This is a genomic window from Pseudomonas sp. Ma2-10, from assembly GCF_054330215.1.
The window spans coordinates 1-57,671 of record NZ_JBTEYL010000024.1 but is presented as its reverse complement, the minus strand read 5'-3'; the positions used below and the strand labels follow the sequence as shown (position 1 = coordinate 57,671).

Below are 57,671 nucleotides of genomic sequence, written 5' to 3'. Positions count from 1 at the left end.
CACCGACACCAGCGCCGCCAATGCCGCCAGACTGAGGGTGTTGCCCAACCGCGCGCCGATCAACTCGGCGATCGGCCGCTGGTTGGCCAGCGAGACCCCGAGGTCACCTTGCAGCAACTGCCAGATCCACTGCACGAAGCGAGTAAACGGTGGCAGATCCAGCCCTAACTGGGCACGGAAGGCCGCCACGGTTTCGGCCGTCGCCGACTGGCCAAGCATGGCCTGGGCGATATCGCCTGGCAGCATGCCGACCGCCATAAAAATAATCACCGACACCGCAAACAACGACAACAGGCCCAGGGCCAGGCGCTGCAACAGCAGCTTGAAAATACTATTCACCGCAGGATCCTCCGAGATGGCGCAGGGATCGCCGACCTGCGCGCAGGTCGGCCATCAACGATCAGATGCTCAGGCTTGCCACCAGCGCTCGATGACCCGCAGACCATCCAGTTCGCCGTAAGGCGCGGTGAGCTCGCCATGACTGACGCGCTTCGAACGGGCGGCCACGGAGCTGGCGAACAACGGCACAATCGCCCCGCCATCGTCACGACACAGCGCCTGCATTTCGTTGTACATCTCGCGGCGCAGCGGATCGTTCATCTCGCCCCGGGCGGCGTTCAGCAGCTGATTGAAGCGTCCGTTGTCCCAATGGGTTTCGTTCCAGGCAGCGCCCTTGGCGTAACCGATGCTGAACATGCGGTCGGCGGTCAGGCTGCTGTACCAGAATGAAGTAGTGAAGGGTTGCTTCATCCAGACGTTGGAGAAGAAGCCGTCCGCCGGCTCGCGCACCACATCGATATCGATCCCGGCCTGGCGCGCCTGCTCCTTGAACAACACCGAGGCGTCCACCGCACCGGTATAAGCAGCGTCGGACGCTTGCAGGCGGACCTTGAGCGACTCGACGCCAGCCTTGCGCAGGTGGAAACGCGACTTGTCCGGGTCATAGCTGCGCTGCTCCAGCGCGGTATTGATAAAACGGCTGCCGGGCTGGATCGGATGATCGTTGCCGACCAGGCCATAGCCGTGCAGCACCAAGGCCAACAAGGTTTCACGGTTGACGGCGTGTTTCATCGCCAGGCGGATGTCGTTGTTCTTGAAGTCCTGGCTGTCGCACAGCATCGGGAAGGTGTAGTGCTGCGCGCCTTTGGTTTCCTCGATCACCAGATTCGGATTGCGCTTGAGCAGCGCCACGGTTTTCAGGTCGACCTTGTTGATCACATCGACCTGCCCGGTCACCAGCGCATTGATCCGCGCCGCGCCGTCGGCAATGCCGATCAATTCGGCGCTGGCGAAATGCGCCCGGCCTGGTTTCCAGTAATCGGGGCTGCGTTCCAGTGCCATGCGCACGCCCGGATCGAATGCCTTGAGGCGATAACCGCCGGTGCCAACGCCTGCTCGCCAATCGGCAACACCGTCCTTGCTCGGCATGATCACCAAGTGGTAATCGGCCACCACATAGGAGAAGTCGGCGTTACCCGAATGCAGCTCGAAGACCACTGCATCAGCGCCCTGTGCGTGCACCTGGGCGACATCCCCAAGGACGGTCTTGGCCGCCGAGGTGGATTTCTCTCCCAGGTGGTGATTGATCGACGCTACGACGTCTTCGACGGTCAAGCTCTTGCCGTTGTGGAAGGTCACGCCCTGGCGCAGTTTGAAGGTCCAGATCCGCGCATCCGGCGACGACTCCCAGCTCTCGGCGAGCTCGGGAATCGCCGTGCCATCCACGGCAATTTCGCTCAGGGTGTTGTACACCGCCGAGAAGCCGACGAAGGTGAACGTATCGCTCCAGGAACCCGGGTCCAGCGAGTCGGTGGTGCTGCCACCCGCCAGGCCAAGGCGCAGCACGCCGCCCGGCTTGGGCGTGGCTTCCTGGGCGAAGGCTCCGAACGGTAGACCCAGAGAAAACGCAGCGGCCACCAGGCCGGCGGCGGCGCTGCCTTTGAGGAAATCCCGACGAGGAAGATTGCAGTCATGAATTGCGTGAGTAATCTTGTTTTTGTTATCGCTCATTGCATTGCCCCTGAACAGTTGCAGAGAAAATGATTCGAAGGTCCTACCGAAGCTGCTAGTATTCATAATTGTTACCGTAACAAATACATTAACGACTTCACAACGTAAATTCCATGCCCTGACGGGTATTTTTCATCGATGGAATAATCCGGTTTTTACAGGGAGCCTTTCGCCTCATGAGCCAGTCGACCCGATTGATCACCGCTTCTTACATCCTGTCGTTCGTTGCCGCCAACGCACCGCAGAAACTGCGCACCGAAACCATTGCCAAGTGGGTAAAGACCCACCCGACGCGAGTGCGCAATCTGGTTTCGCAGATGGTCAAGGCCGACATTCTCAAGTCCTGGCGCGGCGCCAAAGGCGGGCTGACCCTGGCCAGGCCCGCGAATGAAATCACCCTGCGCGAGGTCTATGACGCGGTGCAGGAAAGCTCGCTGATCGCCGAGAAAATCGACAACCCGTTCTCCGGCATGGAAGACCATTGCAAGGTGTTCGAAGTGTTCACCCGCCTCTTCGCCATGCTGGAAAACAACATGCGGCTGGACCTGGGAAACATCACCGCCGACCAGTTGTTCGTGGCCTTCGATACTCCACTGGAAAACCGCGACAGAGCCTGACAACGGCCCCCTGGAGCTGCCGCAGGCTGCGATCTTTTGATCTTTACAATGCGTCGCCCGCCAAAAAGATCGCAGGCTTCGCCAGCGCCTACAAAGGCGCTGTTTCTGCACAGGATTCAGCCTCCTGCCCCTCGCGCACCAGCCAACCGAGCAATACCGCGCACAGGACACAAAAGCCGTACAGCGCTCGAGCGCCGAACAACTCCATCGCCGCCCCGGCAAACAACGGGCCGATACTGGAGCCCAGGCCGAAAGCCACCAGCATGGTCGCTGCCAGCGACACCCGCTCATGGCTTTCCACCCGGTCGTTGGCCAGGCCCAGCGCCAGCGGGTACAGCGAGAACTGCACCAGCCCGATCGCAAAACCACAGCCCAGCAACAATGGGAGGCTGACCGGCGTCCACAGCAACGGCAAGCAACCCAACGCCAAAATCAGCGCAAACAGGCGAATCAGTCGCGGCCGGGGAAAGCGGTCGGACAACAGCCCCAATGGGAACTGAGCCAACAATCCGGCCGCCAGGCAGGTCGCCATAAACAGCCCGACCGACCCCGGATCCAGCCCCTGCTGACTGGCGTAAACCGGCGCCAGGCCATGGAAGGCACCGGAAAGCAGCCCGGTCAGCAGGATTGTCAACAGCGCCTGGGGGATCCGTCGCACAAACCCCAGCGGTCGCAGCCGGGCCTGCGGCGTAACGCTGGTCGGCGGCAGGCGCTGGGTAAAACTGACGGGCACTAGACACAAGGCGAAGCAAATCACCACCAGATCGAGCAACGCCCGACTGGCCGCGCCATCCAGGCTCAGACCCAGCTGACCACCGATCAGCCCGAGGAAGGAGGCGGTCATGTACCAGGCCAGCACCCTGCCCCGCTGTCCATTGGGGGCCTGTTCGTTGAGCCAGCTTTCCAGCACGATGTACATGGTCATCAGCGCCAGCCCGACCAGAAACCGCAACAGCAGCCAGAGCGGCAGCCAACTGCTGAAGTCATGGCCCAGGCTTGCCGCGATCGCCAGCGCGCCGCATAAGGCAAAGGCCCGCACATGCCCCAGGCGGGCCACCAGCCAGTAGCCACTGAGCCCACCGACCACCAGCCCGAGGGCATTCACCGCCATCAGCGAGCCGATCACCAGGCCGCTATTGCCCAGCGCCACCATGCGCAAGGCGACCCAGGAGTTGAGCAACCCCGCCGCCACCTGCAACATCAAGGTGGTCAGGTATAACGCTATAAAGGCCTGCGGCCCGCGCGCGCTCATGGCTAGATCACAGCTGCATCGCCTTCACTTCGACAAACTCGGCCAGCCCTTCTTCACCCCACTCGCGACCATTGCCTGACTGTTTGTAGCCGCCAAACGGCGCCTGATAGTTGAACGCCGCGCCGTTGATAAAGCACTGCCCGGCGCGCATCTGCCGCGCCAGCCCGAGTCCGCGCTCGGTGCTACCGGCCCATACGCCGCTGGACAGGCCGAACGGCGAGTCATTGGCGATTTGTATGGCCTGGGCTTCATCCGCATAGGGAATCAGGCACAGCACCGGGCCGAAGATTTCTTCCTGGGCAATGCGCATCCGATTATCGACGTCGGCAAACAGCGTTGGCTTGAGGTAAAAACCGCGCTCGAACTCGTCGGCTGTTTCACCGCCACACAGCAGGCGTGCGCCCTCTTGCTGACCGACTTGTATGTAGTCCCGTACGGTACGTCGCTGCGCCGCCGAGCACATCGGCCCCAGGAAGCTCTGCGGGTCGAGCGGATCGCCCATGCGCAGGCTTTGCGTCTCTGCCAAGGCCAGCTCCAACGCCTCGGCATAGCGGCTGGCGGGCAGCAACATGCGGGTCAAGGCGGTGCAGGTCTGTCCAGAGTTGATCATCACGTCTTGCACGCCGTAGCGCACAGCCGCCGCGAGATCGGCATCTTCGCCGATCAGCAACGGCGACTTGCCGCCCAGTTCCAGACAGACCCGTTTGACCGAAGGCGCTGCCGCCTGCGCCACGCGCACGCCAGCGCCGGTGGAGCCGGTGAATGACACCATGTCCACGTCCGGGTGTTTGGCCAACGCTTCACCGACCTTCGAACCCGGCCCGCTGACCAGGTTAAACACCCCGGGCGGCAGGCCGATGGCTTCGATCATTTCGGCCAGCAAGAAGGCGTGCAGCGGGGTTTCCTGACTCGGCTTGACCACCACCGTGCAACCAGCCGCCAGCGCTGGCGCGAGTTTGCCGATCAACTGATGCAGCGGGTAATTCCACGGATTGATGAACGCGCAGACGCCGACCGGCTCGCGAATCACCAGGGAGTTGCCGACCTCGCGCACCTCATCCAGCAGCCCGGCGATTTCGATGTAGTGTTCCAACCCGGCGATTGGCCCCTCGACCTGCACCGAGCGGCACCATTGCACCGGCATGCCGAGTTCGGCAGTGATCACCGCCGCCATCTCGTCCGCCCGCGCTCGCAGTTGCTCGACCAGTGCGCGGATATAAGCTGCACGCACGCTGGACGAGGTTCGCGACCATGGACCGAATGCCTGCCGTGCTGCGGCCACCGCGCGCTCGACATCACGCTCGTCGCCCAACGGCACCACGCCTGCGACGTGTTCAGTGGCCGGATTGATCACCTCGGCCAGGCCCTGGCCAGAAGGTGTCCGCCAGGCGCCGTCGATAAATAGAGCCGTGTATTTACGCATCAACCCGTGTCTCCATCAGTTCATTGGCGCAGCGGGCAATCCGCTGACAGGCATCGCGCAGCGGTTCGGTGCCAAGTACCAGCCCCAGGCGAATATGCCCGGCGGCACTCGGGCCGAACGCTTCACCGGCCAGCACCGAGACTCCGTGTCGATCCAGCAGGCGGACGGCGAAGGCCTGGGCGCTGAGCCCGGTTTCGCGGATGTCGACCATCACGAACATCCCGCCATCGGGCTTCAGGGCACGCACACCAGGGCAGTCGGCCAGGCATTCGCAGACCAGGTCCCGGCGCTGGCGATAGGCCAGGCGCATGGCTTCGAGTTCCGGCAGTCGGGTTTCCAGGGCGACCACCGCGGCGTCCTGAATAAAATCCGGTGAACCGTAGAGCATGCACAGCGCGAGGTTTTCCAGATGCCCGGCGAGTGACGGCGGCGCGACCACCCAGCCGACGCGCCAGCCGGTCATGGCGTGGGATTTCGACAGGCTGTTGAGGGTCGCGGTGCGCTCGGCCATGCCTGGCAGACTGGCCGGGCTGAGGTGTTCGCCTTCGAACAACAGCTCGCTGTAGACCTCATCGGAAATCAGCCACAGGTCATGGGCGATGCACAGCTCGGCCAGCGCCTGCCAGGTGTTGCGCGGCAGGCTGGCGCCGGACGGGTTGTGCGGGCTGTTCAGCGCCAGCGCCCGAGTGCGCGGGGTAATACGCGCAGCGACGTCTTCAGGCAACACCCGAAAGCCGTTCTCGGAGCGCACCGGCACCGGAATCACCACCGAGCCGCAGGCACCGAACACCGCTTCATAGGTGACGTACATCGGCTCGGCGACGATCACTTCATCGCCGGGATTGAGCACGCACTGGGCGACGCTGAATAACGCACATTGCGCGCCGGCCAGCACCACCACCTGATCGGCATCGACCAGTTGGCCGCTGCGTTGCCGATGGCGTCTGGCGATACTTTCACGCAAGGCACGCTTGCCGCGTACTTCGGCGTAATGGGTATTGCCCGCCAGCAAGCTATCGATAGCCGCTTGCACGATCGGCACCGGGGTATCGAAATCCGGGTCGCCTACCGAGAGCAGCAGAATGTCCTGGCCCTGCTCCTGAAGTGCCAGGGCCCGGTAATGAATTTCCCAGGCGGCAGCGCCGTCGCCCGAGATACGTTGGGTCAGATCGGAAAAACGCATGAGGATTTGTTCCTTATAAATGGTTTAACCGACCAGCGCGCAGGCGTGCTTGAGTTCGATCAGAGTCACGCCGTTTCGGCTGAAACCGGCACGCAGGTCGGTTTGCAATTGATCCAGGCTCTGCGGTTGGGTCACGGTGCAGCCGAAGGCACGGCCCAACGCAGCAAAGTCCGGGTTGCGCGGCAGTACGCCAATGGGCTCGATATCCAACCCGATCATGTCGTCGCGGATCTGCCCCAAGGCGTCGTTGTTCCAAAGGAGCACCACCAGTGGGCTGTCCAGCTCTTCTACAGCCGTCGCCAACTCTTGTGCGGTGTAGAGAAAACCGCCGTCGCCAACTAACACCAATCCGGGCCGATTCGGCGCACCGAACTTGGCCCCGATACCCGCTGGCAAGCCGTAACCCAAGGTGCCGTAGCCAGTCGGATGCAGCCAACTGCGCGGCGCATTGCTGCTGAAGGCGTAGTTGCCGGTGTAGGCCAGTTGGGTCATGTCGCTGCTGATAAAGGCGTTGTCCGGCAGTTCGGCCGAGACGCGGTCGAGAATCGCCTGATGGATCGACTGCAAGGCGCCGTGGCCGGCCTTGACCGCTTTACGCAAGGTGTCGACTGCTGCGATGGCGGCGCTGGCGGCACTGGCGTCGCGCACCGGTTCCGGCAGACGCGCCAGCAAGGCCGCGACGGTTTGCTGTGCATCGCCCTGCAAGGCAACGGCGCATGGGTAAAAATCGTTGAACTTGCGCGAGTCGATATCCACCCGCAGCAGCTCGGCATTCAGCGGCAGACGCTCACGCCAATAGTCGGTGTCGGCCATCTCCGTGCCCACCGCGAGCACCACATCGGCTTCGGCGATCAGCTTCCAGCCGGGTTCCACGCACAAGGTGGAACCGGCATTCAGTGGCGCATCCGGCGGTAACAAACCCTTGCCGGCAACGCTGCTGAAAAACGGCGCAGCCAACTGTGTGCTCAAGGCCTCGAGCGCCTGCGCCGCATTCAGCGCACCGCCACCAGCAATGATCATCGGCCGGCGTGCCGCCTGCAGTTTCGCCACCGCCTGATCCAGCGCCTCGGCGGCCGGTACGCCGCGTCCGGGACGGCGCACTACTTCGTTGCTCCAGTCACGCGTTACGGGCGCGGCCAGCACATCCAGCGGCACCGAAATATGCACCGGACGCGGACGCTCGCTGTCGAACACCGCATAAGCACGGGCGATCAGTTCGGGCAAATCCTCGGCACTCAAGGCCACCGCGGAAAACGCAGTGATCGGCGCGGTCATGGCGCGCTGATCCTGGGTTTCGTGCAGGCAGCCCCAGCCTTTGCCAAGGCTTGCCGTGTGGTTGACGCTGGAAATCACCAGCATCGGGATCGAGTCGGCGTAAGCCTGGCCGATCGCGGTCGCGGCATTGGTCACGCCGGGGCCGGTGATGATGAAGCACACCCCCGGCTTGCCGCTGACCCGCGCATAGCCGTCGGCCATGAAACCGGCCCCTTGCTCGTGACGGGTCAGCACATGGCGAATGCCACTGCCGGGCAAGCCGCGATACAACTCCAGGGTATGCACGCCAGGAATGCCGAACACGGTGTCAACGCCGTAATTGGCCAACAGCCGCACCAGGGTCTGGCCGCCGGTCAAGGTTTTGCTTTGCATGCTCAGATCCTCAGGCTTGGTCGAGGCGTATCAACGCGTCGACCGCAATGGTGCCTTGGGCACCGACCAACAATGGATTCACATCGAGTTCGAGCAACTGCCCGGCGTTCTCACAGGCGTAGTCCGCTACAGCCCGGATCGCGACCACCAGCGCATCCAGATCCGCCGCTTCGCGACCACGAAACCCTTGCAGCAACGGAGCGCTGCGCAAGCTCAGCAATGCCTTGCGAATGGCCCCGTCAGTGGTCGGCAACAACAGGCTGCGGCTGTCCTTGAGCAGTTCCACCAGAATCCCCCCGGCACCGATGACCAGCGCCAGGCCGAACCGGGTTTCGCGCTTGATACCCACGATCAACTCGGCCAAGGGCGGGGTTGCCATGCGCTCCAGCAGTACCTGATCGAACGGCACGCCCGGTGCGTAGCCGGCGATCCGGGCGCGCATCAGTTCCAGGGCGTCACTCAGCGCCTGCTCATCGCGCAGGTTCAGCGCCACGGCACCGGCTTCGGTCTTGTGCGGTAGCTGAGCGCTGACCGCCTTGAGCACCAGTGGATAACCCAGGGAGTTCGCCGCTGTCAGCACGTCTCCTGGGGTACTCAACAGGCTTTGCGGCGTCGGGAGGCCAAAGGCACGCAAGGCTTGTTTGGACTGCCACTCATCCAGCAACTGCCCCTCACCTTCCAGCGCCCGTGGACAAATCGGCACCAACGCCGACTCACCGAGTGCCAGCAATGCCTGACGATTCTGTTGATAACCGGCGATCCGGCCCCACGCGGCCAAACCATCTTCCACACCTTGCAATGCCGCCACACCGCGAACGTGCAGACGCTCGCGGGCGCTGGCCGGAAGCAGTTCGGGAAAGGCTGAGGTGACGAATCCGATCTTGCCGTGACGGGTCAACGCCGAGCAGTACAGCTCCAACAGCAGATCACATTCCTTGCGTTCACCGGTGGCTTCCGACGGGTAATCGAGCACCAACACGGCGGCGTCTGCTTCAGTGCGCAGGGCGCTGTCGAGCATCTTGTCCAGCGCTTCATGGTCGCCCCAAATCGCCGTGGTGAAATCCAGCGGGTTGACCAGGTTAGCGTAGCTCGGCAGCACCTGATCCAGCTCGACGCGTTGGCTTTCGTCGAGTTTGGGCAGGCTCAAATCGTTGCGTTCGGCGTAGTCGGCAATCAGCCCCGCATCGCCACCGGAACAGGCCAGTGCGATCAGGCTCTTGCCTGCCGGTAAATTGCCGCAGGCGGCAGCTTTCAGCGTTTCGACAAAACTCACCGGACCAGAGACGCGAATCACTCCGAGGCGATCGAACAGGCTGTCATACAGCGCATCGGAACCAGCCAGTGAACTGGTGTGACTAAGGGCTAACTCAGCACCGATCTGCGACACACCGGTTTTCAGTGCGATGATCGGAATGCCCTTCTCCAGCGCCTTGTGCGCCGCGCGGGCAAAGCCTGGAACGTTCTTCAGACCTTCCAGATGCAAGCCGATCGCCGTGACGCGCGGTTCGTCGAGCAACACATCCATCAGTTCCGCGATGCCCAATTGCGCCTGGTTGCCGACTGAAGCCATGTAGGCCACCGGCAGCGAGCGGTCACTCATGGACAGGTTGTAGGCGAAGTTGCCGCTCTGAGTCAGCACCGCCACGCCCTTCTCGACCGTCTTGCCGCCATGGGCGACCGGCCACAACGCCGAGCTGTGCAGGTAATCGAGCAAGCCGTAGCAGTTGGGGCCGAGCAAGGCCATCTCGCCAGCAGCCTTCAGCAACTGGTCTTGCAAGGCCTGGCCCTCAGCGCCGGTCTCGGCAAAACCGGAGGCGTAGCAAATCGCTCCGCCTGCACCTTTGGCCGCCAGTTCGGCGACGCAGATCAAGGTCAGCTCGCGGTTGGTGGCAATGAATACCGCGTCCGGCCCGCAAGGCAGCTCTGCAACGCTACGCACACAGGGTACGCCTTCGAGGCTATCGTGCTGCGGGTTGACCAGCCACATCTGGCCTTGGTAGCCGCCCTCAGCACAGCGCTTGAGCGAGCGGGCCATGCTTCGGCCACCGATAAACGCCAGATGGCGCGGCGCGAGCAGGCGTTTGAGGTTGTCGCGAATGTGTTGGGACATATGTGTTCTCCGACCCGATCAGCGCAGCAGCGGCCGCAGCAGCTCGCGGGAAATGATGTGGCGCTGGATCTCCGAGGTGCCTTCCCAGATCCGCTCGATCCGGGCGTTGCGCCAGATGCGCTCCACCGGACCTTCGTCCATCAAGCCCATGCCACCGAGAATCTGCACCGCTTCGTCAGCCACGCGACCCAGCACTTCACTGGCGAACAACTTGGCCATCCCGGCTTCGCCGTCGGTCATGCTGCCTTGATCCATTTTCCAGGCGGTGTGCAGGGTCATCAGTTCGGCAGCGCGGATTTGCGTGGCCATGTCGGCCAGCTTGAACGACACCCCTTGAAAGGTGCCAATGGGTTGACCGAACTGCTTGCGATCCGCCGCCCATTGCAGCGAAACGTCCAACGCACGTTGGGCCTGACCAACGCAGTTGGCGGCGACCATCACCCGTCCGGCGGTCAGCCAGGCGTTAGCCACGTCCCAACCCTTGCCGACTTCGCCCAGCACTTTGGAGGCCGGTACGCGGCAGTCGTCGAAGAACATTTCATAGGTGTGATAACCACGGTTGCTGACGCATTTTGGTCCGCGGCGGATGGTCATGCCCGGCGTGTCCCGGTCGACCAGGAACGAAGTCACGGCGTTGCGCTGGCGACCATTGTGTTGGTAGGTATCGGTCACGGCGAAGACAATCGCGAAATCGGCGTGTCCGGCATGGCTGATGAAGTGTTTGCTGCCGTTCAACACAAAATCATCACCCTCGCGTACGGCGCGGGTTTTGATCGCATTGGCATCGGAGCCGGCGCCCGGCTCGGTGAGTGCGAAGCAGTCGATCTTTTCACCCTGGATGCACGGCAGCAGATAGTCCTGAATCTGCTGGCCGGTGCAGGCCATGAGGATTTTCGACGGGCGTGCGACAAACACATGCAGCGCCCATGAAACCTTGGACAGTTCACGTTCGATCAGCGCCTGGGACAGGTAGTCGAGCCCGCCGCCGCCGACTTCTTCCGGCATGTTGAAGGCATAGAAACCTGCCGCCACAGCCTTGCCGCGAATCTGTGCAGCCAGTTCCGGGGAGACTTCATCGGCGCGATCGACCGCGTCTTCATGGGGCAGCAGTTCCTTGGCGACAAAACTGCGAACCGCATCCACCAACATTTCTTGTTCTTGGGTCAGCTGGAAATTCATAACGCTACCTGCTCTTCGATAACCGGGTGTTCGATGAGGTTTTATTCGTGGGCTGCAAAGCCGCGCCTGGTTGCCAACCCTATTTGCCAGCAAAGACAGGCGGGCGTTTTTCCATCGCCGCGCGCAAGGCTTCGGCGCCGTCTTCACTGCGACCACAGAGCAAACCGGCGGCGAGTTCCGCGCTCAGTTGTTCCGGCAGGCTGCGCTGGGCGCCTTCACGCATCAGTTTCTTGGTCTGGACAAAGGCAAAGGTCGGTCCGCTGGCCAGGCGTGCGGCCAGTTCGCCAGCCATGCTCAGCAGTTGCTCATCGGCGCAGACTTCGCTGACCAGGCCGGCCGCCAAGGCGCGATCGGCACTCCAGAGTTCATCGAGGAACAGCAGACGCTTGGCCTGCTCGGTGCCGATCAGACGCGGCAGATGCCAGCTGGCACCGGCATCCGGTGAGTAGGCCATGCTGGTGTAACCGGCCTTGAACCGGGCGGACTGCGCGGCAACGCGCAAATCGCAGCACAGGGTCAAATCCATCCCGGCACCGACGGCGGTGCCGTTGATCGCGGCGATGGTCGGTTTATCGAGGCTGTACAGACGGCTCATCATGGCGTGGGCAGTTTCTGTCCAGCCGTAGCTTTCCAGCGCACCGCGCGCCTCGGCTTCGGCCCATTCGGCGAGGTCGGCACCGGCACAGAAACTGCGACCGGTTCCGGTCAGCACGATGACCCGCACTGCCGGATCGACGTTGAATTGATCGAGCAAGGCGTGAAGGCTTCTCAGCGTCGGAATGTCCAGCGCGTTGCGTTGCGCGGCACGGTTGAGCGTGATCCAGGCAACGCCCGCTTCGACCTGGCTGAGTAGAGAAGATTGAGTAGTCATACGAGTCCTCGAATTATTGTGTTTGGCATGAGGGGGGACCGTCATGCCGACCATACTAAACGACTGTTCAGTAAGGCGGCAACCCTGCGACAGGGAGGTCTGCAACCGCCCTGAAAATTTAATAACTTATTGTTTTAAAAGGTAAAAATTATAGATTTCAGATAACCGACGGAAAAGTTGTTACATCTTTGAACAACTGACTACGGGGCTGCTTGCGGGGATGGTGAAATCCAATGTAGGAGCGAGCTTGCTCGCGATGACGGGCTAACATTCAACAGTGATATTGACTGTCAGTCCGCTATCGCGAGCAAGCTCGCTACAGTTAGTCCTGCGTTTTCTGGCCTAGACCGTTGGCAGGGTCTGCGCCAATGCCGCCTGGCGTTTGCGGTTGGTCATGAAGTAAGCGCCGTAGCAGATGGCGATAAAGCCAAAGCCCCAATACAGCGACGGACGCTGCGTCTCGTCCAGCGCCAGGAACACGAACAGCGAGCAGCACAAGGCGATGCACAGCAGCGGCAGGAACGGGAACCAGGGTGCACGGTATTTCAGATCGCTGAGCTTGCCGCCCTCCTTGAGGTAGGCGCGACGGAATTTGTATTGCGCCAGGGCGATCACAATCCAGGTCACGGTACCGGCCATGCCGCTGACGGCCATCAACACCATGAACAGGGTGTCGGCGGCAATGAAGCTGGTCAGCAGCGACACCAGCGCAAAGCACAGGGTGATGCTCAGCGCCCGCAACGGCACGCCGCGAGAACTCAAGGGCGAGAGGCTTTTCGGGGCCATGCCGGTTTTCGACATCGCCCAGAGGATCCGCGTCGAGGCGTACAGGCCGGAGTTACCCACCGAGAGAATCGCGGTGAGGATCACGAAGTTCATCAGGTCGGCGGCGTAAGGAATGCCGACCATGTCGAACACCTGCACAAAAGGGCTTTCCATCAAGCCGGCCTGCTGCCACGGGACGATGGCCGACAGCACCACGATCGCCAGCACATAGAAGATCAGCACGCGGAACACCACGTTGCGCACCGCCTTGGGGATGCTCTTCTCCGGCTGGTCGGTTTCGCCCGCGGCAACGCCCATAATTTCACAGCCCTGAAAGGCATAGACCACGGTCATCATCACCGCGAACACCGCCGACAGACCGTTGGGGAACAGCGAGTCACCGATCAGGTTGGTCATCATCGGTGCCGGGGCGCCGCTGGTCAGCGGTATCGCGCCGAAAATCACCAGCACGCCGACGATGATAAAGCCGAGGATCGCCGCCACCTTGATCCCGGAAAACCAGTATTCCGCTTCACCGAAAGCGCGAGTGGCCAGGGCGTTCAGCCCGAACAACACCACCACGAACAGCGCCGACCAATACCAGATAGGGATGTCCGGGAACCAGCGCACCATCAACATGCCCGCCGCGGTGAATTCCAGGCCGACGGTGGTCGCCCAGCTCATCCAGTACACCCAGCCGATCATGAAACCGGTGGCCGGTCCGATGTACTGGGTGGCATGGGTCTGGAACGAGCCGGACACCGGCATCTGCACCGACAGCTCGCCGAGGCAAACCATCACCAGGTACATCAGGAAGCCAGCCACCAGGTAAGCCAGAATCGCCCCCATCGGACCGCCCTGGTTGATGGTAACGCCCGAGCCCATGAACAGCCCGGTGCCGATGACCCCGCCCAGCGACAGCATGAAAATGTGCCGGCTTTTCAAGGCCCGGGTCAGCTGTATGCCTTTAGGTTCGATAGATTCGCTCATGACGGCACCTCTCAAGACTGGGCGAGGTGCGCGGCGGATGACAGGAGGTCATCGCGCGGGGAAAGATCAGCTTTACGGCAGTTCATTATTATTATCTCCAATAAGCTTCGAAGACCGCGTCCGGCGCGGTTGTGCCGATTATTGGAAAGCCATGTAAGTTCGCGTTGAACCTGAAGATCAAAGTTGTAAAAAGTCGTAACGATTTTGTATGTCAGGCATTCAAAACCTCCGCCAGCACTCCCTGCGAACCCTGCAACACCCCATGAAACCGTGGCACCAACGCCTGTACCGCTGCGGTATCGTTGCTCAGTGCCGCCGCCTCCAGGGCGTGCAAGACCTCGGCCAAGGCGCGAAAGCCCAATGAATCGCTGCTCCCGGCCAAACGGTGGGCCAGGTTCGCAACCTCGGTACAGTCACCGGCCTCAATGGCTTCCACAAGCGCCACGCGGTGCTGGGCAATCGAGTCGCGCAGCACCCCCAGCAGGCCCTGAAGTTTCTGCTCGCCGAGCAAGCTGCGATGGGTGTGCAGCAACTGCCAGTCCATCATCTGATTATCCAGCGCCGGCTCGGGCATCGGCGATTCACCGGCCAATGCCTGGCGCAGGTTTTCGAGCTTCAGCGGCTTGGCGAGAATGCCCTGCATTCCGGCATCCAGATAACCGCGAATCAGCGCCGGCTGCACACTGGCGGTCAGGGCGAAGACCCGGCTGTGTTGATTGGGCCCTGGTGTGCTGCGGATCAGCCTGCACAGTTCGACGCCACTCAAGCCCGGCAGATGCACATCAAGCAGAATCAATTCGAAGGATTGCCTGCGGCAGAGTTCCAGGGCTTGCTCGGCATCTTCCGCGAGGCTGACCCGATGCCCGTCGCGCTCCAGCAGGCCGCTGACCACCTCGCGGTTCAGCGCCACATCTTCGACCACCAGAATGTTCCGGGCCTGGCCCGGCACACTGGCAAGCGTGAGATTGGCAGCGGCCAGGGCCGGTTGCAGGGTCAGCTCGAACCAGAAGCAACTGCCCTGCCCCTCCTTGCTGTCGACACCGATGCGCCCGCCGAGCAATTGCACCAGGTGTTTACTGATGGCCAATCCGAGCCCGGTGCCGCCATAGCGTTGGGTCACGTCTTCGCTGGCCTGGGTGAAGCGCTCGAAGATCTTTTCCTGCACCGACGCCGCGATGCCGATGCCATTGTCGGTCACGCTGAAACGCAGGCGCTGTCCCGTCGACTGATCGCCCGCAGCCAGCAGCGCGACCTCAACCCTGATCTGCCCCGCCTCGGTGAACTTGATGGCGTTGGCCAGTAGATTGCTCAACACCTGACGCAAAAACTGCTCGGCGCCATGGCAACGATCGGCGACCTGCGGATCAACCCGACAATGCAGTTGCGTGCCATTGCTCAGCCCTCGCGGTTCAAGCAGCGTCAACACCTCATCGAGCAGTTGCCTGAGGGAGAAATCGACCCGTTCCGGATGGCTTTCACCCTCTTCCAGCCGGGCGAAGTACAGCACTTCGTTGAGAATCGTCAGCAGGCCTTCGCCGGCTTTGTACAACGCCTCCAGGCGTTTGCCATAGCGCTCGTCGAGGCTCGCTCCGCGCAGCAACTGGGCCATGCCGAGAATGCCGTTGAGCGGAGTGCGCAATTCATGGCTCATGGTGGCGAGGAAGCGCGACTTGGCGAGATTGGCCGCTTCGGCCTCCTCCTTGGCCCGCAGTAGACTGGCGGTGCGCCGCTCGACCATTTTCTGCAGTTCGTCGCGCTTGTCCTGCAGCGCCAGGCGGTCGACTTCGCGACGGTCGATATCGCTGAGAATCGCCCGGCGCATGTCATCCAGTGCGTGGGCCACGGTGTCGATTTCGTCATCGCTGCCGGCGCTGCTTTTGTCCAGGCGCAAAGGTTCATGCCAGTCACCGGCGGCAATGCGCCGGGCAAAATCGGCCATAACCTGCAAGTGCCGGGTCACCAGTCGGTAGAACAACCCCGACAGCGCCACCGCCAGACCGCAGAGGAATACGCTCATCCACAGCAGGCTGGTCAGCCCGGTGGCGTACAACCGGCGATACACCGCGCCCAGGTCGATACTGACTTCCAGCTCGCCCAGATGCCGCGACGGGCCGGCCGGCGGCTGATAGTTCAGCTCGAAACGCTCGATACGCAGCGGGCCGACCGGCGCGGCGTTGCCTTGCAGCAGGTTGAAATCAAGGCTGCGCAAACGCACCCGGGCGACATCGGAAAAGTCCACCAGGCCGCGTAGTTGCACATTCAACTGCTCCTGGTTCAGATCCCAGAGGCTGCGCTCCAGGCTTGCCAGGTAGCCGGCGCGGATCAGCTCCATGCGCGAATCGATATCGCGCATTTCACGGCGGTACTCGAAATACAGCTGCACGGTGCTGGCGAGGATGGTGAAGCACAGGCTGAATAGCAGGATGAACAGCAGCAGGCGTCGCAACAGGCCGCCAGGACTGACGCGGGTCATTGCGCGTCCGCCGGCAGCTTGATCATGTCGCGATAGGTGGCTTCACTTTCGTTCAGCCAGCGTTCGATCTCGCCCGCGTCGACCATCCGCTGCAGTTCGGCGTCGATCGCCGGCATGCGCTCGGCCAGCGCGGAACGTCGCGATACAGCGATCCGCAAATAGTCGACGCTTAATGAATTGGGCAACGCCTGGATGTCTGCGGCACCCGGCAGGTTTTCCACGAACAGCTGCCCAGTGCGCCGCTCCTGGGTGATGAAGTCGATCCGGCCGCGAATCAGCTTGCCGAAGTTCTGTCGACTGTCGGATACCCATTCGATATTGCCGTGCCGGGCAACGAAGCGATCGAAGTCCAGGCCATAGCTTTCACCAAACAGCAGGCCGCCGCGGTAATTGCCGAGGTCTTCGAGCCGTTCAAACTTCACCGGGTGTTGGCGGTTGACGAACACCGCGACCTCTTCGCGCAACACCGGCACTGTCGAGAAACGCATGCTCTGTTCACGCTGCGCCGTGCTGTAGGCCAGGACCACGTCGACCCGGCCTTCGGCGGCGTCCAGCAGGCAGCGCTGCCAGTTGCCCAGCACGACGATCTCGACCTCATACCCCAGGTTGCCAAACAGTTTCTTCACCACACTGGGCGCCAGGCCGCGCACCTGTTTTCCGTCGCTCCAGGAAATCGGCGGGTAGACCGGATAATCGCAGTAGCGAATTTTCTCGGCCCCCGCAGTTGTGCCCGCCAGTGCCAGGAGTAACCAAAGCAGTCGCAACATAGGGTTCAGGCTGCCACGCTGGCGGTGAACAGATAGCCGGCGCCATGGATGGTAATGATCAATTGCGGCTCGGCGGGATCGTCATGCAACTTGCGCCGCAAGCGCCCGACCAGCACGTCGATGGAACGGTCGTTGGGTACCCATTCACGGTTGCGGATCTGATCCATCAACTGGTCGCGGCTCAAGGTATGCCCGCTGTTGCGCAGGAACACACTGAGCAACTGGAACTCGCCATGGGTCAGCAGGGTTTCGCCACCGGCATGATCGATCAAGCGTCGGCGATCGGTGTCCAATCCCCACGCAGCGAACTGTTTGACCTGACGCGCCAGCGCCGGGGCCGGCTGCTGCAGCTGGGCATGGCGAACCCGGCGCACCAGGTTCTTCGCCCGCGACACCAGTTCACGTGGATTGAGGGGTTTGATCACGTAATCATCGGCGCCGCATTCGAGGCCGACGATGCGGTCGATTTCGTCATTGCGCCCGGTAATCAGGATGATCCCGACTTCCGAGCGCACGCGCAGCTCGCGGGTCAGGGTCAGGCCATCCTTGCCCGGAAGGCGGATGTCCAGCATCACCAGGTCGACAGTGTTGGTCGCCAGAAAGGTTTCGGCCAGCTCCGCTGTCGCGGCGCAGTGCACGTCGTAGCCTTCCTGTGAAAGATAGGCGTGAAGGAGTTCGCGAATCAGCGGATCGTCGTCGACGATCAGTACCCGAGGAGTCATCGCTTGGTGTCCTGCATATGCCCGAAGGGCGTGTTTCTTATTAGAATTTGTCCAGCTTCAGCGGCAGAGAGTAGCTATTGCTGAACGATCGATCAACAGCCCTCTGTCTGCAACCGGAAACGCTGGCGACCGCCTGCCTGCAAACCGTCGACCCAGGCTTCGCAGATCTGCACGCCCTGGCTCGGGGTGAAGGTGCCAGGGTTGAGTCCCGACTCCAGCCACAAGCCGTCGAGCAGCGCGCTCAGGCTGATGGCGGCAAGGTCGGCATCGAAAGCCTCCCAACCCTCTTGCCGAGCCAGATCGTTGAGCACCTTGCGCAATTCGCTGCGGTATTCACCATAGGAATGCTCATGGGCGAGGTTGATCGCTTCGGCGGTCTTTACCGCGCCCCAGAACGCCAGCCAGGCATCCAGCAGTTGCGGATCCAGCAATTCGGCCGAGAACGACGCGCGAAAAAACGCCGACAGACGCTCGCGGGCATTGGGTGCGGCTTGCTCCATGGCGTCGCGTAACAGGCTCATGACCCGCCCGGTGACCGCCATATAGGCCTCCGCCACCAGTTCATCCTTGCCGGAGTAGTGATGGCTGATCAACCCGACCGAAACCCCCGCCTCAGCCGATATCTTGCGGATCGAAGCCCCCTGGAAGCCATGGCGCTTGAGGCACACCAGCGTCGCCTCGATCAGGTTGGCCTTGCGCAACTCCGGCTCCATTCGGGAAAAGCGGGCTTCCTGGGTCATGGTGGTACATCTCCTTGGGACAGTCGTTGGGCTGGTCTTTTGCAGCCACTGAGCTGAACGACTGTACAGCAGGATCGCAGATAGTGGCGAGGGAGCTTGCTCCCGCTGGCGCGCGCAGCGGCCCTAAAGACGGCCAACGCGTTTCGTCAGTAGTACTCGATCAGCCGGTTTACGACTGCTTCGCAGCCGAACGGGAGCAAGCTCCCTCGCCACAGGGGCCTGTGCTCGGAGCGGGAGTTGCGCTCAATCCCGATAACCTGGCGCCACTCGATCCGCCAACCGCAACAACGCCGCCCATGCCAGCTGCACTCCGTCCGAATCGCTCAACTCGCCCTCCGCCAATGGCCGACCCGGCTCGTTGAACTGGCGCTCGGTGTGCTCGCAAACGGCCGCGGGTGGCAGCACCAGTTCGCCGCAGGCCTGTGCCGCCAATTGGATCTCGCAGGCTTTTTCCAGGTAGTACATGCGCAGAAATGCCTCGCCGACGCTTTCACCGACGGTCAACAAACCATGGTTGCGCAGCATCAGCACCGTCTTGCCACCCAGGTCATGGACCAGTCGCTGCTGTTCGCCAAGATCCAGCGCCACGCCTTCATAATCGTGATAAGCGACCCGTTCGTAGAACTCCATGGAAATCTGATTCACCGGCAATAACCCGCACTTCAACGCCGCCACCGCGCAACCGGCCCTGGTGTGGGTATGCAGCACGCACTGCGCATCTTCGCGGGCACCGTGGATGGCGCTGTGAATCACGAAGCCCGCCGGGTTGACCGGATACGGCGACGCCTCCACCGCACGGCCATCGAGGTCGATCTTGACCAGGCTGGAGGCGGTGATTTCGTCGAACATCAACCCATAGGGATTGATCAGGAAGTGATGTTCAGGCCCCGGCAGACGCACCGAGATGTGGGTGAAAATCAGGTCACTCATGCGAAAGTGCGCGATCAATCGATAGCAGGCTGCGAGCTCCTGGCGCAGGTGTTGTTCTGTAGAAACCTGCTCGGCAGCGGCAGCCGTCGTGTGTGCAATCTCATTCATTGTTTCTGCTCCTTGGGCTGATCGTCTGCGCGAACAAATAGTGTTCGACGCTTTGAAGCTACTGAGGCTAAATTAAAAAAACAAGTTGATTTTTTACTTAGGGTAAATTTTTATAACGCAATAATAACAACGCCGAACACCCGGTTTTTTGCCTTCGGCTCGCCTGGAGTACCGCACCATGCCGACTTCCACCCCAGCGTTCGCGCACCTCTTCGAACCGCTGCAGATCCGTGGCAAGCGCCTCAAGAACCGCATTATGTCCAGCGGTCACGACACCTCGATGCCGACCGACAATCTGGTCAACGAGCAATTGATCGCCTATCACCGGGCGCGTGCCGAGGGAGGCGTCGGGTTGATCGTGCTGCAGGTTGCCGGGGTGCATGACAGTGCGCGCTACACCTCCCATGTGCTGATGGCCACCGATGATGCCTGCATCGAGGGTTATCGAAAACTGGCAGAAACCTGTCATGCCCATGGCACGGTGGTGCTCTCGCAGATTTTCCATCCGGGGCGGGAAATCATGGAATCCAGCGATGGCCTGCTGGCCGTCGCCTACTCGGCTTCGGCGGTGCCCAACGAGCGCTTCCGGGTCATGCCGCGCGCGCTGGACCAAGCCATGATCGACGAGATCGTCGTCGGTTATGGCGCGGCGGCCCGTCGTTTGTACCAGGCCGGGCTGGACGGCGTGGAAGTGGTCGCCAGCCATGGTTACCTGCCCGCGCAATTCATCAACCCGCGGGTCAACCGGCGCACCGACGGCTACAACGGCGACCTGCAACAGCGCCTGCGGTTTCTGCGCGAAGTCATTGTAGCGGTTCGCGCCAACACTGATGAGCAGTTCATCATCGGCTTGCGCATCAGTGCCGATGAGCGCGACCCCGAAGGCCTGACCGAAGACGAGTCACTGGCGGCGGTCAAGTCATTGCAGCAGCAACTGGATTACGTGCACATCGTCGCTGGCACTTCGGCATCGTTGGGCGGTGCAGTGCATATCGTGCCGCCGATGGCCATCGAGGCGGCATATCTGGCCAAGGAAGCCCGGACGTTTAAGGCCAGCCTGTCGATTCCCCTGTTCGTCACCGGTCGCATCAATCAGCCGCAAGAAGCCGAGCTGATTATTGCCCGTGGTCAGGCCGATGTCTGCGGCATGACCCGCGCACTGATCTGCGACCCGCAAATGCCGAACAAGACCGATGCCGGGTGCAGCGAGGATATACGAGCCTGTATCGCCTGCAATCAGGCGTGCATCGGGCACTTTCATAAAGGCTTGCCGATCTCCTGCATTCAGCATCCGGAAACCGGTCGGGAACTGATATTCGGCAAGCGCCAAGCGGCAGCCAACCCCAAGCGCATTATGATCGCCGGCGGTGGCCCAGCCGGAATGAAGGCAGCGGCTGTCTCCGCCGCGCGTGGGCATGAGGTCACGCTCTACGAAGCCTGTTCACAACTCGGCGGGCAAGTCTTGCTGGCTCAACTGCTGCCGCGGCGCAGCGAATTCGGTGGCGCCAGCACCAACCTGCAACGGGAAATGCAACTGGCTGGCGTGCGCGTGGTGCGCAATACCCGCGTCGACCGGGCGCTGGTCGAACGCGAACGGCCGGATCTGGTGATTGTTGCAACCGGTGCCGAACCCTACTGGCCGGCCTTCGAACGTGGTGGCGAACTGCCAGTGGTGGATGCCTGGCAGGTACTGCGCAACGAGGTCAAGCCTGGACGTTCGGTGCTAGTCGTCGACTGGCGGTGCGACTGGATTGGTCCTGGCATCGCCGAACGCCTGGTGCGTGCCGGCCATCAGGTGCAGTTGGCGGTCAACGGCACCCATTGTGGAGAAAACCTGCCACTGTACGTGCGCGATCAATTGGCCGGAGAACTACACAAGTTGGGCATACCCATTACACCCTACGCCCGCCTTTACGGCTGCGATGACAGCACCGTGTACATGCAACACACCGCCAGCGCCGAGCCGATCATTTTCGAAGACATCGACACGCTGGTACTGTGCCAGGGCCATCAGCCGGTGGATACCCTCGGCGTGGAGCTGCAAGGGCTGGTGGAGTTCCGGCGGATTGGCGACTGCCTGGCCCCGCGCACCGCCGAAGAAGCGATTTATGACGGTTTAAGGGTTGCGTGGGACCTCTGAGGCTGCTCTATACTCCCGGCCATTGTCAGCCTCTAGGCTGACTGGCCATCAGGCTCGAGGGTTTCAACCCGCTCGGGCACAGCCCGGTTCGGAGCACGCAATGAGCAACAGCAGCAACCTGCCGCCCGTCGGCGCGCCCGCTAATCAGTCCGCTGCCGCAGAGCCGCACTTCCTCGGCACGCGGATTCGCGGCTTGCGCAAGCGCCGCGGCATGACCCTGGCCGCTCTGGCAGAAATGAGCGAGCTGACGGCGGGCTATATCAGCCAACTGGAACGCAACCTGGCTTACCCGTCGATTCCGGCGTTGTTCAACATCGCCCGCAGCCTGGGCGTGACCATCCAGTGGTTCTTCGCCAGCGAAGCCAGCACGGCCCCAGAGGACAGTGGTTATGTGGTCCGCAAGCACAGCCGGATGAGCGTGCATTACGAAGACGGCATCGTTGACCAATTGCTGACTCCGCAGCCCAATCGTCAGCTAGAGATCCTGCATTCGCGCTTTCCACCAGGCACTTACAACCAGCAAAGCTATAGCCATGAAGGCGAGGAAGCCGGCTACCTGCTCAGCGGCAGTTTCGAGTTGTGGGTTGGCGAGCGCCATTTCCAACTCAATGAAGGCGACAGTTTCAGTTTTTCCAGCCAGGAACCCCATCGCTATGGAAACCCCGGCGAGGTCGACGCGGTGGTGATCTGGGTGATCACCCCACCGACCTTCTGAAACGCAAAAACAACAAAAAAAGCTGCCGGAACGCTTGTATTCCGGATAGTGAACTCCAGTCAAGGCAGCCCCATGAACGATCTGATCAAGTGTACGCAAAGCGGCGGTCTGTTGACACTGACCATCAACCGCCCAGACAAGCTCAATGCCCTGAGCAACAGCATGTACAACTGTCTGGCCGACCTGCTGTTTGCCGCTGAGCAAGACCCCAAAACCGCAGTGATCATCATCACCGGCGGCGAACAGTGCTTCACCAGCGGCAATGATCTGCAGGACTTCCTCCTGGATCCACCGACCCACCTGAATAGCCCGGCGTTCCGCCTCATGGACGCGGTCATCCATCTGAACAAGCCGTTGCTCGCAGCCGTCTGTGGCGCTGCCATCGGTATCGGCAGCACGATCCTGCTGCATTGCGATCAGGTGCTGATCAGCCGTAACGCCAAACTACGCATGCCCTTCGTCAACCTTGGCTTGTGCCCCGAGTTCGGTGCCAGCCTGCTGCTACCACGGATGCTCGGTCATGCCAGGGCTGCCCGGCTGTTGCTCTGTGGTGATGGCCTGGACGCTACCCAGGCGCTGGCCTGGGGACTGGCCAATGAACTGCTGGATGACGGCGAACAATGTCTGGCCGCCGCCCGGCGAATGGCCGACCGACTGCTGGCCCTTCCTCGCGAAGCGCTGTTGCAGAGCAAACGCCTGCTAAAACAGCCGCTACTCAAGGAGCTTGAGGAAACCATCCTCCGGGAAAACCTGCTGTTTATCGAGCGCCTGAACAGCATCGAAGCCAAGGACGCCTTGAACGCCATGCTACAACACAGTGCCAACAAGGGCTGACTGCCCAGGCGGCTATTAAACCAAACTCAGCAAGAAGCCCTCTGATTTGATTGGCCTGGGCGAGCCTTTACGAACCCCTGACGCGCACGATGCAAGGCTAAAACAGACTGCTACTCAACATTTTCAATCGACACAAACCGCATTGTTGGACGTGTTACAGCCTCGCAGATCGCCTCGGCATCTGCTGCGTCATTTTTGTTGCTTTTCACATACGGTTAGACAAATTGCTCGGCCATGAGCCGCACGGTATGCCCTAGCGCTTCAAGCTTACGGGCCAATAGTGAGCACTACTGCAAGCTTCCATGCCGATTAGGCAAGGCGGCAGGTTGGTAAAAAATATTGCCACTTGATCGCGCTTCAGTTGTTTGCGCAACAGCGGTTTGCCTCGCTCATTCATGCCATGGCATCTGAAACACGTTTTGGCTAGGTCGATACCAACAGTTCTGATTTCCATGGCTGATTACCCCTTCGTGCAAGTGGGTGGCGACACCACTCACTCTGGCACAGCGATGCGATTATGGGCGGGGGCGTCCATCCCATTGCTTACCCTCATTCTGGGTTTCGCTCATAAGGTGATATTCTGAATATCGCGCTGGTTCCTGTCCGTCAGGCCAGCATTTCTCCTCGGGCGTCCTTCAGATTCGCAGTCGCCCGCAACACCCCTGCCTCTGGCTAACACTTCCCCTTGCAGGGTGTGTAGAGGACTTTCACCTCCAAGGCACCAGCGTGGCCACTACAGCCAAGTTGGTTGCGCTTGCGCGCAACACGCCATGCCTGGCGCACGATAAAAAAAGCCTCCGGGGGGAGGCTGTTGTGAAAAAGGAGCGACACGCACAACAAAAAATCAATAAATTAGCTGATCAGGAACGGTTAAGGCAGCGCGATTTTTCGCGCCAGAATGTTCCGGCACGTTCATGCTTCTCCGCAATGCCTTAATACTTTCCAACGCCGCGACAGTCTGCTCGCCGAATGGAGCCGAACGCGGCCCATCCAGAGTGACATGCAGAAGCATCTGCTCGCTTGCTGCCAATACCTGAGACTGACCGTCTTGGTGGAGCGTCAGATAGAGCTGGAGACGCTTACCTCGCGGATGCGCTCCATCACTTCGAGGTAGAGAGCGACATCACGGCTGAACTGACCAGTCTTGGGGTCACGTACGTGAGAGTGAACCACAGTGGCGCCGGCTTTAGCGGCCTCGACGGCAGCTTCAGCGATTTGCTTGGGGTGATCGGCACGAAGCGGCTCTTACCGGTGGTGTCGCCTGCGCCAGTGAGGGCGCAAGTAATAATCACATCTTGGTTCATGTAAAATTGTCCTCATCAGACGTTTATGGAAACTCTGAAAAATCTATGGTCACCCCCTTTTTTGCAATGCTGATTAACGGGCGAAGTGGTTGGCTTGCTTAAATCTATCCGGCGTCTATTGGGTTAGCCACCCGCGGCGGGAGTTAGCGATGGTCTTGAAGTCAGGCATCAACCGCCCGGCCAGCCACATCAGCTCGACGTTGCGCTGGGCTTCTCGCTCCAAACGTCGGCTCGACTGGATGCGGTTGAGATAGCCGTAGATGTAGATCTTCAGCAAGATCGCGGGGGGGGGTAAGCAGGCCAGCCAGTATCGGCTGGAATGGCACCTTCAAAACTCAGATTGACCAGGTCCAGTTCGTAGACTACGCGGACCGGATTGGTATCGCTGACGTAGTCGTCGAGGCTCTCGGGAAGTAAGGTGCCTTGGCCTCGATGTTCACCTTGGATAAAGCGCTTCATGGGCGATCCCTGCGATGAAATCCTCAGAAATCATAGCAAGTGTTCGCGAAGGCTTTTTTACCCACTCTGGGCCAGAAGCAGTCATTCGATGGACCTTCAACAGCTCATCTCCGGGTCCCCTTACTCCCAAAATGAATTTATGTAGTCACAATCTTCTATTCGCAGTTTGTTCACAACAAGGCCAAAACTGGCGATACAAAAAACCACCCGAGCGGTGAAGGATCGAGTGGTTTTTTGGGGGGGGAGCTGTAAGGCCTAACCCAGTATCTCGCTGGCCACGTGATCGACCGCGCTTTTGGTGATGTCGACGATCAGGTCGGCCTCCTCCTCAGTCAAGATCAGCGGAGGTGCAAAGCCGAGAATGTCGCCATGGGGCATCGCTCGGGCAATCATTCCACGCTCAAGACAGGCTGCCGATACTTTCGGACCGATCTTCAATGCAGCATCGAAGGGTGTGCGTTGCTCACGATCGGCCATGAACTCGACTGCGGCAAGCATGCCGTCGCCGCGCACTTCGCCCACCAGCGGATGACCTTCCAATACTTTCCGCAACCGACGATTCAGATAGCTGCCAACCTTCTCTGCGTTGGCTGTCAGGTTTTCCCGCTCCAGGATGTCGAGGTTGGCCAGGGCCGCCGCCGCGCAGATCGGATGCCCGGAGTACGTCCAGCCATGACCCATGGCACCCTGAGACTCGGAGGCTTTTTCGATCACGTCCCAAACTTTTTCACCGACAATCACCGCTGACAAAGGCGCATAGGCACTGGTCAGACCTTTGGCCGTAGTGATCAGGTCCGGGCGCATGCCATAGCGTTGACTGCCCATCTTCGAACCCAGGCGACCGAAGGCGCAGACCACTTCGTCGGCGATCAACAACACATCGTACTTGTTCAACACCGCTTGTATGGCGGCCCAGTAGCTGGCCGGTGGAACGATGATGCCGCCGGTGCCCATCAGCGGTTCACCGATGAACGCGGCCACGGTGTCCGGTCCTTCGGCCAGGATCATTTTCTCCAGTTCGTCGGCGCAATAGCGCACGAACGCCGCTTCATCCATGCCGGCCGGTGCCTTGCGGTACCAGTGCGGGCAAACCGTATGTTTGACGCCTTCTACCGGCAGGTCAAAATGCTGATGGAAGGTCGGCAGGCCGGTCAGACTGCCGGTCATGATGCCCGAGCCGTGATAACCGCGATCACGGGAGATGATTTTCTTCTTCTGCGGGCGACCCAATACGTTGTTGTAGTACCGCACCAGTTTGATCTGGGTTTCATTGGCGTCGGAACCGGACAGGCCGTAGTAGACCTTCTTCATGCCCTCCGGCGCCCAGTCGATGATGCGGCTCGACAGCTCGATAATTGCCTCGGTCGAGTGCCCAACATAGGTGTGATAATAGGCCAGCTCCTTGGCCTGCTTGTAGATCGCATCGGCGACTTCAGTGCGCCCGTAGCCGATGTTCACGCAGTACAACCCGGCAAAGGCGTCGATGAAGTCACGGCCTTCGTGATCGCGGATACGAATGCCTGACGCGCTCTTGATGATGCGTCCCTTGAGCGCGCCGCTGGCGTGGTCATGGGCATGGGTGGACGGGTGCATGAAGTGCGCACGATCTTGTTCGAACAACGAATTGAGTTCTTGGCTCATGGCGGATCTCCTTAGAACTGGCCTTGATGGTGCAGGCAAAAGTATTTGGTTTCGACAAAGGCTTCGAAGCCCTCGGTGCCACCCTCGCGGCCCAGCCCCGAGGCTTTCATGCCACCGAACGGGATCGGATGGCCGGTGAACTTGACGCCATTGACCGCGACCATGGCGTGGTCGAGACGGCGAATCAGAGGGTAGATCAGGTCCAGGCGGTTTGAACAAATGTAGGCAGCCAGACCGTATTCGGTGTCGTTGGCCATTTCGATGGCTTGCTCGAGGGTGTCGAAAGGCATGACGCCAGCGATGGGTGCGAAATTCTCTTCACGGTAGATGCGCATCTGCGGCGTAACGTCGGCCAGCACCGTCGGCTGATAGAACAACCCACCAAGGGCATGCGCTTCGCCACCCACCAGACGTTGGGCGCCGAGTTGCAGGGCGTCTTCGACGCGCTCAGTCGTGACATCAAACGCGGTCTGATGCATCAGCGGGCCGATGTCGACGCTTTGCTCCTGATCCCCCACCAACGCTGGGCCGACCCGCAGCGCGCGGACTGCAGCGGCAAAGCACTTGAGAAATTCCGGATAGATCGAACGCTCGACCATGATCCGGTTGGCCGCACAGCAATCCTGGCCGGAGGTCTGGAACTTGGCCTCCACCGCGACTTTCACCGCCAGTTCTAGGTCGGCATCAGCGCAGACGATAAATGGCGCGTTGCCGCCCAGCTCCAGCGACACCTTCTTCACATCCTGGGCCGCCGCTTGCAGGACCAACTTACCGACGCGGGTTGAGCCGGTGAAGCTGACCGAACGCACGCGAGTGTCCTGCACCAGGGTTTGCATGGTCATTTGCGGTTCGCCCAGCACCACGTTGAACACGCCGGCCGGGAAGCCTGCCTCCTCTGCCAGTTGCGCCAGAGCCAATGCGGAAAACGGCGTTTCATGGGCCGGTTTGATCACCACGGTGCAACCGGCAGCCAGTGCCGCGGCGGCTTTACGGGTGATCATTGCCGAAGGGAAATTCCACGGGGTCAGCAGTGCACAGACACCCACCGGCTCCTTGATCGTGCCCAGATGCGCGCCGGGGATATGGCTGGGGATGTTCTGCCCGTAAAGACGTCGCGCCTCTTCTGCAAACCAGGGAATGAAGCTGGCGGCGTAGGCGATTTCGCCGCGTGACTCGGCCAGGGGTTTGCCTTGTTCCTGGCTGAGGATGCGCGCCAGGTCTTCCTGATGCTCAAGTATCAGCGCCGCCCAGCGCCGCAGAATCGTCCCGCGGGCATCCAGGCTTTGTTCACGCCAGGCCGCAAATGCCCTGTGTGCTGCATCAACGGCGGCGATGATCTGAGGCTGATCGAGCATCGGCACATGACCGATCAACTTCTGATCGGCCGGATTATGCACGGCGACGCTGTGGCCGCTCTCGCTGTGGACCCAATGCCCGTCGACGTAGCAAAGTGCTTTGAACAATAGCGGATGTTTGTATGTCATGGCGTTCACTCCAAACCGTGTGCGTGAGTCCATGCTAGGGCAGCGCAGCCCGGGTGATTTGGCGTTTGGCGGGGCGTAACCACCGTTTTTTTCTGATTGTGCACCGACAAACAGGGGCTTTTTGCGGTGAAGGTTTTGCCCCGGTTTATGGCTCTTGCGCCAGCTCGGTCGGCAGGCCACCCGCGGTCTTGATGGTTTTGGTCACGATGTAGGTGAAGTAGCGCTCAATGCCAAGGTCATCGAGCAACAACTGGTCGATAAACCGCTGGTAATGGTCGATGTCCGGCGCCTGAATCATCGCCATGTAATCAACGCCGCCACCGGTGGCGTAACAGAACGCCACTTCGGCGGCCTCGTTCATGCGTTGCTCGAAACGCCGCATGTCTTGGGCGGTGTGCCGGGCCAGGGTGATTTCCACCAGCACTTGCTGGCTTTTGAACACCGCGTTCCAGTCGATTTGCGCCCGATACCCTTTGATCAGCCCAAGCGCCTCCAGCTTGCGAACCCGCTCCCACGCCGGGGTCACCGAGAGATTGATCGCCTCGGCCAGGCTCGACTTGGTGATCCGACCGTCTTCGGCGAGGATTCGCAGGATGTTCAGGTCATAGCGATCGAGCTTGTGCATGGTCCGAGGATCTCCGGTTGATTAGAGAGGTTAGGCTGGAACACTGACTTGTGGGAGCGAGCAGGCTCGCTCCCACAAGGTTTCGGTTCAACCTGTCAGGTCAATACATCGGCGATGACTGCAACGGTGTCGCCGCAGCGCACCAACCCGGGAAAATGCCGCGCCGCCAGTAAACCACTGCGAGCGGCGCGATATTCCACTGGGGCTACGCCACTGCGGGTGGCGTCATAAACGCGGGCGATCACCTCGCCCTTGCTCACTTTGTCGCCCAGATCGCGGCACATTTCCAGCAAGCCATCGTGTTCACTGGCGATGAAGCAGTTGGCATCGGGCATGTCGAGCATGATTGACTCCGTGGTCCGGATCTCACCTTCGAGAATCCCCGTATGTATCAACAGATTGCGCACCCCGCGCTCGGCAATCGCCACACTGCGCGCCGTGGACGTGCCACCGCCACCCAGCTCGGTCGTGACAAATACTTTGCCCTGACTCTCGGCGGCGGTGTCGTACATCGCCCCGGCATCAAGTTCCAGCATGCGCATGCTGTACGGAGCATTGAATGCGCGCATGCCGGCTTCGCATTGCGCTTGCTGATGTTTGTCGGGCAGCACATGACAAGCCGCGAACGGCAGGAAATCCAGGGTGCGGCCACCGGAATGGATGTCCAGCACGATGTCGGCCAAGGGCAATAAGGTCCGGTTGAAGTAATCGGCGATTTTCTCCGTCACGGTGCCGTCCGGCTTACCAGGAAAACTGCGATTGAGATTGCCCTTGTCGATCGGCGACGTGCGCCGACCAGCATGGAACGCCGGGGTGTTCATGAACGGAACGATAATCACCCGTCCCGTGACATCGGCGGCCGTCAGACCCTGGGCCAGTTTGCTCAGTGCGACCGGACCTTCGTATTCGTCACCGTGGTTACCGCCGGTAAGCAGCGCAGTCGGCCCCTGACCGCGCTGAATCACCGTGACCGGAATCATCACCGCGCCCCAGGCCGAATCGTCCCGGGAGTACGGCAATTTGAGGAACCCGTGCTGCACGCCGTCGCGGGCAAAATCCACCGTGGCGCTGATCGGATTGTCAGGCAATTCGCTCATGGCTCAATCCTTCACGAACAGTTGGCGTGGCACATTGCACAGCGTCTCGACGCCGGTCTCGGTGATCAGAATGCTTTCGGTGATTTCCAGCCCCCAGTCGTCCATCCACAAGCCCGGCATGAAGTGGAACGTCATGCCCGGTTGCAACACGCTGGTGTCGCCGGGACGCAGGCTCATGGTGCGTTCGCCCCAGTCTGGCGGATAACTGATCCCGATCGGGTAGCCGCAACGGCTGTCCTTGTGGATGCCGAATTTCTCCAATACTTTGAAAAACGCCACGGCGATGTCGCCGGTAGTGTTGCCCGGTTTCGCTGCGTCCAGTCCCGCGGCGATGCCTTCGACCACGGCTTTTTCGCCGTCGAGGAAGTGCTGTGGGGGTTTGCCCAAATAGATCGTCCGCGACAACGGGCAGTGATAACGCTTGTAGCAACCGGCGATTTCAAAGAAGGTCCCGGCGCCTTTTTCGAACGGCGAATCGTCCCAGGTCAGGTGCGGCGCGCTGGCGTCGGCCCCCGTGGGCAATAGCGGCACGATGGCCGGGTAATCGCCGCCATGGCCATCAGCGCCAAGGATCCCGCTGCTGTAGATTTCAGCCACCAGTTCATTTTTGCGCATGCCCGGCTCGATCCGTTCGAGGATCCGCCCGTGCATGTTTTCGACGATGCGCGCAGCGATGCGCATGTAAGCGATTTCCTGGGGCGACTTGATCGCCCGCTGCCAGTTCACCAACCCGACCGCGTCGATCAGCTTGGCCTGCGGCAGGTTTTTCTGCAGCGACAAATACGCCGCGGCACTGAAGTAATAATTATCCATTTCCACGCCGATGGTCAGCGCGTCCCAACCCCGGGCACTGATGACTTCCCGCGACAGGTAATCCATCGGATGGCGTTCCCGGGACTGCACGTAGATGTCCGGGTAACCGACGATGTTCTCGTGTTGCATGAACACGGTGCGTTTGGCGCCGTTGGCATCTTGCCCGCGACCGAACCAGACAGGCTCGCCGTCGAGCGCCAGCAACACGCATTGGTGGACGTAAAACGACCAACCGTCATAGCCGGTCAGCCAGGCCATGTTCGACGGATCGGTGACCAGCAACATCTCGATGCCCTGAACCTGCATGGCCGCTCGAACCTTGGCCAGACGCTGGGCGTATTCCTCCCGTTCGAACGGGAGATTGACGACTATCTGAGACATGCACATGCCCTCTGATAAATGACGCACGGATGAAAAAAGGGGGTTAGCTGCCGAACTGAAAGCCCTTGCCGGCCGAGCGCGCGCGCTCGAAGGCCAGATTGGCCATGGCGGTGTCCTGGGCGCCGGTGCCGGTGAGGTCGCACAAGGTGACTTGCGCATCGCTGGTCCGACCAGGGCGCTGGCCCGCGAGCACTTGCCCCAATTCGGCCAGGCCCGATTCGTCGGCAATAACGCCCGCCGCCAGCGCGTGATGCAACTCGCCGAGGATTCGCGTCTGGCTCAAGCGATCCGCCACGTAACGGTCGACCTGTGCCAGCGCCTGGGGGGAGATTTCGTTTTTGTGTTCGGCGTCCGAGCCCATGGCCGTGATATGCAAGCCGGGGTGCAGATGGCGCACTTCGATCAAGGGTTCGCGGCTCGGGGTGCAGGTGATCGCAATGTCCACGCCAGTCATGGCCTCGTCGATGCTCGCGCAAGGCGTGACCGCCAGACCGCTGTCACGCGCCAACTCGGCACTGAAGTCTTTGGCCTTGGCGCTGTCACGTGCCCAAACGCGGACGGATTCAATCGGCCGCACCAGACGCAACGCCTGAAGCTGCAACGCGGCCTGCTCGCCAGCGCCGATCAGCGCGACGCTGCGACTCTCGACCCGCGACAGGGCGCGCGCTGCGACTGCACCGGCCGCCGCTGTGCGTACGGCCGTCAGGTAACCGTTATCCAACAGCAAGGCATCGAGCAAACCGGTGCGTGCCGACAACAACATCATCATGCCGTTGAGGCTCGGCAGACCGAGTTTCGGGTTGTCGAAAAACCCCGGGCTGACCTTGATCGCAAAACGCTCCAGGCCTGGTAGATAGGCAGTCTTCACGTCCACTTCGCCGTTGTATTCGGGGATGTCCAGACGCAAGATCGGCGGCATCGCCACCGCCGCCGTGGCCAGCAGCACGAAGGCTTGTTCGATGGCTTCGATGCTCGGCAGATCCAGCGCCACACAGGCGCGCAGATCCGCTTCGCTCAATAAGGTGATTTCACTCATCAACGCAGCGCTCCAGTCAGACGGTTATTGTTTGGGTTCATGCCTGCGCGCCCGCTAGGACGCGTAAATGCTGATCAATGTCGACGTTACGGCCACTGACCACCACCACGATCGGCCCGCGTGGCGCGATCAAGCCGTCGAGCAACGCCGCGATGCCGACCACCGCTGCGCCTTCCAGCACCAGACGCTCTTCGCGATAGGCATGGCGGATAGCATTGGCGATGGAAGTCTCGCTGAGCAAATGCAAGTGGTCGCACAGGTCGTGGGTCATGTTGAAGGTGTACCGGTTGTTCAGGCCGATGCCACCGCCGAGCGAGTCGGCCAGGGTCGGCAGCTCTTCGACTTCCACCGGATGCCCGGCTGCGAGGCTGGCGTGCATGGCGGCACCGCGTTGCATGCTGATGCCGTGGGTGACGATGTGTGGATTGGCGCTTTTGATCGCCAGCGCCACGCCGGCAAACAAACCGCCCCCGGACAACGGCACGAGGATTTGCGCTACGTCCGGTTGTTGCTCGAGGATTTCCAGCCCCAGCGCGCCCTGCCCGGCGATGATGGCCGGGTGATCGAACGGCGGCAGCAATGTCGCGCCTTGGTCGTTGGCGATCCGTTCGGCTTCACGCTGGGCGTCGTCCTGGGACTGGCCGACGATGCAGACCTCGGCGCCCAGATCACGAATGGCTTGAACCTTGTTCGCCGGAACCAGATGCGACAGGCAAATCGTCGCCTTCACGCCTTGCCGGGACGCGGCATACGCCAGTGCACGACCGTGATTGCCGGTCGACGCCGCCACCACGCCACATGCTTTCTCCTCGGCGCTGAGCTGCGCCACGGCATTGCTCGCACCGCGCAATTTGAAACTGCCGGTGATTTGCAGGGATTCGAGTTTGAGGTACACCGCCACGCCCACTCGTTGCGAGAGGCTGGGCGAATACTCCATGGGGGTACGCCGGACAAGCGATTCGATGCGCTGGCGAGCGAGGTAAACATCCTGAAGCTGCAACGTTGACATGACCGCGTCCCGACTGTGGTGTTGGGCGCAGTCTAAGAGGACTGGATTGTCGCAATGAATGTACTAGGGCAATTTAGCCGACAAACTTTTTGGCGGATTTTTCCCGGTCAAAAATCGTGGACTTGCGGGTACTGCCCGAATATCTCGCGCGTGCTTATCAGTGCGTCCCGCATTTCTTCGTCGCTGCATTCGGCGCCGACACACATCCTCACCGCTCGAGCCCTTGGCGTCCCACGCACGGTGAACGGGTCAGGCGACGTGACGGCAATGTGACGGTGACGCAGGGCCCGAACCAGGCTGTCGACCTCCCAATGCGGGGGAATGCCGACCCACGCATTCAATGCATGAGGATGCTGGCCGAGCAGGTGCTCTCCCAGGTATTCGCTGACCATCGCCTGACGGCCGGCCAACAGTTTGCGCTGCAAGCGCACGAGCGTGTCGGCGCGACCGTCGCGAATCCAGCGCGCGGCGATTTCGGAGACCATGGGCGTGGCCATCCAGCTGTTGACCCGCAAAATGCTCTCGGTGCGCAACGCCAGACGCTTGGGCACCACCAGATAGCCGATGCGCAAACCGGTCAGCACCGACTTGGTCATGCTGGTGCAATAGAACGACAGTTCTGGCAGGTAATGGCTGATCGGCGGCGCGCGATGCTCATCCAGCAACGGGCCGTATACATCGTCCTCGATGATATGCACGCCGAAACGCCGGGCGATGTCGGCAATCTCCCGCCGACGACTGTCCGGCATCAGGCTGGTGGTCGGGTTGTTCAGGTTCGGCGTGCACACCAGCGCGGTAATGCGCTCGTTGCTGCACATGTCTTCGAAATGTTCCGGGTCAATGCCATAACGGTCCATCTCCAGGCCTTTGAGGGTGAACCCCAATACCTGAGAGTTGCCGATCACTCCGTGATCGGTTACCCCTTCGCAAAGTACTACATCATCGGGGCCCGCCAGAGATGCCAGCGCAAGGAAGATACCGTGGGCCGCGCCATTGGTAATCAGGATGTCATCGCGCTCGACCCGCAGTCCCTGCCGTCCAATCCAGCGCATGGCCTCTTCGCGGTGTGATTCGAAACCGGCAATTGGGCGAAATGCGTGAATCCACGGCTGATCCTCTTCCGTGCTGAGCTCACGGCAGGTGTCACGCCAGAACTGGTCGTGCTCGCGAGTGTGCAGGATCCGTGCGATGGAAAAATCCACCAGAGACCGTTCGGGGCTATCGAGAATATAGGTAGCCACTCGATCGCTCATGCGCCGCGACACAAAGCTGCCGCGCCCGACTTCGCAACGCACCAGCCCCTGACGTTCCAGCTCTTTATAGGCGTTGGTGACCGTCTGCACGCTGATACCCATGGCATCGGCGACCTGACGTTGCGGCGGCAGGCGCTGATCGTTGGCCAACACACCTTGTTCGATGTCGTCGGCAATCGCCTGCACCAGGATTTTGTATTTGGACTCGCCACTGCGGGCGATTTCCAGTGCTGCTTTCCACTTGTCCATCAGCGCTAAAACCCGGGTCTGTGCTCGTCGGGACAGCATCCCGCGAGAATCCATGCAAAGCAATTGTCCTAGTGCAATACAATGTTGCTCAGGGCTTTTGTATGCTCGGCTCAAGGTCGATAGCCGGGCACATTTCAAGCCCCCACAACAAAATCAGTCGACCTGTACCGGATTGTGTCCCGCTCCATGGGATCAGTCCTTTGTACGCTTTGCTCTTGTCACGCTGCCTCCTAACACAGAGCCGTCACCGACGGGTCCACAAGAAACAGGAGATTTTATCGATGAGCAATTTCCCTTCCTGCAGCACCCATGCATTGCGTCGCCTTTTTGTGGCTTGCGCGATGTTCGGCCTGGCCGCCAGCGCCCAAGCCGCTACAACACTGGAAAACGTCAAACAGAACAGCAGCATCCGTATCGGTTATGCCAACGAAACCCCGTTCGCCTATACCGAAACCGACGGCAGGGTCACCGGTGAGTCACCGGAAATCGCTAAAGCCATCTTTGCCAAAATGGGCATCAAACAGGTAGACGGCGTATTGACCGAATGGGGCTCGTTGATCCCGGGCCTGCGCGCCGGGCGCTTCGACGTGATTGCCGCCGGCATGTACATCACGCCGGAGCGCTGCAAACAGGTGTTGTTCACCGATCCGCAGTATCAGTTGCCTGACGCACTGCTGACCGCCAAAGGCAACCCTAAGAATCTGCACAGCTACGAAGACATCGCCAAGAATCCCGAAGTAAAACTGGCGATCATGGCCGGCACAGTCAACCTAAAATACGCGCGGGATTCCGGCGTGAAGGATGCTCAGATCCTCCAGGTGCCGGACACCACCGCCCAGTTGCAAGCCGTGCGCGCCGGTCGGGCCGATGCCGCCGTGGGGACTCAACTGACCATGAAAGGCCTGGCCGCCAAGGGTGGCGAAAAAGTCGAAGCGGTCACCGAGTTCAAGGACGACCCGTCGCACATCGGTTACGGTGCTCTCGCCTTCCGCCCGGAAGACAAAGACCTGCGCGATGCGGTCAACGCCGAACTTAAAAAGTGGCTGGGCTCCGAAGAGCACCTCAAGGCGGTCGCCCCTTTCGGGTTCGACAAATCCAACGTGACAAGCAAAACGGCTGCCGAGCTCTGCGCTCAATAGTCGAAACAGGCATGGCGCCACGGCGCGATGCCTATTTCCCTGCTTAATCCGGATGGCCAGGTTTAAACCATGGGTGAATTACTACCGCTATTGATACAAGGTGCCTGGGTGACGCTCCAGGTGACCATCTTCGGTTCGCTGCTGGCGATTGTCGCGGCGATTCTCGCGGCCCTGGGACGCATGTCGCCATGGCGGCCATTGCGTTGGTTTTCCATTGCTTACATTGAAGTATTTCGCGGCACGTCGTTGCTGGTGCAATTGTTCTGGCTGTTTTTCGTGCTGCCGCTGCCACCGTTCAACCTTGAACTGAGCCCCTATAGCGTGGCCATCGTCGGCCTTGGCTTGCACATTGGTGCTTACGGCGCCGAGGTGATGCGCGGTGCGATCAGCTCTGTCGCCAAGAGTCAGTACGAAGCGTCCACGGCACTGAACTTCAGCGGCTACAAGCGCTTTCGCCGCATCATTCTTCCGCAGGCGTTGCTGGCTGCTATACCGCCGGGCACCAACCTGCTGATTGAATTGCTGAAAAATACTTCGCTGGTGTCGTTGATCACCTTATCCGACCTGAGCTTCCGGGCGCGTCAACTGGATCAGGCGACTTTCCAGACCCTGGAAATTTTCAGCCTTGCGTTGGTGATGTACTTCATCCTGGCGCAAGCCATCAATATCGGCATGCGTCGCATTGAGCGCCATCTGGCTCGCGGGCGTATGCGAGGAGGTCTGTCATGACACTGTTTGATTGGACCTATGCCTGGCAAATCCTCCCCGATTTACTGCGCGCCTCGCTTAACACCGTAGGGATTACCCTGATCGGCTTCCTGATCGCCATTGTACTGGGGCTGTTCCTGGCTATCGGCCGACGCAGCCGCAGAGTCTGGCTGTCGTGGCCCGCCACCGCCGTGATCGAGTTCATTCGCAGCACGCCGCTGCTGATCCAGGTGTATTTCCTTTACTACGTATTGCCCAATTACGGCGTCAGCATGACCGCGATGCAAGTGGGGATTCTCGGCATCGGCCTGCATTACGCCTGCTACATCGCCGAGGTGTATCGCGGCGGCCTCGATGCGGTGCCGCGGGCCCAATGGGAAGCGGTCACGGCGCTGAACATCGCCCCATACAACGCTTATCGCAACATCATCCTGCCCCAGGCCCTACGGCCGATCCTGCCGCCATTGGGCAACTACCTGGTAGCGATGCTCAAGGACACGCCGGTGCTGTCGGCGATTACTGTGGTGGAAATCATGCAACAGGCCAAGAATATCGGCTCCGAGAACTTTCGCTACCTGGAGCCGATCACCATGGTCGGTCTGTTTTTCCTCGCCCTGAGCATCGCTTTGGCTTATCTGGTTCGGCGCCTTGAAGTGCGCCTGGAGCTACGCTAATGACTTCTCCACTCTCGACACCCAACGACCTTTCACAGCACAGCAACCCGGTCCCGCTGCATCCGCAGGAGGCCACGGCCATGCAAGAAACCAAACCGGTCAAGCCGATCGTCAGCTTCCAGGATGTCACCAAGAGCTACGGCAACTTTACCGTGCTCGATCACTTGAACCTTGATGTCACGCAGGGTGAGAAAGTCGCAATCATCGGCCCCAGCGGCTCGGGCAAGTCCACACTATTACGGGTACTGATGACGCTCGAAGGCATCGATGACGGGTTGATCCGAATTGAGGACGACTTGCTGACCCACATGCCCAATCGCAACGGCGTATTGGTACCCGCCAATGACCGGCACATCCGCCGAGTGCGCGGCAAGATCGGCATGGTGTTCCAGAGTTTTAACCTGTTCCCTCACATGACAGCGTTGCAAAACGTTATCGAGGCGCCGGTGCAGGTGCTCGGCATGAAACCGGTTGAAGCCCGTGAACGTGCAGCAGACTTGCTGGAACTCGTGGGTCTGGGCAGCAAGCTCGGGCATTACCCGTCGCAGTTGTCCGGTGGTCAGCAACAACGGGTGGCGATCGCCCGGGCACTGGCCATGCGCCCGAAAGTTATGCTGTTCGATGAAGTCACCTCCGCGCTCGACCCGGAACTGTGCGGCGAAGTGCTCAACGTGATCCGCAAGCTCGGCACCGAACACAACCTGACCATGCTGATGGTGACGCATCAAATGGGTTTCGCCCGGGAATTCGCTGATCGTGTGTGCTTTTTCTACAAAGGACAGATTCACGAGCAGGGCACCCCGGCGCAAATCTTCGAACACCCGCAGCAGGAGCGCACGTGCGCGTTTCTCAGTGCTGTAAAAGAAGCCAACTAGGCAAAGTTCACCAGCCCTGGCCGCCACTCGGGTCGATTACGCGTTGGGATCGCTGTTCATCGTCCCGCTGGGGGATTTGGTAAAGCCAAAAGGAGTAGTTCATGACTTGCTTGATTTGTGGTGAATCTGCGGCGGTCGGTATGCGTCCGGCCATCACGCCTTGCGTGATTAAACCGGTTGCCACTTATGCGGCAACAACTGATCGATTTCATTCGCCCGCTGCGTCGGCAGGCGTGTGAGTACATCTTTCAAGTAAGCATACGGATCATGCCCATTCAGCCGCGCAGACTGGATCAAACTCATGATCGCTGCCGCACGTTTTCCGCTGCGTAGCGACCCTGCGAAGAGCCAATTTTTACGTCCAAGAGCCCAAGGGCGGATCTGGTTCTCACACCAGTTGTTATCTATGGGTACCGCCCCGTCATCAAGGTAGTGCGACAGCGCTGCCCAGCGTTTCAGGCTGTAATCGAGTGCTCTGCTGATGGCCGAGCCTTCGGGCACTAGGTCACGCTGGGCGATCATCCAGGCATGCAGCATATTCATCACTGGGACGGCTTTTTCTTGCCGTATTCGGCGCCGTAAATCCGGCTCCAGGTCGCGGACTTCTCTTTCGATTTCGTACAACAACTGGATATAGCGCAGGGCTTGCTCGGCGAGCGTGCTTTTATTCGTAGCGTGCAGTTCGAAGAACTTGCGCCGTGCATGGGCCATGCACCCAATCTCGGTCACGCCGAGTTCAAAGCTGGCCTTGTAGCCGCCAAAATCGTCGCAGACCAGCTTGCCCCTCCAGTCTTGCAGGAAGTTGCGAGCATGCTCACCGGCACGGCTGGGACTGAAGTCATAAACCACCGCTGCCAAGTCCGTGAACTGGCTGGTGGCGTAGGCCCACACATAAGCGCAGTGCGGCTGCGCCGCACCGAACACCGCGATCACCTTGGCTAACGCCGTTTCGGTGCCTGCGCGCATGTCCATCGGTTCGGTGGCGAGCCAGATGGAGTCGATGCGAATCATCGCAAAAGGTCTCGAAGAAAAGTCGCACAGGCGGCAGCACTTTCAGTTGGCCAGTTCACTTTGATGGTGCCGCGCGGGTGCTGTATTTCAACGCAGATATTCGATGATGCTGGATGGGAGTTTGCCCCGGCCAGCGGCATGGCTATCTAATATGCGATTGCTCGGTTAGAGACCCATTTTTTGACCTAAGGAAGGTCTGAAGTACCCACCGATTTTTGATGCCCTCTCTGCGTGAGGTTCAAAAAACACGGCGGCGGAAATCGGACCTTTCCACTCTTTAATTCATGATTTTTCCTCTAATCGCGCTGGTTCAGGGCGATTAGCCCGCATTACAGGCGCACCTCTCCTGCATTCAATAATCGTTTTCGCACCATCCACAGGTTCGACAAGGCGAACAACGTCGTCTGCTGAGCGATGTTTTTCGTCAGGCCACGAAAGCGCACTTTCGTATAACCAAACTGACGCTTGATCACTCGAAAAGGATGCTCAACCTTGGTTCTGACTTGCGCCTTCGCATACTCAATTCCGCGTAGCACGCTACCGATCACCGTGTCTTTGCCATGCTCGTTGTACGAACTGGGCCGGGCAGAAATCGACCAGATCATCTTGCGATCCTGATGTTCCGGGCGCTTCTGCACCCCGGTGTAACCGGCATCGCCACAGACGTGAACCTCTTCCCCGTGAAGCAGTTGACCCACTTGCGTCACGTCCGCCACGTTGGCGGGAGTACCAACAACGCTATGAACCAACCCCGAATCAGCGTCCACGCCAATGTGCGCCTTCATACCGAAGTAAAACTGGTTGCCCTTCTTGGTCTGATGCATCTCGGGGTCACGTTTTTTGTCTTTGTTCTTGGTTGAACTGGGCGCATGAATGATCGTCGCATCCACAATCGTTCCGTGGCGCAACATCAATCCACGGTCGCCCAGATAACCGTTGATAACCTGCAAAATCCCACCCGCCAGCTCATGTTTCTCCAGCAAGCGGCGGAAGTTGAGGATCGTGGTTTCGTCAGGAATTCGATCCAGATGCAGCCCTGCAAACTGGCGCAGAATCGTCGTTTCATACAGCGATTCCTCCATCGCCGGGTCGCTGTAACCGAACCAGTTCTGCATCAGATGAATCCGCAACATCGCCAGCAACGGATACGTCGGACCACCGCCTTCACCCTTCGGATAATGCGGTTCGATCAAGGCAATCAAACCCTTCCAGGGCACGACTTGATCCATCTCGATCAGGAAGCGCTCGCGGCGGGTCTGCTTACGCTTGCCGGCATACTCGGCATCGGCGAAGGACATCTGTTTCATCGGGGCTCAACCGTTCGATTCGTGTGAGGTGCGTATTTCATCAGATTTGGAAGTCTTTTTCAGAGTTTCCCTAAGGCGCGCATTGCGGTGACAAATGGCCCTATCGGCAGCAACAAGGGTTTAGGGTGGATTCTGCATTTTGCTCACTTGCTTGTTGCTGGGACTATTCCCTCTGGCAGCTGGTGTCTAATAAAGGGACGAAAGCAGCTCAAACAAACACTGCGTTACAACGAAAAATCCCGGAAACAGAATTGTCTTCGGGATTTTTTTGTTCGCTAAATCAAGGTTAGTACCGACTGCGTCGTCAATCGAGATCGAATGTCCGTTATGGGTCGTTCTCTGTCGGTCGTCACTACGGCGTGTGCTGGTCAAGTCGAATGCAAACAATTGGTCAGTGGCAATACAAATGGGTGGGCAAGTCCATGCAATTACGCAATTTCCACGTACAACCAGATCAACGCCTTGAATAGCAAGGCAGAAGTCGAATAGCGGTCACATTCATCGGGACGGTGATTTGAACCGTTGGTGCGATGATCGTCTGTCATCACCACTATATGCAGGGGGGCGCGAGCATGAAGGAGAAGGAGAAGGAGAAGGAGAAGGGCAAGCTTCCGCCGCTGCCAGGCAGCAAGGCGCTGAATTGTTATGCTGAAACAATCCGCCAGCTTGAGGCGGCCTTTCGCGCAGATGGGCACGCAATTGCGATGGATGCGTGGTTTTCCATGCCGGAGTACGACGTTGCACTGCACGAGGCCTACACACTGCAGCTAGTGCACGGTGATCTGTCGTCAGACGGGTTCGACATGGCTGGCATCCACTCGCGGCCAGCTGAGCGGCTGGACCAAATGTCTCCGGCTGAGGTGCGTCGGTATGTGCACGTATGGCGCTGTGAAAGGCACACTCACCCCCACCGCAGCCTTGTGCTCGATGCTGTTCAGTCTGGAGCACTGGGCATAGCAGCCAGAAGACTGGCTGCATGTTCAACCGACGCGTAATCCACGCCGGCACTGCTACCCACCCTTGTTGACGTGTCTAAGGCGCTTCACGAGACCAAGCGCTACTGGGTAATGACTACCGACCGACATGCTCGCTTCACACTCGCGACAGATATCCCGAACTGCGCAGCCGTTGCGGCGATGCTGGCGTCGTTTTCCTTACGCCAAGTAGAAACCGAAGCATCGTCGATCGTCTTCTCACGTCCTAGGGCCCTCCCCTCGGACTTCGCACGCTGGATACCCGCCATCTGCCGGGCCTTGATGTTGGAGCGCTCCAACTCAGCCACAGCCGCGAGCATGGTTAGCATGGCCTTACCGATCGGCGTGGAGAGGTCGAAACCCTCACGTAGACTGAGGATGGCCACGCCCTTCGACTGCAGCCCCTCGACGGTGGCCAATACATCCAGGGTATCGCGCCCTAAGCGGTCGATTGCACCGACTATCAGAGTGTCACCGTTGCGAACATACTTCAGCAGCTCGCCAAAAGCAGGCCGGTCAACCCCCCTTACTACACCTGACACTCCCTCGTCTGCGAACCACTCATCAACCCTGTGCAGTTGCTCGATGCTATGACGCTGAGACTCGACGTTCTGCTCGCCCGTGCTGACCCTGATGTACCCTATGGTTGCCATACTCGCCTCACACTGGCTCATTATCTATGGCTCATAATATGCGGCGTGGCTCAAATATAATCAACACATTTGAACCAATCCCATTGGCACCATATCGCTTGGGTCCTAGGGTGTACCTTTTGAACTAGATAATTGCCCAGACTTTTCCATTCATTTGCATTCGACCTGACCAGCCATTTGCACCAAATTTGATCACCACGCTTCGTGGCCGTGACCGGCAGAGAACGGCCCAGGCGGTGTGAAAACGCATGCATCGTTTTGTAGTCTGCGTTGCTACGTAAAATCTGCCAGCGTTTGGTTAGTCCGCCAGACGTAAAATTTATGTAGGAACGCGATTTTCGTTCCGATTTTGACTGGCAAACTTGCTCTAAAACGTTTTCACACAGCCTGGGCCAGAAGCAGCCGTTCAGAAACGTCTACGAAATCAGGGGCGATTCAATAATGGCCGGCCCGATCCGTGTTGATCGAGCCTGCCCTTGGTATCAGCGGTCGCGTATTGTCTGATACGCGACCCGCTCACATCGGTACTTAACGCAACTGAAACCAGGTGGTTTTCAGTTGTGTGTATTTATCAAACGAATGCAGCGATAGATCGCGACCGAAGCCTGACTGCTTGCCTCCGCCAAACGGCACCGACACATCCAGCGCGTCGATGGTGTTGACCGAGACAGTACCGGCATTCAAGGCACGGGCCACACGGTGCGCGCGGTTCAGATCATCGCTCCACACCGACGCAGCCAGTCCGTAGATGCTGTCATTGGCTTGCTGCACCGCCTCTTCCTCAGTTTCAAAAGCGCTGACCGCCAGAACCGGACCGAACACTTCATCCCGTGAAATGCGCATGCCGCTGGTCACGTCACCAAAGATTGTCGGCTGAATGAAGTTTGAAGAACCATTGATGCTCAATTGCTCGCCACCGGTCAGCAGCGTGGCCCCGTCAAGACGTGCCTCTGCGACCGCTTTCATAATTCGGCTGGTTTGCTCACTGTCGACGATTGCCCCGGCAGCGCTCCCAGGGTTCAGTGGATCGCCGGGCATCCACGCACGCGACTTGCTGATCAGCCGTTCAACAAATTCGTCATGGATGGAACGTTGCACGTATAGGCGGGAATTGGCCGAGCACACTTCACCCTGGTTAAAGAAAATACCGAAGGCGGCCTTCTCCGCAGCCAGGTCCAGATCCTGGCAGTCTTCAAACACCAGGTTCGGGCTCTTTCCGCCGCACTCTAGCCAGACCTGCTTGAGGTTGGACTGCGCCGAGTACTGCATAAAGTACTTGCCTACCTGAGTGGAGCCGGTGAACACCAGACAATCCACGTCCGGATGCAACCCCAGTGCCTTGCCGGCGCTCTCGCCCAAGCCCGGTACCACGTTCAGCACGCCCTCTGGAATGCCTGCTTCCAAGGCAAGCTGAGCCAGACGCAGGGCCGAAAATGGCGATTGCTCGGCGGGCTTGAGTACTACGCTGTTGCCGGCCGCCAATGCAGGCGCTAGTTTCCACGCAGCCATGTCCAGCGGGAAGTTCCACGGCACTACTGCGGCAACTACTCCCAAGGCTTCCCGCGTGATGGTGGCCAGCGCGTTCTGGGCGGTAGGCGCGACCTGATCGTAAACCTTGTCGAGCGCTTCGCCGTACCAGGCGAAGACGTGTGCGGCGCCGGGCACATCCACGTTGTAAGCATCCATCACCGGCTTGCCCATGTTCAGTGAATCGAGCAGCGCCAGCTCTTCGCGGTGCACCATCAGCAACTCGGAAAGTTTGATCAGGATTTTCTTGCGCTCGCCGGGGGACATACGCCGCCAAGGGCCTGCATTGAAAGCCCGGCGTGCGGAGCGCACTGCCAGGTTGACGTCTTCTTCGCCGCATGCGGCAACACGCGCGAGCAATTGATTGGTCGCAGGGTTGATGGCGTCGAATGTCGCTCCGGATATCGACGACACTGGCTGGCCGCCGATCAAGGCGGTGTCGATGAAGGATTGGCGGGCAACACGCTGCTGCCAGTAGTTAAGGTCGAACACGTTGTACTCCCACATTGACCGTCTACACGGTCAGTTGTTATTGATCTGGATTCATGATTTTTGCTGCTGCTTAGGTAAATACTTCCTACCCCTTCAACTCAGGGGCTGCGGCCTGGTACAGGTCATCAAGTCGACTCAAACCGCAATGACCTGCTGTCAAAACCTGCGTGTTTTGGGATGTATCACTCCGCCATCTGCAAGTCCGGCATCTTCACCCTGAACCCACGCGTGACACCCAACAAACAAATCAGCCCCAAGCCCATCCAGCACAGACCAATCGTGAACGCCATGCCGGAAAGGCTCGTCCACAGCCAAACGGTGCTGAGAAACCCCAGGGCCGGCAGCGCCGCGTAAATCAGGTAGTTGCGTGTGCCGCGCAGTTTCTGGTCGACCAGGTAATGCTTGATCACCGCCAGGTTCACCGCCGAGAACGCGAAGAGCGCGCCGAAGCTGATCATGTTGGCGACGGTATCCAGGGTGATGAACAAGGCAATCAGCGAGAACAGGCTGACCAGCATGATCGCGGTGGCCGGCACGCGCTTTTTCGTGACCAGCTTGCCGAGCACGCTCGGCAATGCACCATCGCGCCCCATCGCGAACAGCACGCGCGAGACACTCGCCTGGGAGACCATTGCCGAAGCGAAACAGCCCGCTACATAGGTCGCGGTAAATGCGGTCACCAGCAGTTCACCGCCAACGCGGCGCATCACGTCCACTGAGGCAGAATCAGGGTCGGCGAAACTGTTCCATTCCGGAAACACCATCTGGGCGAAATACGAAACCAGTAGAAACAACAGCCCCCCGAACAACGACACCACCATAATGGCGAGCGGAATAGTTCTTCGCGGGTTGGGTGTTTCCTCTGCCATGGTCGACACGGCATCGAAGCCAAGAAACGACAGGCAGAGCACCGCAGCGCCCGCCATGATCAGCGGGACGCTGAAACCTTCATGATGGAAAGGTGCGAGCAGCGAAACCGGGGCGGAATGCCCACTCAGGTTGTGAAGCGATAACGCGACGAACACAACGATGAAGACCAACTGGGCAACCACGAGTATCCAGTTGACCCGAGTGATGGACTCGATGCCGACCAGATTTAGAACGGTGACCAGCGCAATTGAACCGAGCACCCATACGGCGGTAGGCACAGCGGGAAAATATTCCGACATGTAGATGCCGATCAGCAGATAACTGAGCAACGGCAAGAAAATGTAATCCAGTAACAAGGTCCAACCGGCAATAAAGCCGAAATACGCGCCAAATGCCTTGCGCGTATAGGTATAAACCGATCCTGAATAAGGGTGCGCCTGGACCATGCGTCCATAGCTGTAAGCGGTCAGCAACATGGCCGCAAGGGTCAGCATGTAGGCGGTGGGCAAGTGCCCTTTGGTCATCTGGGTGACGAGGCCATAGGTAGTAAACACTGCCAGCGGGACCATGTATGCCAGACCGAAAAGTACCAGCCCGACGAGCCCCAGGGGCTGTCGAAACCTACGCGATGAAGTGGGTTGCGATGGGGAATGATGGGAGGGAGTATCGGCCACGTTTGTTATTGTATTCATTGCTGACTCCTGGAAATGGGCATGCAGGACGCCGCGGTATCCGATGAAATCGATACCGTTATCCGTTGAAAAGTGGGCTGCCCTATGTGCACGCAGGGCAATGTAACGATGCGGTTCTCCACCCCTTGCGCGGGGGTGGAAAACCGCTCACTTCACAGCTTTCCCGCGATCCGTGCGGTGCGGTCTACCGCGATACGGGTCTTGTCCACCAGTTCGTCGAGTTCCGCGCGCGTTGCTACCAGTGCCGGCGCCATGATCATGCGGCCGAGTGTCGAGCGAATGATCACACCCTCTTCAAAACCAAAGGTGCGGCACTGCCAGGCCAGGTCATTTTCATTGTCGAAGCGTTTGCGTGTGTCTTTGTCCTCGGCGAACTGCATGGCCGCGAGCAGACCGGTTCCCTGGATCTCGCCGATCATCGGATGGTTGCCAAACACTTCACGCAGGATCTGCTGCAAGTACGGCCCGGTATCTTCCTTCACCGTGCGAACAATGCCTTCATCACGCAACGCCTTGAGGTTGGCGAGTGCAACCGCCGCCGCGACCGGGTGCCCGGAATAGGTCAGGCCGTGGGCGAACACGCCACCCCGCTCCACCAGCGCATCCGCAATGCGTTTGCTCAGCACCAGGCCGCCCATGGGGATATAGCCGGAGGTCAGGCCCTTGGCGATCGACAGGGTGTCGGGCTCGAAGCCGAAATACTCGTGGGCAAACCACTCGCCCGTGCGACCAAAACCGCCAATCACCTCATCGGCGCACAGCAACACATCATATTGACGGCAGATGCGCTGGATTTCCGGCCAGTAGCTTTCAGGCGGGAAAATCATCCCGCCTGCGCCCTGGAAGGGTTCGGCGATAAAGCCCGCAACATTTTCGGCGCCCAGTTCGAGAATCTTCTCTTCCAGTTGCAAGGCGCAGCGACGACCGAACTCGGCCGGAGTCAAGTCGCCGCCCTGTGCGTACCAGTAGGGCTCATCGATGTGCGCCACGTCCGGAATCATGCCGCCCATCTCGTGCATGAACTTCATGCCGCCTAGCGCAGAAGCCGCCAGGGTGGAGCCGTGATAGCCATTCCAACGACCGATCATGATCTTTTTCTTGGGTTGGCCGACCACTTGCCAGTAGCGGCGAACGGTACGGATCAACACCTCGTTGGCTTCGGAGCCGGAGTTGGTGTAGATCACGTGACTGTAGTGGCCCGGGAGCAGGCTGAACAACAGCTCGGACAGCTCAATCACCGCCGGATGAGTGGTGTGGAAGAACATGTTGTAGTACGCCAACTGGTCCATCTGCGCGGCGGCGGCGGCCGTCAGGTCCTTTCGCCCATAACCGAGCTGGGTGCACCACAGTCCCGACATGCCGTCCAGGTAGCGCTTACCTTCACTGTCCCACAGATACAGGCCCTCACCACGCACCATCACGCGCGGGCCTTCGGTATTCAGCGCCTTTTGATCCACAAACGCGTGGATGTGGTGGGCCGCGTCCGACTTCTGATAGTCCTGGGTCTGGCGTTTGGGTTCGAATGGCAGGTTCATGTTTTTCCTCTCTTGTTAGTCGTCATCCGCTCAGCGGATTTTGTTCATGTAGCTTTCAAGGGGGTCCTTGCTCAGCACGCCCTGTGCCTCGGCCAACGAATCGATGAACAGCGAAAACAGTTCCGATTGCGCACCGATATCGAGCTTGCTGTAGATGTTTTTGCGGTGGGATTTGATGGTGTCTTCCGATACACCCAGGCGCTCGGCAAGCGAGCGGGTGGAGTGCCCACGCAGGATCAATTGGGCGATACGACATTCGCGCTCGGTCAGGATCGACGAGCCAAAATTGTTCAGCGCCGAGTGAATACGCTGCTCCAGCAGGCTCTCGAAGCGCGAACCCTGCGCTTCCAGACCAACGAAGTGTTTGCCCAACACCGCCAGCACCCAGGGCGCTATAAGCTTGAATTGTTGGGTGGTGGCCGCGTCCAGCTTCTGCGTAAATGCCAGTGATACCGCCAGACTCAACCCGTTGTTGGACTGCAGGATGTAGTTCAACTCATCCTCCAGGTGCGAATGTCGGTAAAACGACTGGAAGTACTCGCTGAGCTCGAAATGATCGGGGGCGACATCGGCAAGGTCGTAACACCCGGAGCCGACGCCCTCTACGCACGCGCCGTAAAACGGATCGAGCAAATAGAAGCCCGACAGGTACTGACGCACATTACCCTGCGGCAGCCATGGGCCTTCCAATTCAAACAATGCGCTGGGCATGCCACCGTGTGGATACAGGTAGAGCGTGGTGGCCTGGATCGGCCAGATACAACCCAGGGCCTCGAACAAAGTGGCGGCGAAGCCCGCTTGCCCGATGTTCTCGGTTACCTTGGCAATCTGTTCAAACCATTGCGCAGAAGAAAGCCGGTCGTTTTCCACTTCGAAGACTCGCTGAAAGAACGTTAGAGATAGTCCCACACCCGGGAAACCATCGAAATCACCCTATAGGGTGAGCCTGCATCCGATATTTATGCTCACTTCCCAGCTTAATAATATTTTATTAATAGCCCCCCTCCCCCTAGCCTTGAATTCATGCACGAACTGAATCCAACTGCATGACGCAAGGACAGACACATGACTGAAGCAATAACAAAAACAGACACCCTGGTAGTGGGAGCCGGTCAGGCTGGCGTGGCCATGAGTGAGCACCTGAGTAAACAAGGCGTGCCGCATCTGGTGCTGGAGCGCAGCCGCATTGCCGAGCGCTGGCGCACCGGGCGCTGGGATTCGTTGGTGGCTAACGGTCCGGCCTGGCATGACCGTTTTCCAGGCCTGGAATTCGATGACGTCGCCGTCGATGGATTCGCCCCCAAAGAACGCGTCGCCGATTACTTTGAAGCTTATGCCCGCAAGTTCAATGCGCCGATCCGTACCGGCGTGGATGTACTATCGGTGGTGCGTAATGTCGGCCGCCCAGGCTTTACCGTGCACACCAGCGAAGGCGTGATCGAAGCCAACCGCGTAGTGGCAGCCACCGGACCGTTCCAGAAACCGGTGATTCCGCCGATTGCACCTGAAGACTCCGCGCTGCATCAGATCCACTCTGCCGATTATCGCAACCCTGCCCAACTGCCGGCCGGTGCCGTGCTGGTGGTCGGTGCAGGCTCTTCCGGTGTGCAGATCGCCGATGAGTTGCAACGTTCCGGACGCCAGGTGTACCTGTCGGTCGGCGCCCACGACCGCCCGCCCCGCGCCTATCGCAACCGGGATTTCTGCTGGTGGCTGGGGGTGTTGGGCGAGTGGGACCAAGCGGCGATGAAACCCGGCCGTGAGCACGTAACCATTGCAGTGAGCGGTGCACACGGCGGCAAGACAATCGATTTCCGTGAGCTGGCCCAGCAAGGCATGACCCTGGTTGGCCTCACGCAATCCTTCAGCGGCAACCTCGCCAGCTTCCAGCCCAACCTGGTGGAAAACCTGGCGCGTGGCGATGAAAACTACCTGGCCTTGCTGGATGCGGCCGACGCCTACGTGGAGCGCAACGGCCTGGACTTGCCGCTGGAGCCTGAAGCCCGTCGCGTGTTTCCCGACGCCGACTGTATCAAGAACCCGATTCTGGAACTGGACCTCGACAAAGCCGGCATCACCTCGATCATCTGGGCCACTGGGTTTGCTGTGGACTACAGCTGGCTGAAGGTCGATGCGTTTGACGCCGCCGGCAAGCCCCAGCATCAGCGCGGCGTCTCCAGCGAATCCGGGATTTATTTCCTCGGCTTGCCGTGGCAGTCGCGCCGTGGCTCGTCGTTTATCTGGGGCGTGTGGCACGACGCCAAGTACGTCGCCGACCATATCGCCATTCAGCGCCAATACCTTGAGTACCGCGACGCCGCCCCGGTGGTTCGTCAGTCCCCTGTCAACGCCTGATCCCTTTTTTCCGGAGCTTTTTGATGCCTACTCACACTCGTATCCGTATGTTCAACACCAAGGAAACCTACCCTAACCAAACCCTGGACAACGACCTGTGCCAGGCCGTACGCGCCGGCAATACCGTGTATGTGCGCGGCCAGGTGGGCACTGATTTCGAGGGTAACCTGATTGGCCTCGGCGACCCGCGCGCCCAGACCGAACAGGCGATGAAGAACGTCAAGCAACTGCTGGAAGAAGCCGGCAGCGACCTGAGCCATATCGTCAAAACCACCACCTACCTGGTTGACCCGCGCTACCGCGAGCCGGTGTACCAGGAAGTCGGCAAATGGCTCAAGGGTGTGTTCCCGATCTCCACCGGACTGGTGGTGTCGGCCCTGGGTCAGCCGCAGTGGTTGATGGAAATCGATGTAATCGCGGTTATCCCGGAGTAAGGAGGCTTCCCATGACCTTTTCAATCGTGGCCCGGTGTGCGGACACTGGCCAGCTGGGCATTGCCATCAGTTCATCAAGCATCGCCGTGGGTGCCCGTTGCCCATGGCTGCGCCCTGGTGTGGGCGCGGTGTCGACCCAGAACATCACCTTGCCGGCCCTGGGTCCTGACGTGCTCGACCTGCTGGAACAGGGCCTCGCCCCGGCCGAAGCGCTCGACAAGGCCCTGACCAGCAATGGCTACAGCCAATACCGACAGCTGACGGCGATTGATCACCTGGGGCGCGCCGTGCATTTCAGCGGTAGCGAAACCCTCGGCACCCATAATGCGGTGTCGGGCGAGCAGTGCGTGGCGGCGGGCAACATGCTCGCCGACCGCGGGGTGATCGAGGCGATGGTCAGCACTTTCGAGCAAGGCGACGGCCAGTTAGCCGATCGCCTGCTGGCCGCGATGCATGCGGCCATCGCTGCTGGCGGCGAGGCCGGTCCGGTGCACTCTGCTGCGCTGGTGGTGGTCGGTGAGCTGACATGGCCGATCATCAACCTGCGAGTGGATTGGGCCGACGAGAATCCTATCGGTGACCTTCAACGACTATGGGACGCCTACCGCCCGCAAGTCCAGGACTACATCGACCGCGCCCTAGCCCCCGATCGCTCCCCGGGCTACGGCGTGGCCGGTGATGACCGATGAGCAGCAGCCGCGAACTGCTGCAGACGCTGGTGGGGTTTGATACCACCAGCCGCGAATCCAACCTGCATCTGATCGAGTTTGTGCACGATTACTTGGCTGGTTTCGGTGTGGCCAGCGAGCTTGTCTACAACGAGGAGCGAAGCAAGGCCAATCTGTTTGCCAGCATCGGCCCGGTGGAATTGCCGGGCATCGCACTTTCAGGGCATACCGATGTAGTCCCGGTGGATGGGCAGCCATGGACGGTACCGCCATTCGAGCTAACTGAGCGCGACGGCAAGCTGTTTGGCCGAGGCACGGCAGACATGAAGGGCTATATAGCCTGTGTGCTGGCGCTGGTGCCGGCATTGGTGAAGGCGCCGTTGCGGATCCCGGTGCATATCGCCCTGTCGTACGACGAAGAAGTCGGCTGCCTCGGTGTGCGTTCGTTGCTCAAGGTGCTTGAGCAGCGGCCAGTGAAGCCGATGCTGTGCATTATCGGTGAACCGACCGAGCTCAAGCCGGTGCTCGGCCATAAGGGCAAGTTGGCCATGCGTTGTGATGTGCATGGCGAGGCATGTCACTCGGCCTATGCGCCGTATGGGGTGAACGCCATCGAGCATGCGACGGAGTTGATTGGTGAGTTGGGAAGAATCGGGCAACGCCTGCGGGACACCCAAGATGTGCGTTTCGATCCGCCATTCAGCACGGTGCAGACCGGGGTGATCAGTGGCGGCAAGGCGCTGAATATCGTGCCGGCAGATTGTCGGTTTGATTTTGAGATTCGTGCCTTGCCGTCACAGGATCCGGGTGAGGTAGCTGAGGAGTTGCAGGCTTATGCCATGCAAAAAGTGCTGCCGCGCATGCTAGCAGTCAGTCGCCAGAGTGCGATTCGTTTTACTAGGTTGTCCGCTTACCCAGGCTTGGTCACCGACGAACGCAGCCAGGCGGCGGAATTGATCGCGGCGTTTTCCGGTTCGCGGGAATTTGGCACGGTAGCGTTTGGTACTGAGGGCGGGTTGTTCGATGCAGCGGGCATTCCCACGGTGGTGTGCGGGCCCGGGAGCATGGACCAAGGGCATAAGCCGGATGAGTTTGTGAGTGTGGCGCAATTAGCGGGGTGTGATGCGATGCTACTGCGGATGCTGGAATCAATCCGCGCCTGAGCCGTCTGAGCCGCCTGCCTACCAGACACCAAAAATCAAATGTGGGGGGCTTGCTCCCGATTGCAGTGGTTCAGTCGATGCTTCAGTTGACTGTCACACTGCTATCGGGAGCAAGCCCCCCATCCACATTTTTAATCCCGGGTTTAGCCCAATAGTCGCGCGAGTTCTTCGCGGCAGTAATCGACAAATAACTGCACCGGTTTGGTCAGGGGCGAACGGCGCAACCACACCGCCGACAAACCTGAACCTGTGACGGTTTCGGCCAACGGCACACAGACGACTTTCTGCCCATCGTAGGTGTACTCGGTGAACGGCTTGGTCACCAATATCGAAAACCCAAACCCCCGCCCTACCATCCCCCGCACCATCTCGATCGACGGCGAGCTGAACACGATATTCGGCGTCAACCCGCGCTCTTCAAAGATACTTACGAAGTAGGTCCGGCTGGGCAGAACGTCAAGCAAAATCATCGGTTCCAGCACCAGGTCCACCAGCGACACCTTGGGCTGCTGTGCAAAACGGTGATCCGCCGGCAACAACGCATACGGCTGTTGCGGCGGCATCAATGGCGTGGTTTCAATGGTGCCGCCCAAGTCATGCTCGAACAGCATGGCTACATCGATACTGCCTGCCGTCAGCGCCTGTACCAGTTCCTGTTGCTCGCCATCGCGAATCCGAATCTCCACCCCCGGCCAACGCGTCTTGAAGCCGGCGATCAAGCGCGGCAAGTATAGCGGTGCCACGGTTTCAAAGCAGCCGATATCGATCTGCCCCGCCACCACGTCGTTGTCCGCCAGGGCGTTCTGCTCGAACTCATGGGCCACCCGCAAAAGCTCCTGCGCCTTGCGATAAAACCGTGCACCACTGGGCGTCAACGACACGCCTTGAGCGTGATGGCGAATAAACAGCTGCACTCCAAAGCTGTCTTCCAACTGCTTGATCGCGGTGGAAACCGATGGCTGCGCGATATACAGCTTGCGCGACGCCTCGGCGACGCTGCCGCACTCGGCCGTGGTAACAAAATATCTGAGTTGGCGCAGGTTGTAGGCAGCCATCGGAACCTCGTTAAACGTGGGATTTCGCCCCAAACAAGTGCAAGAAAAAAGCTGTTTTCTTCAGCGATCACGGTGCATGCAACATACCGGAGCAAAAAGGCCGGCGAGATACTTTTTTTAAGATCTATAGCAACAAATTTACTAATTTACCTGCCTGCCGCCATTACAGATGATCACTCCAACAACAAAGCGCCGCGCAGGCGGCGCACTGCGAAGTACGTCCACGTACTCACCTTGCCTTGGAGTTCCTCATGGTCACCACTGCGACATCCTCCGCCCCGCTTATTGAAAAACACACGATTGGATACGTGCCCCCTGAAGATCGCCATGGAAAGGTAAGAGATCTTTTCACCCTGTGGTTCGGCGGCAACATCGCGCCATTGCCGATCGTGACCGGCGCACTGGGCGTGCAACTGTTCCACCTGAACCTGATCTGGGGCATCGTCGCCATCCTCGTCGGCCACCTGGTCGGCGGCGTGTTGATGGCGTTGCACTCGGCCCAGGGCCCGCAGATGGGCATCCCGCAAATGATCCAGAGCCGTGCCCAGTTCGGCTCCCTTGGCGCATTGCTGGTGGTGGTGATCGCCGGCGTCATGTACATCGGCTTCTTTGCTTCCAACATCGTGCTGGCGGGTAAATCCTTGCACGGTGTGGTCGACGCAGTGCCCGTGCCCGTGGGCATCGTGATCGGCGCCATCGGCTCCGGGATCATCGGCATCATCGGTTACCGCTTTATCCATGTGCTCAACCGCATCGGTACCTGGGTACTGGGCGCCGGGATCGTATTGGGGTTTGGCTATATCTTTACCCATATCCAGACCACGGACTTTCTGACCCGCGGTGAATTCAACATTTCCGGCTGGCTGGCTACCGTATCTCTGGCTGCGCTGTGGCAGATCGCCTTCGCGCCCTACGTGTCGGATTACTCGCGCTATCTGCCGGCTGACGTTCCGGTCGCGTCCACTTTCTGGACCACATACCTGGGTTCAGCACTGGGCTCCAGCCTGTCGTTCATCTTCGGCGCCGTCGCGGTACTTGCCACCCCGGTCGGCATGGACACGATGGACGCCGTCAAACTTGCCACCGGCTCTATCGGTCCGTTGATGTTGGTGCTGTTCCTGCTCAGCGTGATCAGCCATAACGCCCTCAATTTGTATGGCGCGGTGCTGTCGATCATCACCCTGGTGCAGACCTTTGCGTATCGATGGATCCCCACTGCGAAAAGCCGAGCGGTGATCTCCATCCTCGTACTGGCAGCCTGTGCGATTGCAGCGGTTTTCGCCTCAAAAGACTTTATCGGCCATTTCGTCGACATGGTGCTGGTGTTGTTGGTAGTGCTGGTGCCATGGACGGCAATCAACCTGATCGACTTCTACGCTATCCACAAAGGCAAGTACGACATTGCCTCGATCTTCCGCGTGGATGGCGGGATTTATGGGCGCTACAACCCGCAGGCCTTGCTGGCATACGCGGTGGGTATTGCGGTGCAGATTCCTTTCATGAACACACCGTTGTATGTGGGCCCGATTTCAGAACACATCAACGGCGCGGACTTGTCCTGGGTGGTCGGGCTGGTGGTGACTTCGCCGTTGTATTTCTGGTTGGCAAATCGGGACAGTGCGTACAAGCGCAGGATGAATGAGGGGAAATTAGCCGGCAGTGTCTGACATTACAACGGCAGCGCTCGATCCTGGATCACTCGTTTCATCACGAGCATCGGGGTCAAGCGCTGAGCATTGGTTTAGCGCACGGGTCATTCAGACGCCTGCCCTGGTATGACCCAAGTTGCGGCGGCGGGGTTCATGGGAACCTGGGAAAACATCACGCCGGTGCGCAAGGTGTATTTCATTCTCGGATGAGTTCGGCCCGGGCGGATAACGATGACAACTTTGTCATCGCCTACCTGGGCCTGTCCCGCCTCGGCTCCGGGTCCGTCACCCGCGGATCGGGCTTGCCCCCGGCCCTGGCAAGCCGGGACGACGCGTCGTGCGAGCAATCAGGCCTGCGCCTCGCCTGGGAACGCCGGCAGCCATACGTCAACGCAAGTTCCACGGCCGGTTACAAGGGGTATAACTATCAGAACAAAAGGCGGGTCACCCGGAATAGGCCCTCAAAAGGCAGCGCCCGAGCCAGGCGCCCCAGACCTTATCGGCGCCTGCGGCGCGGAGCGATGTGATTTGTTGCAGAGCATGGCGATGGGCTCGCAAGAGCCTTCTTGGCTGCATCGAGCTGGCCTTGCTGGTCGCTCCACTGTGCGCCAGCGCCACGTTCAAGTGCCAAGCCAGGGACGGAGCCATCAGCTACACCAGCCAAGCCATCGCCAGCGCCCGCTGCACTCGCCTGAATGGCACGGCGGGAGCCGGTGTCGACGCCAAGGCAATGGCCCTGCCACGGCCTGTGCGGGACGACAACTCAGGCGCGGTGCGGATTCGGGTGTACACCTTCATCCACAGGGGTATTCGTCAATATGTGAGCCGGCGCCCCGTCGGGATCTCCGCACGGGTCGATGTCCTTGAGCTCTATTACATCAAGGGCTGCTATCGGTGCATGGCGCCGAAGGATTTCAAGGTCGCCTCACTGCGCCTGGACACCCATTCCTATCAGCGGGAGATCGAAGCCGCTTCAGGTCATTATGGTGTCGATAGGGCGCTGGTCCGCGCAGTGATACATGCCGAATCGGCGTTTCGCCCCAACGCCATTTCCGAAGCCGGCGCCCAGGGGCTGATGCAGTTGATGCCCGCCACCGCCGAGCGCTTCGCCGTGGACGATCCGTTCGACGCACGACAGAACATTCGTGGCGGCGTGCGCTACTTGGCCTGGTTGCTCAAGCGCTTCAACGGCAACCAGGTGCTGGCGTTGGCAGGTTACAACGCCGGCGAAGCGTCCGTGGTCGAATACAACGGGGTTCTTCCCTACGCCGAGACGCAATCCTACGTCACCCTCGTGCAGTCCTTGACCGAACGCTATCGCAACCATCGCTAGTACCGTAGGGCGCATAACCCGGAATAGGTAATACGCTGGACGGGGAATGGCCCAACCGAACTTCCACGCTCACCGGTAGCTATCGACCCAGGCTGTGTGAAAACACATTTGATACGTTCAACGCTGAGATTCTTGTTTGGACTGCCTGCGAAGTCGGTAGTAGAAAGTTCAAATTGGTCCATTCGGCCAACATCGGAGCTCATATGGCTGTTGGGGCCGCATCAGCGGTCCCAACAGCCTTACCGACGATCCAGCGGCCAGATCACGCCCTGATCGCTTCAAGCAATCCCAAGATGCCAAAGATGTTCATCATTCGCTTGAGGTTGTAGGCGAGCACATGAAGGCTCATCTCAGTGCTCACCCTCGGTAGGGTTTTGGTCAGGAAGTGGGTACTTCCCATCCAGTACTTGAGCGTTCCAAAAGGATGTTCAACGGTCTGTCGACGAACCCTCATCATCGCTGGATCATGTTCTAGCCGAACCTGCATCGCGTCGACTACAGCCTCATGTTCCCAGCGCTTCACACGGCGCTCCTTACCAGTCGTACATTGCTTTTGCATTGAGCAGGACTGGCAGCCCGAGTAGTAGTAACAATGCAATAACATGCCGTCTTCCATCGACGAATACCGCCTGGTTAGTAACTGCCCCGCAGGGCATCGATACTCGTCCGACGCAATAAGATAGATGAAATCCTGCTTGCCGAATCTGCCTTCGGCTTTGCTGCCAGATGTGAGGGGTTTCGGTACGAAGGTAGTGATGCCGGCTTGTTCGCAAGCAAGGATTTCCAGACCTTTGTAATAACCTCGGTCGGCCACCACCGTTAGCGATTCAGCCTTGATTTCTTCACGCGCCTGGTTCGCCATATTGCTCAGTTGCCCACGATCATTACCAACGTTGGTCACCTCATGGGCAACGATCAGATGGTGTTTGTCGTCGACAGCTGTTTGTACGTTGTAGCCAACCGTTCCGGTGCCTCGGCCGCTCGTGGCCATTGAGCGTGCATCTGGGTCTGTGAGGGAGATCTGCTGGTCTGGACTTTCGTGGAGCTGCGCCTCGATTTCCTTGAGTCTCTGCATCTGCTTTTTCAGTGTTTCGATCTTTTCTTTAAGCCGCTCTGCTTTGGCCTCGGCCACTTCGGGCGTTGCCCGATCCGCCGAATCCATCGCCGCCAAATATCGATCAATGCTCTGCTCGATCTGCTGCATGCGTGCCTTCACCTTGCCCTGAGTGAAGTTACGANCGGCCACTTCGGGCGTTGCCCGATCCGCCGAATCCATCGCCGCCAAATATCGATCAATGCTCTGCTCGATCTGCTGCATGCGTGCCTTCACCTTGCCCTGAGTGAAGTTACGATCGCGATTATTGACGGCTTTGAATTTGCTGCCGTCGATGGCGATGATCGACTGAGAGAAGAGATTGAGGTTGCGGCAAAGAACTACGAACTGGCGGCATACGCTGCGGATGGCTTTGCCGTTGTCTTTGCGAAAGTCGGCAATAGTTTTGAAGTCCGGAGCCAAACGCCCCGTTAGCCACATCAACTCGACGTTGCGCTCGGCCTCACGCTCAAGCCGGCGGCTGGACTGAATCCGATTGAGGTAGCCGTAGATATAGATCTTCAGCAACACCGCTGGGTGGTGCGTATTTCGCTCATCGTGACCGGTCATTTCGCTAACAACGTGACCGGTTTCTCCACCCGATTGCGCGGGGTCTAAATTCTAACCGCATCGGTCA

46 protein-coding genes and 5 pseudogenes (1 of these 51 running past the window's edge) are annotated in these 57,671 nt (G+C 59.7%); 15 read left to right on the top strand and 36 right to left on the bottom strand.

From position 1 onward, the window contains the following. Positions 1 to 339, bottom strand: the start of a protein-coding gene (locus tag ACXPVS_RS22535; protein ID WP_458511863.1) for an ABC transporter permease. Its footprint begins 621 nt before the window's first position; only the first 339 of its 960 coding nucleotides appear in the window; the start codon lies at positions 337 to 339; its stop codon lies beyond the left edge, outside the window. 69 nt (positions 340 to 408) lie between these two features. Next, entirely contained in the window at positions 409 to 2,010 is a 1,602-nt protein-coding gene (locus ACXPVS_RS22530) for an ABC transporter substrate-binding protein (protein ID WP_458511862.1), read from the bottom strand. Positions 2,011 to 2,186: 176 nt separating this feature from the next. Here ACXPVS_RS22530 and ACXPVS_RS22525 point away from each other — a divergent pair, with 176 nt between their 5' ends. Continuing rightward, a complete protein-coding gene (locus ACXPVS_RS22525) occupies positions 2,187 to 2,627 on the top strand; it encodes an Rrf2 family transcriptional regulator (RefSeq protein ID WP_458511861.1) in 441 nt (146 codons plus the stop codon). 88 nt (positions 2,628 to 2,715) lie between these two features. Here ACXPVS_RS22525 and ACXPVS_RS22520 read toward each other — a convergent pair whose 3' ends face one another. The 13 genes and pseudogenes from ACXPVS_RS22520 to ACXPVS_RS22460 form a co-directional block, all read right to left on the bottom strand. Then, complete coding sequence (locus ACXPVS_RS22520) at positions 2,716 to 3,879, bottom strand: MFS transporter (RefSeq protein WP_458511860.1); 1,164 nt, start codon at positions 3,877 to 3,879, stop codon at positions 2,716 to 2,718. A 7-nt stretch (positions 3,880 to 3,886) separates the two neighbouring features. Then, the gene (locus ACXPVS_RS22515; protein ID WP_458511859.1) at positions 3,887 to 5,302 is read right to left on the bottom strand and encodes an aldehyde dehydrogenase family protein; all 1,416 of its coding nucleotides are present in this window, start codon (positions 5,300 to 5,302) and stop codon (positions 3,887 to 3,889) included. Continuing rightward, on the bottom strand, positions 5,295 to 6,485 hold the full coding sequence (locus tag ACXPVS_RS22510) for a pyridoxal phosphate-dependent aminotransferase (RefSeq protein WP_458511858.1): 1,191 nt from the start codon (positions 6,483 to 6,485) through the stop codon (positions 5,295 to 5,297). The genes ACXPVS_RS22515 and ACXPVS_RS22510 overlap by 8 nt, the downstream gene beginning before the upstream one ends. A 24-nt stretch (positions 6,486 to 6,509) precedes the next feature. After that, positions 6,510 to 8,132 (bottom strand): 5-guanidino-2-oxopentanoate decarboxylase, encoded by a 1,623-nt coding sequence (locus ACXPVS_RS22505; protein ID WP_458511857.1) that lies wholly within the window; start codon positions 8,130 to 8,132, stop codon positions 6,510 to 6,512. Positions 8,133 to 8,142: 10 nt separating this feature from the next. Beyond that, entirely contained in the window at positions 8,143 to 10,242 is a 2,100-nt protein-coding gene (locus ACXPVS_RS22500; RefSeq protein WP_458511856.1) for an acetate--CoA ligase family protein, read from the bottom strand. 18 nt (positions 10,243 to 10,260) lie between these two features. Beyond that, positions 10,261 to 11,421, bottom strand: a complete 1,161-nt coding sequence (locus ACXPVS_RS22495; protein WP_458511855.1) for an acyl-CoA dehydrogenase family protein — start codon at positions 11,419 to 11,421, stop codon at positions 10,261 to 10,263. A gap of 79 nt (positions 11,422 to 11,500) precedes the next feature. Further along, positions 11,501 to 12,292, bottom strand: coding sequence for an enoyl-CoA hydratase/isomerase family protein (locus ACXPVS_RS22490; protein ID WP_458511854.1), 792 nt, complete (start codon positions 12,290 to 12,292; stop codon positions 11,501 to 11,503). Positions 12,293 to 12,614: 322 nt separating this feature from the next. After that, positions 12,615 to 14,047 (bottom strand): annotated as a pseudogene (locus ACXPVS_RS22485) (amino acid permease). Between the two features lie 211 nt (positions 14,048 to 14,258). Next, positions 14,259 to 16,520, bottom strand: a complete 2,262-nt coding sequence (locus tag ACXPVS_RS22480; protein WP_458511853.1) for an ATP-binding protein — start codon at positions 16,518 to 16,520, stop codon at positions 14,259 to 14,261. Then, positions 16,517 to 17,287, bottom strand: coding sequence for a substrate-binding periplasmic protein (locus ACXPVS_RS22475; protein WP_458511852.1), 771 nt, complete (start codon positions 17,285 to 17,287; stop codon positions 16,517 to 16,519). The genes ACXPVS_RS22480 and ACXPVS_RS22475 overlap by 4 nt, the downstream gene beginning before the upstream one ends. A 5-nt stretch (positions 17,288 to 17,292) precedes the next feature. Further along, on the bottom strand, positions 17,293 to 18,009 hold the full coding sequence (locus tag ACXPVS_RS22470) for a response regulator (RefSeq protein ID WP_458511851.1): 717 nt from the start codon (positions 18,007 to 18,009) through the stop codon (positions 17,293 to 17,295). A 92-nt stretch (positions 18,010 to 18,101) separates the two neighbouring features. After that, positions 18,102 to 18,749 carry a TetR family transcriptional regulator C-terminal domain-containing protein gene (locus ACXPVS_RS22465; protein ID WP_458511850.1) on the bottom strand — a complete coding sequence of 216 codons (648 nt, stop codon included), beginning with the start codon at positions 18,747 to 18,749 and terminating at the stop codon, positions 18,102 to 18,104. A gap of 243 nt (positions 18,750 to 18,992) precedes the next feature. Next, the gene (locus ACXPVS_RS22460) at positions 18,993 to 19,787 is read right to left on the bottom strand and encodes a class II aldolase/adducin family protein (RefSeq protein ID WP_458511849.1); all 795 of its coding nucleotides are present in this window, start codon (positions 19,785 to 19,787) and stop codon (positions 18,993 to 18,995) included. Positions 19,788 to 19,965: 178 nt separating this feature from the next. Between ACXPVS_RS22460 and ACXPVS_RS22455 the strand changes: the two genes are divergently transcribed. The 3 genes from ACXPVS_RS22455 (at position 19,966) to ACXPVS_RS22445 (ending at position 23,476) form a co-directional block, all read left to right on the top strand. Further along, positions 19,966 to 21,927, top strand: coding sequence for an oxidoreductase (locus ACXPVS_RS22455; RefSeq protein ID WP_458511848.1), 1,962 nt, complete (start codon positions 19,966 to 19,968; stop codon positions 21,925 to 21,927). Between the two features lie 100 nt (positions 21,928 to 22,027). Then, a complete protein-coding gene (locus tag ACXPVS_RS22450; protein ID WP_458511847.1) occupies positions 22,028 to 22,642 on the top strand; it encodes a cupin domain-containing protein in 615 nt (204 codons plus the stop codon). A 72-nt stretch (positions 22,643 to 22,714) separates the two neighbouring features. Beyond that, positions 22,715 to 23,476, top strand: a complete 762-nt coding sequence (locus tag ACXPVS_RS22445) for an enoyl-CoA hydratase (RefSeq protein WP_458511846.1) — start codon at positions 22,715 to 22,717, stop codon at positions 23,474 to 23,476. A gap of 13 nt (positions 23,477 to 23,489) precedes the next feature. Here the strand turns inward: ACXPVS_RS22445 and ACXPVS_RS22440 are convergent. The 11 genes and pseudogenes from ACXPVS_RS22440 to ehuR form a co-directional block, all read right to left on the bottom strand. Continuing rightward, positions 23,490 to 23,930: pseudogene (locus ACXPVS_RS22440) on the bottom strand (IS110 family RNA-guided transposase); the annotation flags it as partial. 620 nt (positions 23,931 to 24,550) lie between these two features. Next, a pseudogene (locus tag ACXPVS_RS22435) lies at positions 24,551 to 24,780 on the bottom strand (3-keto-5-aminohexanoate cleavage protein); the annotation flags it as partial. A gap of 133 nt (positions 24,781 to 24,913) precedes the next feature. Then, positions 24,914 to 25,239 (bottom strand): annotated as a pseudogene (locus tag ACXPVS_RS22430) (transposase); the annotation flags it as partial. Between the two features lie 255 nt (positions 25,240 to 25,494). Then, positions 25,495 to 26,880 (bottom strand): aminotransferase, encoded by a 1,386-nt coding sequence (locus ACXPVS_RS22425; RefSeq protein ID WP_458511845.1) that lies wholly within the window; start codon positions 26,878 to 26,880, stop codon positions 25,495 to 25,497. An 11-nt stretch (positions 26,881 to 26,891) separates the two neighbouring features. After that, entirely contained in the window at positions 26,892 to 28,364 is a 1,473-nt protein-coding gene (locus ACXPVS_RS22420; RefSeq protein ID WP_458511844.1) for an NAD-dependent succinate-semialdehyde dehydrogenase, read from the bottom strand. Between the two features lie 145 nt (positions 28,365 to 28,509). Beyond that, complete coding sequence (locus tag ACXPVS_RS22415; RefSeq protein ID WP_458511843.1) at positions 28,510 to 28,989, bottom strand: Lrp/AsnC family transcriptional regulator; 480 nt, start codon at positions 28,987 to 28,989, stop codon at positions 28,510 to 28,512. Between the two features lie 95 nt (positions 28,990 to 29,084). After that, on the bottom strand, positions 29,085 to 30,086 hold the full coding sequence (gene doeB / locus ACXPVS_RS22410) for a N(2)-acetyl-L-2,4-diaminobutanoate deacetylase DoeB (protein ID WP_458511842.1): 1,002 nt from the start codon (positions 30,084 to 30,086) through the stop codon (positions 29,085 to 29,087). 3 nt (positions 30,087 to 30,089) lie between these two features. Beyond that, on the bottom strand, positions 30,090 to 31,280 hold the full coding sequence (gene doeA, locus ACXPVS_RS22405) for an ectoine hydrolase DoeA (RefSeq protein ID WP_458511841.1): 1,191 nt from the start codon (positions 31,278 to 31,280) through the stop codon (positions 30,090 to 30,092). Between the two features lie 43 nt (positions 31,281 to 31,323). Then, positions 31,324 to 32,316 (bottom strand): ectoine utilization protein EutC, encoded by a 993-nt coding sequence (eutC, locus tag ACXPVS_RS22400; protein WP_458511840.1) that lies wholly within the window; start codon positions 32,314 to 32,316, stop codon positions 31,324 to 31,326. Between the two features lie 37 nt (positions 32,317 to 32,353). Next, a complete protein-coding gene (gene eutB, locus ACXPVS_RS22395; RefSeq protein WP_458511839.1) occupies positions 32,354 to 33,325 on the bottom strand; it encodes a hydroxyectoine utilization dehydratase EutB in 972 nt (323 codons plus the stop codon). Between the two features lie 107 nt (positions 33,326 to 33,432). Beyond that, on the bottom strand, positions 33,433 to 34,827 hold the full coding sequence (gene ehuR, locus ACXPVS_RS22390) for a MocR-like ectoine utilization transcription factor EhuR (RefSeq protein WP_458511883.1): 1,395 nt from the start codon (positions 34,825 to 34,827) through the stop codon (positions 33,433 to 33,435). A 281-nt stretch (positions 34,828 to 35,108) separates the two neighbouring features. Between ehuR and ehuB the strand changes: the two genes are divergently transcribed. The 4 genes from ehuB to ehuA all read left to right on the top strand — a co-directional run bounded on the left by ehuB (position 35,109) and on the right by ehuA (position 38,223). Next, a complete protein-coding gene (gene ehuB / locus ACXPVS_RS22385) occupies positions 35,109 to 35,966 on the top strand; it encodes an ectoine/hydroxyectoine ABC transporter substrate-binding protein EhuB (protein ID WP_458511838.1) in 858 nt (285 codons plus the stop codon). A gap of 69 nt (positions 35,967 to 36,035) precedes the next feature. Continuing rightward, complete coding sequence (gene ehuC, locus ACXPVS_RS22380) at positions 36,036 to 36,695, top strand: ectoine/hydroxyectoine ABC transporter permease subunit EhuC (protein ID WP_458511837.1); 660 nt, start codon at positions 36,036 to 36,038, stop codon at positions 36,693 to 36,695. Beyond that, on the top strand, positions 36,692 to 37,348 hold the full coding sequence (gene ehuD / locus ACXPVS_RS22375) for an ectoine/hydroxyectoine ABC transporter permease subunit EhuD (protein WP_458511836.1): 657 nt from the start codon (positions 36,692 to 36,694) through the stop codon (positions 37,346 to 37,348). The genes ehuC and ehuD overlap by 4 nt, the downstream gene beginning before the upstream one ends. Positions 37,349 to 37,428: 80 nt before the next feature. Continuing rightward, positions 37,429 to 38,223, top strand: coding sequence for an ectoine/hydroxyectoine ABC transporter ATP-binding protein EhuA (ehuA, locus tag ACXPVS_RS22370; RefSeq protein WP_458511882.1), 795 nt, complete (start codon positions 37,429 to 37,431; stop codon positions 38,221 to 38,223). Positions 38,224 to 38,391: 168 nt separating this feature from the next. On the opposite strand, the gene tnpC is transcribed toward ehuA, so the two are convergent. Together tnpC and ACXPVS_RS22360 are read right to left on the bottom strand one after the other, a co-directional pair. Then, the gene (tnpC, locus tag ACXPVS_RS22365; RefSeq protein WP_458511835.1) at positions 38,392 to 39,234 is read right to left on the bottom strand and encodes an IS66 family transposase; all 843 of its coding nucleotides are present in this window, start codon (positions 39,232 to 39,234) and stop codon (positions 38,392 to 38,394) included. Positions 39,235 to 39,563: 329 nt separating this feature from the next. Further along, entirely contained in the window at positions 39,564 to 40,541 is a 978-nt protein-coding gene (locus ACXPVS_RS22360) for an IS5 family transposase (protein ID WP_458511834.1), read from the bottom strand. A 572-nt stretch (positions 40,542 to 41,113) separates the two neighbouring features. Here ACXPVS_RS22360 and ACXPVS_RS22355 point away from each other — a divergent pair. After that, a complete protein-coding gene (locus tag ACXPVS_RS22355; RefSeq protein ID WP_458511833.1) occupies positions 41,114 to 41,536 on the top strand; it encodes a hypothetical protein in 423 nt (140 codons plus the stop codon). 62 nt (positions 41,537 to 41,598) lie between these two features. Here ACXPVS_RS22355 and ACXPVS_RS22350 read toward each other — a convergent pair whose 3' ends face one another. The 5 genes from ACXPVS_RS22350 to ACXPVS_RS22330 form a co-directional block, all read right to left on the bottom strand. Then, entirely contained in the window at positions 41,599 to 42,168 is a 570-nt protein-coding gene (locus ACXPVS_RS22350) for a recombinase family protein (RefSeq protein ID WP_458511881.1), read from the bottom strand. 528 nt (positions 42,169 to 42,696) lie between these two features. After that, the gene (locus tag ACXPVS_RS22345; protein ID WP_458511832.1) at positions 42,697 to 44,187 is read right to left on the bottom strand and encodes an aldehyde dehydrogenase; all 1,491 of its coding nucleotides are present in this window, start codon (positions 44,185 to 44,187) and stop codon (positions 42,697 to 42,699) included. 182 nt (positions 44,188 to 44,369) lie between these two features. Beyond that, a complete protein-coding gene (locus ACXPVS_RS22340; protein ID WP_458511831.1) occupies positions 44,370 to 45,749 on the bottom strand; it encodes an APC family permease in 1,380 nt (459 codons plus the stop codon). Positions 45,750 to 45,901: 152 nt separating this feature from the next. Continuing rightward, positions 45,902 to 47,284 (bottom strand): aspartate aminotransferase family protein, encoded by a 1,383-nt coding sequence (locus ACXPVS_RS22335; protein WP_458511830.1) that lies wholly within the window; start codon positions 47,282 to 47,284, stop codon positions 45,902 to 45,904. Between the two features lie 30 nt (positions 47,285 to 47,314). Next, positions 47,315 to 48,154 carry a helix-turn-helix domain-containing protein gene (locus ACXPVS_RS22330; protein ID WP_458511880.1) on the bottom strand — a complete coding sequence of 280 codons (840 nt, stop codon included), beginning with the start codon at positions 48,152 to 48,154 and terminating at the stop codon, positions 47,315 to 47,317. Positions 48,155 to 48,349: 195 nt separating this feature from the next. Between ACXPVS_RS22330 and ACXPVS_RS22325 the strand changes: the two genes are divergently transcribed. The 4 genes from ACXPVS_RS22325 to argE are packed head-to-tail and all read left to right on the top strand — an operon-like array spanning position 48,350 to position 51,904. Further along, positions 48,350 to 49,639 carry a flavin-containing monooxygenase gene (locus ACXPVS_RS22325; protein WP_458511829.1) on the top strand — a complete coding sequence of 430 codons (1,290 nt, stop codon included), beginning with the start codon at positions 48,350 to 48,352 and terminating at the stop codon, positions 49,637 to 49,639. Between the two features lie 23 nt (positions 49,640 to 49,662). Next, positions 49,663 to 50,073, top strand: a complete 411-nt coding sequence (locus ACXPVS_RS22320) for a RidA family protein (RefSeq protein ID WP_458511828.1) — start codon at positions 49,663 to 49,665, stop codon at positions 50,071 to 50,073. 11 nt (positions 50,074 to 50,084) lie between these two features. Then, on the top strand, positions 50,085 to 50,762 hold the full coding sequence (locus ACXPVS_RS22315; RefSeq protein ID WP_458511827.1) for a DUF1028 domain-containing protein: 678 nt from the start codon (positions 50,085 to 50,087) through the stop codon (positions 50,760 to 50,762). Next, positions 50,759 to 51,904: an acetylornithine deacetylase gene (gene argE, locus ACXPVS_RS22310; RefSeq protein ID WP_458511826.1), complete on the top strand. Its 1,146-nt coding sequence runs from the start codon at positions 50,759 to 50,761 to the stop codon at positions 51,902 to 51,904. The genes ACXPVS_RS22315 and argE overlap by 4 nt, the downstream gene beginning before the upstream one ends. A gap of 143 nt (positions 51,905 to 52,047) precedes the next feature. Here the strand turns inward: argE and ACXPVS_RS22305 are convergent, their stop codons facing one another. Further along, a complete protein-coding gene (locus tag ACXPVS_RS22305) occupies positions 52,048 to 52,959 on the bottom strand; it encodes a LysR substrate-binding domain-containing protein (protein WP_458511825.1) in 912 nt (303 codons plus the stop codon). Between the two features lie 251 nt (positions 52,960 to 53,210). Between ACXPVS_RS22305 and ACXPVS_RS22300 the strand changes: the two genes are divergently transcribed. After that, positions 53,211 to 54,626, top strand: coding sequence for a purine-cytosine permease family protein (locus tag ACXPVS_RS22300; RefSeq protein ID WP_458511824.1), 1,416 nt, complete (start codon positions 53,211 to 53,213; stop codon positions 54,624 to 54,626). A gap of 508 nt (positions 54,627 to 55,134) precedes the next feature. Continuing rightward, entirely contained in the window at positions 55,135 to 55,941 is an 807-nt protein-coding gene (locus tag ACXPVS_RS22295; RefSeq protein ID WP_458511879.1) for a lytic transglycosylase domain-containing protein, read from the top strand. Positions 55,942 to 56,203: 262 nt separating this feature from the next. Here the strand turns inward: ACXPVS_RS22295 and ACXPVS_RS22290 are convergent. Together ACXPVS_RS22290 and ACXPVS_RS22285 are read right to left on the bottom strand one after the other, a co-directional pair. Beyond that, positions 56,204 to 57,179, bottom strand: a pseudogene (locus tag ACXPVS_RS22290) (IS1182 family transposase); the annotation flags it as partial. 1 nt (position 57,180) lies between these two features. Further along, a partial coding sequence (locus tag ACXPVS_RS22285) for a transposase (RefSeq protein WP_458511823.1) occupies positions 57,181 to 57,604 on the bottom strand: 424 nt, incomplete at its 3' end. Between the last annotated feature and the right edge of the window lie 67 nt (positions 57,605 to 57,671).

Coding starts and splice junctions, on each gene's coding strand:
- ACXPVS_RS22530 (WP_458511862.1), bottom strand. CDS start 2,010: ATGAGCGATAACAAAAACAAGATTACTCACGCAATTCATGACTGCAAT.
- ACXPVS_RS22525 (WP_458511861.1), top strand. CDS start 2,187: ATGAGCCAGTCGACCCGATTGATCACCGCTTCTTACATCCTGTCGTTC.
- ACXPVS_RS22520 (WP_458511860.1), bottom strand. CDS start 3,879: ATGAGCGCGCGCGGGCCGCAGGCCTTTATAGCGTTATACCTGACCACC.
- ACXPVS_RS22515 (WP_458511859.1), bottom strand. CDS start 5,302: ATGCGTAAATACACGGCTCTATTTATCGACGGCGCCTGGCGGACACCT.
- ACXPVS_RS22510 (WP_458511858.1), bottom strand. CDS start 6,485: ATGCGTTTTTCCGATCTGACCCAACGTATCTCGGGCGACGGCGCTGCC.
- ACXPVS_RS22505 (WP_458511857.1), bottom strand. CDS start 8,132: ATGCAAAGCAAAACCTTGACCGGCGGCCAGACCCTGGTGCGGCTGTTG.
- ACXPVS_RS22500 (WP_458511856.1), bottom strand. CDS start 10,242: ATGTCCCAACACATTCGCGACAACCTCAAACGCCTGCTCGCGCCGCGC.
- ACXPVS_RS22495 (WP_458511855.1), bottom strand. CDS start 11,421: ATGAATTTCCAGCTGACCCAAGAACAAGAAATGTTGGTGGATGCGGTT.
- ACXPVS_RS22490 (WP_458511854.1), bottom strand. CDS start 12,292: ATGACTACTCAATCTTCTCTACTCAGCCAGGTCGAAGCGGGCGTTGCC.
- ACXPVS_RS22480 (WP_458511853.1), bottom strand. CDS start 16,520: ATGACCCGCGTCAGTCCTGGCGGCCTGTTGCGACGCCTGCTGCTGTTC.
- ACXPVS_RS22475 (WP_458511852.1), bottom strand. CDS start 17,287: ATGTTGCGACTGCTTTGGTTACTCCTGGCACTGGCGGGCACAACTGCG.
- ACXPVS_RS22470 (WP_458511851.1), bottom strand. CDS start 18,009: ATGACTCCTCGGGTACTGATCGTCGACGACGATCCGCTGATTCGCGAA.
- ACXPVS_RS22465 (WP_458511850.1), bottom strand. CDS start 18,749: ATGACCCAGGAAGCCCGCTTTTCCCGAATGGAGCCGGAGTTGCGCAAG.
- ACXPVS_RS22460 (WP_458511849.1), bottom strand. CDS start 19,787: ATGAATGAGATTGCACACACGACGGCTGCCGCTGCCGAGCAGGTTTCT.
- ACXPVS_RS22455 (WP_458511848.1), top strand. CDS start 19,966: ATGCCGACTTCCACCCCAGCGTTCGCGCACCTCTTCGAACCGCTGCAG.
- ACXPVS_RS22450 (WP_458511847.1), top strand. CDS start 22,028: ATGAGCAACAGCAGCAACCTGCCGCCCGTCGGCGCGCCCGCTAATCAG.
- ACXPVS_RS22445 (WP_458511846.1), top strand. CDS start 22,715: ATGAACGATCTGATCAAGTGTACGCAAAGCGGCGGTCTGTTGACACTG.
- ACXPVS_RS22425 (WP_458511845.1), bottom strand. CDS start 26,880: ATGAGCCAAGAACTCAATTCGTTGTTCGAACAAGATCGTGCGCACTTC.
- ACXPVS_RS22420 (WP_458511844.1), bottom strand. CDS start 28,364: ATGACATACAAACATCCGCTATTGTTCAAAGCACTTTGCTACGTCGAC.
- ACXPVS_RS22415 (WP_458511843.1), bottom strand. CDS start 28,989: ATGCACAAGCTCGATCGCTATGACCTGAACATCCTGCGAATCCTCGCC.
- doeB (WP_458511842.1), bottom strand. CDS start 30,086: ATGAGCGAATTGCCTGACAATCCGATCAGCGCCACGGTGGATTTTGCC.
- doeA (WP_458511841.1), bottom strand. CDS start 31,280: ATGTCTCAGATAGTCGTCAATCTCCCGTTCGAACGGGAGGAATACGCC.
- eutC (WP_458511840.1), bottom strand. CDS start 32,316: ATGAGTGAAATCACCTTATTGAGCGAAGCGGATCTGCGCGCCTGTGTG.
- eutB (WP_458511839.1), bottom strand. CDS start 33,325: ATGTCAACGTTGCAGCTTCAGGATGTTTACCTCGCTCGCCAGCGCATC.
- ehuR (WP_458511883.1), bottom strand. CDS start 34,827: ATGGACAAGTGGAAAGCAGCACTGGAAATCGCCCGCAGTGGCGAGTCC.
- ehuB (WP_458511838.1), top strand. CDS start 35,109: ATGAGCAATTTCCCTTCCTGCAGCACCCATGCATTGCGTCGCCTTTTT.
- ehuC (WP_458511837.1), top strand. CDS start 36,036: ATGGGTGAATTACTACCGCTATTGATACAAGGTGCCTGGGTGACGCTC.
- ehuD (WP_458511836.1), top strand. CDS start 36,692: ATGACACTGTTTGATTGGACCTATGCCTGGCAAATCCTCCCCGATTTA.
- ehuA (WP_458511882.1), top strand. CDS start 37,429: ATGCAAGAAACCAAACCGGTCAAGCCGATCGTCAGCTTCCAGGATGTC.
- tnpC (WP_458511835.1), bottom strand. CDS start 39,234: ATGATTCGCATCGACTCCATCTGGCTCGCCACCGAACCGATGGACATG.
- ACXPVS_RS22360 (WP_458511834.1), bottom strand. CDS start 40,541: ATGAAACAGATGTCCTTCGCCGATGCCGAGTATGCCGGCAAGCGTAAG.
- ACXPVS_RS22355 (WP_458511833.1), top strand. CDS start 41,114: ATGAAGGAGAAGGAGAAGGAGAAGGAGAAGGGCAAGCTTCCGCCGCTG.
- ACXPVS_RS22350 (WP_458511881.1), bottom strand. CDS start 42,168: ATGGCAACCATAGGGTACATCAGGGTCAGCACGGGCGAGCAGAACGTC.
- ACXPVS_RS22340 (WP_458511831.1), bottom strand. CDS start 45,749: ATGAATACAATAACAAACGTGGCCGATACTCCCTCCCATCATTCCCCA.
- ACXPVS_RS22335 (WP_458511830.1), bottom strand. CDS start 47,284: ATGAACCTGCCATTCGAACCCAAACGCCAGACCCAGGACTATCAGAAG.
- ACXPVS_RS22325 (WP_458511829.1), top strand. CDS start 48,350: ATGACTGAAGCAATAACAAAAACAGACACCCTGGTAGTGGGAGCCGGT.
- ACXPVS_RS22320 (WP_458511828.1), top strand. CDS start 49,663: ATGCCTACTCACACTCGTATCCGTATGTTCAACACCAAGGAAACCTAC.
- ACXPVS_RS22315 (WP_458511827.1), top strand. CDS start 50,085: ATGACCTTTTCAATCGTGGCCCGGTGTGCGGACACTGGCCAGCTGGGC.
- argE (WP_458511826.1), top strand. CDS start 50,759: ATGAGCAGCAGCCGCGAACTGCTGCAGACGCTGGTGGGGTTTGATACC.
- ACXPVS_RS22305 (WP_458511825.1), bottom strand. CDS start 52,959: ATGGCTGCCTACAACCTGCGCCAACTCAGATATTTTGTTACCACGGCC.
- ACXPVS_RS22300 (WP_458511824.1), top strand. CDS start 53,211: ATGGTCACCACTGCGACATCCTCCGCCCCGCTTATTGAAAAACACACG.